51 protein-coding genes and 2 tRNA genes (2 of these 53 only partly in view) are annotated in these 56746 nt (G+C 68.6%); 26 read left to right on the forward strand and 27 right to left on the reverse strand.

Features of this window, described 5'->3' with window-relative positions; translation table 11 throughout:
- The 4 genes from B5X82_RS00540 to B5X82_RS00555 all read right to left on the reverse strand — a co-directional run.
- A protein-coding gene (locus B5X82_RS00540) for an FABP family protein (RefSeq protein WP_079646672.1) crosses the window boundary here: on the reverse strand, positions 1 to 521 show its 5' portion. It extends 133 nt beyond the left edge of the window; only the first 521 of its 654 coding nucleotides appear in the window; it begins with the start codon at positions 519 to 521; its stop codon lies beyond the left edge, outside the window.
- Between the two features lie 23 nt (positions 522 to 544).
- Entirely contained in the window at positions 545 to 2206 is a 1662-nt protein-coding gene (recN, locus tag B5X82_RS00545) for a DNA repair protein RecN (RefSeq protein ID WP_079646673.1), read from the reverse strand.
- 154 nt (positions 2207 to 2360) lie between these two features.
- Positions 2361 to 3227 carry an alpha/beta hydrolase gene (locus B5X82_RS00550; RefSeq protein ID WP_079646674.1) on the reverse strand — a complete coding sequence of 289 codons (867 nt, stop codon included), beginning with the start codon at positions 3225 to 3227 and terminating at the stop codon, positions 2361 to 2363.
- 141 nt (positions 3228 to 3368) lie between these two features.
- Positions 3369 to 3566: a hypothetical protein gene (locus B5X82_RS00555; protein WP_079646102.1), complete on the reverse strand. Its 198-nt coding sequence runs from the start codon at positions 3564 to 3566 to the stop codon at positions 3369 to 3371.
- A 197-nt stretch (positions 3567 to 3763) separates the two neighbouring features.
- Here B5X82_RS00555 and B5X82_RS00560 point away from each other — a divergent pair, with 197 nt between their 5' ends.
- The 5 genes from B5X82_RS00560 to B5X82_RS00580 all read left to right on the forward strand — a co-directional run bounded on the left by B5X82_RS00560 (position 3764) and on the right by B5X82_RS00580 (position 9711).
- Complete coding sequence (locus B5X82_RS00560; protein WP_079646103.1) at positions 3764 to 5056, forward strand: homoserine dehydrogenase; 1293 nt, start codon at positions 3764 to 3766, stop codon at positions 5054 to 5056.
- A gap of 81 nt (positions 5057 to 5137) precedes the next feature.
- Positions 5138 to 6109, forward strand: a complete 972-nt coding sequence (glpX, locus tag B5X82_RS00565; protein WP_079646104.1) for a class II fructose-bisphosphatase — start codon at positions 5138 to 5140, stop codon at positions 6107 to 6109.
- 115 nt (positions 6110 to 6224) lie between these two features.
- Complete coding sequence (recJ, locus tag B5X82_RS00570; RefSeq protein ID WP_079646105.1) at positions 6225 to 7991, forward strand: single-stranded-DNA-specific exonuclease RecJ; 1767 nt, start codon at positions 6225 to 6227, stop codon at positions 7989 to 7991.
- Between the two features lie 82 nt (positions 7992 to 8073).
- Positions 8074 to 8149, forward strand: a tRNA-Glu gene (locus B5X82_RS00575).
- A 104-nt stretch (positions 8150 to 8253) separates the two neighbouring features.
- On the forward strand, positions 8254 to 9711 hold the full coding sequence (locus B5X82_RS00580; protein WP_079646106.1) for a cobyric acid synthase: 1458 nt from the start codon (positions 8254 to 8256) through the stop codon (positions 9709 to 9711).
- Positions 9712 to 9780: 69 nt separating this feature from the next.
- Here B5X82_RS00580 and B5X82_RS00585 read toward each other — a convergent pair whose 3' ends face one another.
- Positions 9781 to 10221 (reverse strand): glycine zipper 2TM domain-containing protein, encoded by a 441-nt coding sequence (locus B5X82_RS00585; RefSeq protein WP_079646107.1) that lies wholly within the window; start codon positions 10219 to 10221, stop codon positions 9781 to 9783.
- A gap of 99 nt (positions 10222 to 10320) precedes the next feature.
- Entirely contained in the window at positions 10321 to 10800 is a 480-nt protein-coding gene (locus tag B5X82_RS00590; RefSeq protein WP_079646675.1) for a pyridoxamine 5'-phosphate oxidase family protein, read from the reverse strand.
- A 143-nt stretch (positions 10801 to 10943) separates the two neighbouring features.
- On the opposite strand from B5X82_RS00590, the gene B5X82_RS00595 reads away from it, so the two are divergent.
- The 4 genes from B5X82_RS00595 to B5X82_RS00610 all read left to right on the forward strand — a co-directional run bounded on the left by B5X82_RS00595 (position 10944) and on the right by B5X82_RS00610 (position 16114).
- The gene (locus B5X82_RS00595; RefSeq protein ID WP_235862562.1) at positions 10944 to 11480 is read left to right on the forward strand and encodes an RNA polymerase sigma factor; all 537 of its coding nucleotides are present in this window, start codon (positions 10944 to 10946) and stop codon (positions 11478 to 11480) included.
- Positions 11481 to 11562: 82 nt separating this feature from the next.
- Positions 11563 to 12543, forward strand: a complete 981-nt coding sequence (locus B5X82_RS00600) for a FecR family protein (RefSeq protein WP_079646108.1) — start codon at positions 11563 to 11565, stop codon at positions 12541 to 12543.
- Entirely contained in the window at positions 12530 to 14800 is a 2271-nt protein-coding gene (locus B5X82_RS00605; protein WP_079646109.1) for a TonB-dependent receptor, read from the forward strand. Before B5X82_RS00600 ends, B5X82_RS00605 begins: the two co-directional genes overlap by 14 nt.
- A 63-nt stretch (positions 14801 to 14863) precedes the next feature.
- Entirely contained in the window at positions 14864 to 16114 is a 1251-nt protein-coding gene (locus B5X82_RS00610) for a hypothetical protein (RefSeq protein ID WP_079646110.1), read from the forward strand.
- Between the two features lie 3 nt (positions 16115 to 16117).
- Here B5X82_RS00610 and B5X82_RS00615 read toward each other — a convergent pair whose 3' ends face one another.
- The 6 genes from B5X82_RS00615 to B5X82_RS00640 all read right to left on the reverse strand — a co-directional run bounded on the left by B5X82_RS00615 (position 16118) and on the right by B5X82_RS00640 (position 26411).
- Complete coding sequence (locus B5X82_RS00615) at positions 16118 to 18382, reverse strand: CHASE2 domain-containing protein (RefSeq protein WP_079646111.1); 2265 nt, start codon at positions 18380 to 18382, stop codon at positions 16118 to 16120.
- Positions 18333 to 19511, reverse strand: coding sequence for a FecR domain-containing protein (locus B5X82_RS00620; RefSeq protein WP_079646112.1), 1179 nt, complete (start codon positions 19509 to 19511; stop codon positions 18333 to 18335). The genes B5X82_RS00615 and B5X82_RS00620 overlap by 50 nt, the downstream gene beginning before the upstream one ends.
- A complete protein-coding gene (locus B5X82_RS00625; protein ID WP_176152424.1) occupies positions 19511 to 20209 on the reverse strand; it encodes a response regulator transcription factor in 699 nt (232 codons plus the stop codon). Before B5X82_RS00625 ends, B5X82_RS00620 begins: the two co-directional genes overlap by 1 nt.
- 467 nt (positions 20210 to 20676) lie before the next feature.
- The gene (locus tag B5X82_RS00630; protein WP_079646114.1) at positions 20677 to 21948 is read right to left on the reverse strand and encodes a DUF445 domain-containing protein; all 1272 of its coding nucleotides are present in this window, start codon (positions 21946 to 21948) and stop codon (positions 20677 to 20679) included.
- A gap of 181 nt (positions 21949 to 22129) precedes the next feature.
- Positions 22130 to 25216: an efflux RND transporter permease subunit gene (locus B5X82_RS00635; RefSeq protein ID WP_079646115.1), complete on the reverse strand. Its 3087-nt coding sequence runs from the start codon at positions 25214 to 25216 to the stop codon at positions 22130 to 22132.
- A 19-nt stretch (positions 25217 to 25235) separates the two neighbouring features.
- Positions 25236 to 26411: an efflux RND transporter periplasmic adaptor subunit gene (locus tag B5X82_RS00640; protein WP_176152425.1), complete on the reverse strand. Its 1176-nt coding sequence runs from the start codon at positions 26409 to 26411 to the stop codon at positions 25236 to 25238.
- A gap of 222 nt (positions 26412 to 26633) precedes the next feature.
- Between B5X82_RS00640 and B5X82_RS00645 the strand changes: the two genes are divergently transcribed.
- Positions 26634 to 27371 carry an SIMPL domain-containing protein gene (locus tag B5X82_RS00645; protein WP_079646117.1) on the forward strand — a complete coding sequence of 246 codons (738 nt, stop codon included), beginning with the start codon at positions 26634 to 26636 and terminating at the stop codon, positions 27369 to 27371.
- Positions 27372 to 27590: 219 nt separating this feature from the next.
- On the opposite strand, the gene B5X82_RS00650 is transcribed toward B5X82_RS00645, so the two are convergent.
- From B5X82_RS00650 to B5X82_RS00670, 5 genes are all read right to left on the reverse strand, one after another.
- Entirely contained in the window at positions 27591 to 27770 is a 180-nt protein-coding gene (locus B5X82_RS00650) for a hypothetical protein (RefSeq protein WP_139385003.1), read from the reverse strand.
- A gap of 120 nt (positions 27771 to 27890) precedes the next feature.
- Positions 27891 to 28652, reverse strand: a complete 762-nt coding sequence (locus tag B5X82_RS00655; protein ID WP_079646119.1) for a DUF6065 family protein — start codon at positions 28650 to 28652, stop codon at positions 27891 to 27893.
- Between the two features lie 183 nt (positions 28653 to 28835).
- Complete coding sequence (locus B5X82_RS00660; RefSeq protein WP_079646120.1) at positions 28836 to 29084, reverse strand: GlsB/YeaQ/YmgE family stress response membrane protein; 249 nt, start codon at positions 29082 to 29084, stop codon at positions 28836 to 28838.
- A gap of 190 nt (positions 29085 to 29274) precedes the next feature.
- Positions 29275 to 29574, reverse strand: coding sequence for a CtrA inhibitor SciP (gene sciP / locus B5X82_RS00665; RefSeq protein ID WP_079646121.1), 300 nt, complete (start codon positions 29572 to 29574; stop codon positions 29275 to 29277).
- Positions 29575 to 29685: 111 nt separating this feature from the next.
- Positions 29686 to 29967, reverse strand: a complete 282-nt coding sequence (locus B5X82_RS00670; RefSeq protein ID WP_079646122.1) for a hypothetical protein — start codon at positions 29965 to 29967, stop codon at positions 29686 to 29688.
- A 113-nt stretch (positions 29968 to 30080) separates the two neighbouring features.
- On the opposite strand from B5X82_RS00670, the gene mnmA reads away from it, so the two are divergent.
- Entirely contained in the window at positions 30081 to 31205 is a 1125-nt protein-coding gene (mnmA, locus tag B5X82_RS00675; protein WP_079646677.1) for a tRNA 2-thiouridine(34) synthase MnmA, read from the forward strand.
- A 7-nt stretch (positions 31206 to 31212) separates the two neighbouring features.
- Here mnmA and B5X82_RS00680 read toward each other — a convergent pair whose 3' ends face one another.
- The 4 genes from B5X82_RS00680 to B5X82_RS00695 are packed head-to-tail and all read right to left on the reverse strand — an operon-like array spanning position 31213 to position 34863.
- Positions 31213 to 32007 carry a PhzF family phenazine biosynthesis protein gene (locus B5X82_RS00680; protein WP_079646123.1) on the reverse strand — a complete coding sequence of 265 codons (795 nt, stop codon included), beginning with the start codon at positions 32005 to 32007 and terminating at the stop codon, positions 31213 to 31215.
- Positions 32004 to 32894, reverse strand: coding sequence for a cation diffusion facilitator family transporter (locus B5X82_RS00685; RefSeq protein ID WP_079646124.1), 891 nt, complete (start codon positions 32892 to 32894; stop codon positions 32004 to 32006). Before B5X82_RS00685 ends, B5X82_RS00680 begins: the two co-directional genes overlap by 4 nt.
- Positions 32891 to 33493, reverse strand: coding sequence for a pyridoxamine 5'-phosphate oxidase (gene pdxH, locus B5X82_RS00690; protein ID WP_079646125.1), 603 nt, complete (start codon positions 33491 to 33493; stop codon positions 32891 to 32893). Before pdxH ends, B5X82_RS00685 begins: the two co-directional genes overlap by 4 nt.
- On the reverse strand, positions 33490 to 34863 hold the full coding sequence (locus B5X82_RS00695; protein WP_079646126.1) for an aminotransferase-like domain-containing protein: 1374 nt from the start codon (positions 34861 to 34863) through the stop codon (positions 33490 to 33492). Before B5X82_RS00695 ends, pdxH begins: the two co-directional genes overlap by 4 nt.
- Before the next feature lie 110 nt (positions 34864 to 34973).
- Here B5X82_RS00695 and B5X82_RS26625 point away from each other — a divergent pair, with 110 nt between their 5' ends.
- The 5 genes from B5X82_RS26625 (at position 34974) to B5X82_RS00715 (ending at position 42659) form a co-directional block, all read left to right on the forward strand.
- Positions 34974 to 35141, forward strand: coding sequence for a hypothetical protein (locus tag B5X82_RS26625; RefSeq protein ID WP_176152426.1), 168 nt, complete (start codon positions 34974 to 34976; stop codon positions 35139 to 35141).
- A gap of 2 nt (positions 35142 to 35143) precedes the next feature.
- Positions 35144 to 35755 carry a LysE family translocator gene (locus tag B5X82_RS00700; protein ID WP_079646127.1) on the forward strand — a complete coding sequence of 204 codons (612 nt, stop codon included), beginning with the start codon at positions 35144 to 35146 and terminating at the stop codon, positions 35753 to 35755.
- Positions 35756 to 35918: 163 nt separating this feature from the next.
- The gene (locus B5X82_RS00705; RefSeq protein ID WP_079646678.1) at positions 35919 to 39227 is read left to right on the forward strand and encodes a transglutaminase family protein; all 3309 of its coding nucleotides are present in this window, start codon (positions 35919 to 35921) and stop codon (positions 39225 to 39227) included.
- A 7-nt stretch (positions 39228 to 39234) separates the two neighbouring features.
- On the forward strand, positions 39235 to 41769 hold the full coding sequence (locus B5X82_RS00710; protein ID WP_079646128.1) for a circularly permuted type 2 ATP-grasp protein: 2535 nt from the start codon (positions 39235 to 39237) through the stop codon (positions 41767 to 41769).
- A gap of 11 nt (positions 41770 to 41780) precedes the next feature.
- Positions 41781 to 42659, forward strand: a complete 879-nt coding sequence (locus B5X82_RS00715; RefSeq protein WP_079646129.1) for a transglutaminase family protein — start codon at positions 41781 to 41783, stop codon at positions 42657 to 42659.
- A 117-nt stretch (positions 42660 to 42776) separates the two neighbouring features.
- Here B5X82_RS00715 and B5X82_RS00720 read toward each other — a convergent pair whose 3' ends face one another.
- Positions 42777 to 42998, reverse strand: coding sequence for a hypothetical protein (locus tag B5X82_RS00720; protein WP_079646130.1), 222 nt, complete (start codon positions 42996 to 42998; stop codon positions 42777 to 42779).
- Positions 42999 to 43060: 62 nt separating this feature from the next.
- Between B5X82_RS00720 and B5X82_RS00725 the strand changes: the two genes are divergently transcribed.
- Together B5X82_RS00725 and B5X82_RS00730 are read left to right on the forward strand one after the other, a co-directional pair.
- Positions 43061 to 44455 carry an alginate export family protein gene (locus tag B5X82_RS00725; RefSeq protein ID WP_079646131.1) on the forward strand — a complete coding sequence of 465 codons (1395 nt, stop codon included), beginning with the start codon at positions 43061 to 43063 and terminating at the stop codon, positions 44453 to 44455.
- Between the two features lie 183 nt (positions 44456 to 44638).
- On the forward strand, positions 44639 to 44809 hold the full coding sequence (locus tag B5X82_RS00730; RefSeq protein ID WP_079646132.1) for a DUF465 domain-containing protein: 171 nt from the start codon (positions 44639 to 44641) through the stop codon (positions 44807 to 44809).
- A 16-nt stretch (positions 44810 to 44825) separates the two neighbouring features.
- On the opposite strand, the gene B5X82_RS00735 is transcribed toward B5X82_RS00730, so the two are convergent.
- Both B5X82_RS00735 and B5X82_RS00740 read right to left on the reverse strand, forming a co-directional pair.
- On the reverse strand, positions 44826 to 46331 hold the full coding sequence (locus B5X82_RS00735) for an ABC1 kinase family protein (protein ID WP_079646133.1): 1506 nt from the start codon (positions 46329 to 46331) through the stop codon (positions 44826 to 44828).
- Complete coding sequence (locus B5X82_RS00740) at positions 46319 to 47437, reverse strand: zinc-binding metallopeptidase family protein (protein ID WP_079646134.1); 1119 nt, start codon at positions 47435 to 47437, stop codon at positions 46319 to 46321. The genes B5X82_RS00735 and B5X82_RS00740 overlap by 13 nt, the downstream gene beginning before the upstream one ends.
- A 167-nt stretch (positions 47438 to 47604) precedes the next feature.
- Here B5X82_RS00740 and B5X82_RS00745 point away from each other — a divergent pair, with 167 nt between their 5' ends.
- The 7 genes from B5X82_RS00745 to pgeF all read left to right on the forward strand — a co-directional run bounded on the left by B5X82_RS00745 (position 47605) and on the right by pgeF (position 52971).
- On the forward strand, positions 47605 to 48576 hold the full coding sequence (locus B5X82_RS00745; protein WP_176152453.1) for a DnaJ C-terminal domain-containing protein: 972 nt from the start codon (positions 47605 to 47607) through the stop codon (positions 48574 to 48576).
- 41 nt (positions 48577 to 48617) lie between these two features.
- Positions 48618 to 49541, forward strand: a complete 924-nt coding sequence (locus B5X82_RS00750) for a YihY/virulence factor BrkB family protein (RefSeq protein WP_079646680.1) — start codon at positions 48618 to 48620, stop codon at positions 49539 to 49541.
- Between the two features lie 10 nt (positions 49542 to 49551).
- On the forward strand, positions 49552 to 50355 hold the full coding sequence (gene fabI / locus B5X82_RS00755; RefSeq protein ID WP_079646135.1) for an enoyl-ACP reductase FabI: 804 nt from the start codon (positions 49552 to 49554) through the stop codon (positions 50353 to 50355).
- A gap of 66 nt (positions 50356 to 50421) precedes the next feature.
- The gene (locus B5X82_RS00760) at positions 50422 to 50838 is read left to right on the forward strand and encodes an endonuclease domain-containing protein (protein WP_328588162.1); all 417 of its coding nucleotides are present in this window, start codon (positions 50422 to 50424) and stop codon (positions 50836 to 50838) included.
- A complete protein-coding gene (gene aroC / locus B5X82_RS00765) occupies positions 50835 to 51905 on the forward strand; it encodes a chorismate synthase (RefSeq protein WP_079646136.1) in 1071 nt (356 codons plus the stop codon). Before B5X82_RS00760 ends, aroC begins: the two co-directional genes overlap by 4 nt.
- On the forward strand, positions 51902 to 52201 hold the full coding sequence (locus B5X82_RS00770) for an acylphosphatase (protein ID WP_079646137.1): 300 nt from the start codon (positions 51902 to 51904) through the stop codon (positions 52199 to 52201). Before aroC ends, B5X82_RS00770 begins: the two co-directional genes overlap by 4 nt.
- Positions 52198 to 52971 carry a peptidoglycan editing factor PgeF gene (gene pgeF / locus B5X82_RS00775; RefSeq protein ID WP_079646138.1) on the forward strand — a complete coding sequence of 258 codons (774 nt, stop codon included), beginning with the start codon at positions 52198 to 52200 and terminating at the stop codon, positions 52969 to 52971. The genes B5X82_RS00770 and pgeF overlap by 4 nt, the downstream gene beginning before the upstream one ends.
- Before the next feature lie 157 nt (positions 52972 to 53128).
- Here the strand turns inward: pgeF and B5X82_RS00780 are convergent, their stop codons facing one another.
- On the reverse strand, positions 53129 to 53902 hold the full coding sequence (locus B5X82_RS00780) for a DUF1134 domain-containing protein (protein ID WP_079646139.1): 774 nt from the start codon (positions 53900 to 53902) through the stop codon (positions 53129 to 53131).
- Between the two features lie 156 nt (positions 53903 to 54058).
- Between B5X82_RS00780 and B5X82_RS00785 the strand changes: the two genes are divergently transcribed.
- Positions 54059 to 54151: transfer RNA gene (locus B5X82_RS00785), tRNA-Ser, on the forward strand.
- A 167-nt stretch (positions 54152 to 54318) separates the two neighbouring features.
- Here the strand turns inward: B5X82_RS00785 and B5X82_RS00790 are convergent.
- Entirely contained in the window at positions 54319 to 55050 is a 732-nt protein-coding gene (locus tag B5X82_RS00790; RefSeq protein WP_079646140.1) for an alpha/beta fold hydrolase, read from the reverse strand.
- 90 nt (positions 55051 to 55140) lie between these two features.
- Positions 55141 to 56746, reverse strand: partial view of a TonB-dependent receptor gene (locus B5X82_RS00795; RefSeq protein WP_079646141.1) — the 3' portion only. Its footprint extends 638 nt past the window's final position; the window shows 1606 of its 2244 coding nt (coding positions 639-2244); its start codon lies beyond the right edge, outside the window; it ends in the stop codon at positions 55141 to 55143.

The raw sequence follows: 56746 nt of genomic DNA on the forward strand, positions 1-56746 counted from the left end.
TCGTAGCTCCACGCATCGTCGCCCTCGAAGGTCAGGTCGATGGTGTAGCTGTCGGTGCGGAAGGCATATTCGAGGAAGGCGGTCGAGCAGATGCCATATTCGGTCTGCCCGCGCGTCGCGGTCAGCGTCAGCCGGTCGTCGCCGGGCTTGGCCTGGCCCGACGCAAGCGCGGTCTGCCCGCGCGGGATCGCCAGCGTCTGCAGGATCAGCCCGGTAGCCGGTTCCCACAGCCAGTAGCCGACCTGGTCATGGAAGGTGATGTCCTCTTCCTCGGTGGTGATGTGGATATGGTAGCGCAGCCCGTAGAAGAGCTGCGGGCCATTGGCCTGCGGGTCGATCGGGTCGAAGCTGATCTGCTCGATGAACTCGCGCCGTTCGGGCGCGTCGGCCTTGGGGTTGATGTCGATGCCCTTATGCCCCTCCCACCGTCCGGCCAGCCGGGTGAGCGGCCCCAGATTGGCGAGCGTATCGGGATCGACGTCGCTCGGTTCGGTGAAGATGTCTTCGGGGAAAGGGTTCATCCGGTCGTTCTCCTTCGATCTCATCAGGCGGCTTCGAGCAGCCGCATCGCCTGGGCGCGGGCCTCGGCGGTGATCTCGGCGCCCGACAGCATCCGGGCGATCTCCTCCTGCCGCTCGTCCGCGCCGAGCGGGCGGACGCCGGTGCGGGTGACGAGGCCGTCATGGCTCTTGGCGATCAGCCAGTGGCTGGCGCCGCGCGCCGCGACCTGCGGGCTGTGGGTGACGACCAGCAGCTGCGCACCGCTCGCCAGCCGCTTCAGCCGCTCGCCGATCGCGCTGGCGACGGCGCCGCCGACACCGCGGTCGATCTCGTCGAAGATCATCGTCGTCGCCGAGCCCTGCTCGGCCAGCGCGACCTTGAGCGCCAGGATGAAGCGCGACAGCTCGCCGCCGCTGGCGATCTTCATCAGCGGTGCGAAGGGTGCGCCCGGATTGGTCGCGATCTCGAACTCCACCCGGTCGCGCCCTGCCGGGGACCAGCCACTCTCGGGCAGCGTCTCGACCACGGTACGGAAGCGCGCGGCGTCGAGCTTGAGTGGCGCCAGCTCGGTCGCGACCGCCGCGTCGAGGCGGACGGCGGCGGCGCGGCGCGCCTCGCTCAGCGCCTCGGCGAGCGTCAGATAGGCGGCGCGCGCGTCGCGGGCGGCGGCTTCCAGCCGAGCGAGGCCGGCATCGCCCGCCTCGATCCGGTCGAGCCGGGCGGCGAGCTCGTCGCGCAGGTCGGCGAGCGCGTCGGGATCGACGCGATGCTTGCGGGCCAGCGCGCGCAGCTCGAACAGCCGGGTCTCGACCGTCTCCAGCCGGGCGGGGTCGAAGCGCATCGCCTCGGCGGCGGCGGCGAGCTTGTCCTCCGCCTCGCTCGCCTCGATCACCGCGCGGTCGAGCGCGGCGAGCGCGTCGGCGAGCAGCGGGTGCTCGGGCGCGATCCGGTCGAGCCGGCGCGCGGCCTGGCGAAGCGCGGCGAGCCCGCCGTCGGACCCGTCGAGATGCGCGCCGACCGCGACCAGGTCATCGGCGAGCTTGGCGCCCTTCTGCATGTCGGCGCGTTCGGCGGCGAGGGTGGCTTCCTCGCCCGGCTCGGGGCCGAAGCGGTTGAGCTCCTCGACCGCATGATCGAGCCATTCGCGGTCGCGTGCGGCATTCTCGATGTCGGTGCGGGCGGCCTCCAGCGCATCCTCGGCGGTGCGCCAGGCGGCATGGGCGGCGGCAACGCCGGCGACGTCGAGCCGCCCGAAGGCGTCGAGCAGCGCGCGATGGCCGCGCGGGTTGATCAGGCCGCGATCATCATGCTGGCCATGAATCTCGACCAGCATCCCGCCCAGTTCGCGCAGCGTGGCGGCGGAGGCGGGCTGGTCGTTGACGAAGGCGCGGCTGCCGCCGTCGGCCTTGACGACGCGGCGGATGACCAGTGCCTCGCCCGGATCGGCGTCGAAGCCGTTCTCGGCCAGCAGGGCGAAGGCGGGGTGATCGGCCGGCAGGTCGAACCCCGCCGAAACCATCGCCTGCGCGGCGCCGGTGCGGACCAGGCCGCTGTCGGCGCGGGTGCCGAGCGCGAGGCCGAGCGAATCGAGCAGGATCGACTTGCCCGCGCCGGTCTCGCCGGTCAGCGTGCCCAGGCCGGGGCCGAATTCGAGATCGAGCGCCTCGATCAGCACGACATCCCGGATCGCCAGCGTAGTGAGCATGGGACATGTGTAGAACAGCGGGACGGGCGCCGCCAAGGGGTTCCGAGGATGCGTCATGCCGTCGGAGGCCGGCGTCTCGGCAGGTGGGAAGATGAAGTCGGGGCAGGAGCCGCCTGAGATGCCGGCCTCCGCCGGCATGACGGGTGTCTTGACCTCAGCTCCCCGTCACGCGCCGCGCGAAGGCGGTGATGTCGGCCAGCACGGGCGCCTCCCCCCGGAACGGCCGGGCGAGGGCGGTGACGATGCCGACATGACCGAGGTCGCGATAGACCTTCAGCTCCGACGGCACCCCCGCCGCGCGCAGCCGGGCGTCGAGGTTGATCGAGTTCTTCGGCCAGACGGTGCCGTCCTCGCCGCCGTGGAGCAGCAGCACCGGTGGGGCGGAAGCGTCGGCATAATGGATCGGCTGGGTCTCTTCGGGCTTCGGCCAGGCGCCGAAGGTGTCGGTCACGACCTTGCCGTTGAACGGCAGGAAGTCATAGGGGCCGGCGAGCCCGGCGAAGCCCCTGATCGCGGCCCGGTCGGCGCCCAGGAATTGCGGGTCGAGCGCCAGCATCGCTGCATTGTAGGCGCCCGCCGAATGGCCGACCAGCACGATGCGGTCCGGATCGCCGCCATAGCGGCCGGCATGCGTGCGCACCCAGCGGACGGCGGCGGCGCAATCCTGCACGAAGCCGGGGAAGCGCACTTCCGGAACCAGCCGATAATCGGGAACGACGGTGACGAAGCCCGCCGCCGACAGCGCCCGCGCGGCGAAATGATAGCCCTCGCGCGTGCCGTTGGCCCAGGAGCCCCCATAGATGAAGACGATGACGGGCAGCGGCCGCTGGCCCGCAGCGACAGGGGTGTAGACGTCGAGCTGGCGGCGCGGCCCTTCGCCATAAGGGACGTCGGCGGCGACCAGCCGGCTCGTCCCGTCCTTGGGCATCACCGTATCGAATGCGCGGAGCGGCGAGCAGGCCGCCGCGACCAGCGCCCCGCACATCAGCAACGCGACCCCCGCGAGGGTAAGCTTCGTCATCATGGCTCCGTCATTATCGGCTGAACGGGATTACGTCAGCCGGTAACGACGGGTTGCGGCCCGCGCTGTGATCGGCGGCATTCACGACAGGGCATCGCCATCCCGGCCCATGTCCGGGATGGCGATGCCCGTGGCGACGGCTCAGCGTTCGATATCGTCCCGATCGGCCTCGTTGCGGCGCTGTTGCTGGTTGCGTCCCTGCTGCTGGCCTTGCTGCTGGTTCTGCTGGCGGTTGACCGAACCCTGGCGCTGCTGGTCCTGCCGCTCCTGCGATTGTCCTTCCCGGTCCATCGAGGACGGATTGTTGCGGTCGTTGCCGCCCTGGCGATTCTCGCCCATGGCATCTTCTCCTGCGAACGTCCCGATATTGGGACGGGCACAGAACGGGCGGGCGACGGCACGCGTTCCTGTCGTTACGGAGCAACCCCTTGAAAACGCGATATTGTGATGGCGAAACGAGGGAGGAGGCGTCAGCGGCGTTGCGGAGCGCGGCGATGCTGCCTAGGACGCGGGCGGTATTTCGGGAAAGGGTGAATATGTCGCAGCCGTTGAGGGTGGCGCTTGCAGGTTTGGGAACGGTCGGCGCCGGTGTGGTCAAGCTCATCGACGAGAACCGTGCGCTGATCGAGCGCCGCGCCGGCCGCCCGATCGAAATCGTCGCCGTCTCGGCGCGCGACCGGTCGCGCGACCGCGGCGTCGATCTGTCGCGCTTCGCCTGGGTCGACGACGCCACCACCCTCGCGGCGTCCGGCGACGTCGACGTGGTGGTCGAGCTGGTCGGTGGGTCGGACGGCCCGGCGCTCACCCTGGCGCGCGACACGCTCGGCGCCGGCAAGCCCTTCGTCACCGCGAACAAGGCGATGATCGCGCATCACGGCCTCGAACTCGCCGAACTGGCCGAGCAGAAGGGCGTGGCGCTCAAATATGAGGCTGCGGTCGCGGGCGGCATCCCGGTGATCAAGGGGTTGCGCGAGGGCGCCGCCGCCAACGTCATCAGCCATGTGTTCGGCATCCTCAACGGCACCTGCAACTATATCCTCACCGAGATGGAGGAGAAGGGCAGCGACTTCGCCGAGGTGCTCGCCGAGGCGCAGCGGCTGGGCTATGCCGAGGCCGACCCCAGCTTCGACATCGACGGCATCGATGCCGCGCACAAGCTGTCGATCCTCTCCAGCCTGGCCTTCGGCACCGCGGTCGATTTCGATTCGATCCAGGTCACCGGCATCCGCCACATCATCGCCGCCGACATCGCCGAGGCGGCCGCGCTTGGCTTCCGCGTCCGGCTGGTCGGTCATGGCGAGGAAAGTTCAAAGGGGTTGTTCCAGCGCGTCCATCCCTGCCTGGTGCCGCTCAGCCATCCGCTCGCCCATGTCTCGGGCTCGCTCAACGCGGTGGTGGCACACGGCAATTTCGTCGGCCGCCTGTTCTTCCAAGGGCGGGGCGCGGGCGAAGGGCCGACCGCATCGGCCGTGGTCGCCGACCTGATCGACATCGCCCGGGGTGAGACCGGCCCGGCCTTCGCCATGCCGGTGGCGGCGCTCGCCAAGCCTGCCGCCGCGTCCGCGGGCGACCGCCGCGGCCGCGCCTATCTGCGCTTCACCGTCGCCGATCGGCCGGGCGTGCTGGCCGAGATCACCGCGGCGATGCGCGATGCGGGCGTCTCGATCGAGAGCCTGATCCAGCGCGGCGTCGCCGACGACGGCAACGTTCTGATCGCGATGGTGACGCATGTCGGCCCCGAACGCGCGGTCGCCGACGCGCTCGACCGGCTCGCCGGATCGCAGAGCCTCGCCGGAACGCCCATGTTGATGCATATCCTCGACGAATAGAGGCCGCGCTTCTCGACATTGTAACGCCGCTGCCCTAATCGCTTCGGCCGATCCCAAAAACAGAAGAAAAGGCAATCCTAGATGGTAAAGCCAAGCAAGGCGCTCGACCGGGTTCTCGTTCTGGAGATGGTACGGGTTACGGAAGCGGCGGCGATCGCGGCCTCCAAGCTCGTCGGCCGTGGCGACGAAAAGGCCGCGGACCATGCCGCGGTCGAAGCGATGCGCGCAGCTTTCAACGGGCTCGACTTCGACGGCACGGTGGTGATCGGCGAGGGCGAGCGCGACGAAGCGCCGATGCTGTACATCGGCGAGAAGGTCGGATCGGGCATCGGCACCGGCCCGAAGATCGATATCGCGCTCGATCCGCTCGAAGGCACGACGATCACCGCCAAGGCCGGCCCCAACGCGCTGGCGGTGCTCGCGATCGCCGAGGAAGGCGGCCTGCTCAACGCGCCCGACGTCTATATGGACAAGCTGGCGATCGGCCCCGGCTATGAGGAGGGCATTGTCGGCCTCGACCGGACCCCGACCGAGAATATCAAGGCGCTGGCCAAGGCCAAGGGCGTCGAGCCGAACGAGATCATCGCCTGCGTGCTCGATCGGCCCCGCCACGAGAAGCTCATCGCCGAGCTGCGCTCGCTCGGCTGCGGAATCATGCTGATCCCCGATGGCGACGTCGCCGGCGTGATCGCGGTGACCAACCCGGAGACGACGATCGACGTCTACATGGGGTCGGGTGGCGCGCCGGAAGGTGTGCTCGCGGCAGCGGCGCTCAAGTGCGTCGGCGGCCAGTTCCAGGGCCGGCTGTTGTTCCGCAACGACGACGAGAAGGCCCGCGCCCGCAAATGGGGCGTCACCGACCTCGACCGCATCTACCATCTCGACGACCTGGTGAAGGGCGACGCGATCTTCGCGGCGACCGGCGTCACCGACGGCTCGCTGCTCGAAGGCGTCAAGCGCCGCGCCAGTGGCTGCATGACGACCGAGAGCGTCGTGATGCGCGCCTCCAGCGGTACCGTCCGCTGGGTCCGCGGCGAACACCGCAAGGGCTGAACGCCCGATCCCTCTCCCTTCGGGGAGAGGGCATGCCTTCCACGCGAGCGGGCGCGTTGCCCGACGGATGCCGAATCAAGTTCAGCATGACGGCGAGAGGCGCTAAGGCACCTCCATGCGCACCCCCGTCCTCAACGTCGCCCGCTCGATCCTTGGCCAACCCTGGCATTGGCGGGGCGGCACGGTCGACGGGATCGACGCGGGGTTCGAACCCGACGACCTGATCACCCAACTCCTGCTCGCGCGCGGCTGCCCGCGCGACGCGGTGGAGCTGCACCGGCTGCCGACGATCCGCGGCTTCATGCCGGACCCGTCGATCTTCCGCGACATGGACGAGGCCGCCGCGCGGCTGGCCGACGCGGTCGAGGGCGGTGAGCCCGTCACGATCTTCGGCGACTATGACGTCGACGGCGCGACCTCGGCGGCGCTGCTGATCCGGCTGCTGCGCGGCCTGGGGCTGGAGGCGGGGGTCTATATCCCCGACCGTCTGATGGAGGGCTATGGCCCCTCGGGCGAGGCGCTGCTGAAGATCGGCGAGAGCGGCACCCGGCTGATCGTCACCGTCGATTGCGGCGCGCAGGCGTTCGAGGCGCTCAAGCTCGCCAGCGATGCCGGCATCGACGTGATCGTCGTCGACCACCACAAATGCGCCGCCGAGCTGCCGCGCGCCTTCGCGCTGGTCAATCCGAACCGGCTCGACGAGGACGAAGGCGCGGCGCACGGCCATCTCGCCGCGGTCGGCGTCGCCTTTCTGCTCGGCGCGGCGCTGCTGCGGGCGCTCAGGGCGCGCAACTTCTTCGCGACGCGTGCCGAGCCCAAGCTGATCGACCTGCTCGATATCGTCGCGCTCGGCACCGTCGCCGACGTCGCCTCGCTCCGCGGCCTCAATCGCGCCTTCGTCGCGCAGGGAATCAAGGTGATGGCCGGCCGCCGCAACATCGGCCTCGCCGCATTGATCGAGGCGTCGCGGCTCGAACGCGCGCCGACCTGTACCGACCTCGGCTTCGCGCTCGGGCCCCGGATCAACGCCGGCGGCCGGGTCGGCAAGTCGGACCTCGGCGTCCGCCTGCTCACCACCGAGGATCGCGACGAGGCGCGGACGATCGCCGCCGAACTCGACCGCCTCAACGAGGAGCGGCGGGCGATCGAGAAGGCGGTGCAGGAGGAGGCCGAGGCACTGTCCGGTTCGCAGGGCAACCGATCGGTTGCGGTGGTCGCGGCGGGGGGCTGGCATCCCGGCGTGATCGGCATCGTCGCCGGGCGCCTGAAGGAGAAGCTCGGCCGCCCCGCGATCGTCATCGCGCTCGACAAGGACGGCGTCGGCAAGGGATCGGGGCGCTCGATCGGCGGGGTCGATCTCGGCGCGGCGATCCTGGCGGCGAAGGACATGGGCCTGCTGGTCGCGGGCGGCGGGCATGCGATGGCGGCGGGCGTTACCGTGGCGCCAGGCGGCGTCGACGCGCTCGCCGACTTTCTGGAGGAGCGGCTGGCGAACGACGTCGCCAGGGCCCGCGACGATCGCGCGCTGCTGCTCGACGCGGTGGTGGCGCCGGGCGGCGTCACGCCCTCGCTGGTCGAGGCGCTGGAGGCGGGTGGCCCCTATGGCGCCGGCTGGCCCGCGCCGCGCATCGCCGCGGGGGCGGTGCGGGTGATCAAGGCCGATGTGGTGGGGCAGGGGCACGTCCGCACCATCGTCTCCGGGCGCGACGGCCGCTCGATCAAGACGATCGCCTTCCGCGCGGCCGACAGCGCGCTCGGCCAGGCGCTGCTCGGCGCCGGTCCCGACCGCACCCTGTGGATCGCCGGCCGCCCGAAGGTCGACGACTGGGGCAGCCGCCCGGCCGCCGAACTCCATGTCGAGGATGCCGCCTGGGCCGATTGAGGACGGGCATGCACGAAATATTCGTACGGGTGCCTTGACCATGTCCGGCGCCTGCCCTAATCGGCCCGCCACGACGCTACGCGGCCCCATCGTCTAGCGGTCTAGGACGTCGCCCTTTCACGGCGAAAACACGGGTTCGAGTCCCGTTGGGGTCACCACTCCTGAAATATCAGGAGGTTAGGCAGCGATTATGTCCGAGGCGGACCATCTGTACCCCTGACTTTAGCAGTTTGTACCCCCGGTCTTTGATGGGAGGGTGCGGATGGGCGCGGTGATGCTGCAGGGCACCGGGTCCGATGTCGGCAAGTCGGTGCTGGTCGCGGGCCTGTGCCGGGCCTTCGTCCGGCGGGGGCTGGCGGTGCGTCCGTTCAAGCCGCAGAACATGTCGAACAACGCCGCGGTCACGGTCGACGGCGGCGAGATCGGTCGGGCGCAGGCGCTGCAGGCTATCGCCTGCCGGGTCGAGCCGCACAGCGACATGAACCCGGTGCTGCTCAAGCCGCAGGCCGACCGCACCTCGCAACTCGTCGTCCATGGCCGGGTGCGCGGCACCCTGGGCAGCGCCGATTTCCGCGAGGGGCGCCGTCCGCTGCTCGACGAGGTGCTGACGAGCTACCGGCGGCTGCGCGAACAGTGCGACATCGTCGTCGTCGAAGGCGCGGGCTCCCCGGCCGAGATCAACCTGCGTGCCGGGGACATCGCCAATATGGGCTTCGCGCGCGCCGCCGGCGTGCCGGTGGTGCTGGTCGGCGACATCGACCGCGGCGGCGTGATCGCGGCGGTCGTCGGCACGCGCGCCGTGCTCGATCCAGCCGACGCGGCGATGATCCGCGGCTTCCTGATCAACAAGTTCCGCGGCGATCCGGCGCTGTTCGAGGACGGCTACCGCCAGATCGAGGCGCTGTCGGGCTGGCGCGGCTACGGCGTCGTCCCTTGGCTGGCCGCCACCGCGCGCCTGCCGAGCGAGGATGCAGTGATCCTCGAACGGCGTCGCGGCCCGGCGGAGGGCAGGGTGCTGGTGGCCTGCCCAATCCTGCCGCGTATCTCGAATTTCGACGATCTCGACCCGCTCAAGCTCGAACCCGGCGTCGAACTGGCGATGATCCCGCCCGGCCTCCCGATCCCTGCCGAGGCGGCGCTGGTCGTGCTGCCCGGCTCGAAGGCGACGATCGCCGATCTCGCCGCGTTGCGCGCGGAGGGGTGGGACATCGATATCCTCGCGCACCATCGGCGCGGGCGGGCGATCCTCGGCCTGTGCGGCGGCTATCAGATGCTCGGGCGCCGCATCGTCGATCCCGACGGGATCGAAGGGGTGCCAGGCGCGGTTGACGGCCTCGGCCTGCTCGACGTCGAGACACGACTGTCCCCGGCCAAGACGCTGCGCCGGGTCGAAGGCCAGGCTCTCGACGCGCGTTTCGACGGCTATGAGATGCATGTCGGCGAAACCGAAGGGGCCGGCCGGGCGCGCCCCTTCGCGCGGTTCGACGATGGACGGACCGACGGTGCGATCGATGCCGGCGGCACGGTGATGGGCAGCTATGTCCACGGCCTGTTGGCGAAGGCGGACCTGCGCCGCGCATTGCTCGCCCGGATCGGCGCCGAGGGGAGCGGGCGCGACCATGGCGCGAGCGTCGATGCGGCGCTCGATGCGATCGCAGCGGAGCTCGAGCGCCATGTCGACGTCGACGCGCTCGTCGCCCTGGCGCAGGCAGCCGGCTGAAAGGAAAAGGGCCCGGCCTGGCGACCGGACCCTTATCTTGAAACTGTTATTTCGATCGGCTCGGCCGCGTCAGCGGCACTTCACGTCGCCGCGGTCGATCTGCCGGCCGAGCAGCGCGCCGCCGCCGGCGCCGAGCAGGGTACCGAGCGTGTTGCCGCCGATGACGTTGCCGAGCACGCCGCCCGCCAGCGCGCCGACGACCAGGCCGGTCGTGCCGTTGTCGCGCTTGCAATAATAGCGGCCGTCGCTGCCGCGATAGATGCGGTCGTTGCGGCTCAGGCGCCGTTCCTTGTAGCGCTTGTTGTCATAATGGCGTGAGGGATCCCATCCGTCGTTGCGATCGCCGCGCCAGCGACGGTCGTTCCGGTCGTAGCGATCGTGCTTATCATGCTTATCATGCCGATCCTGTCGGTCGTAGCGGCCGGAACGCTCTGCCGAGGCGCTCGCGGGAAGTGCCGTCTGGGCGAACAGGGCTGCCGCCATTGCCGCAAAAATGGCCTTGTTTTTCATTGTGATACTCCTTCACGCACGGGAAATGCCCGCGCCGCGACGCTATGGGGAAAGGGTAGCCGGTGCAAGGCCGCTCCACCGGCCGCCGATCGCACCCGGTCAGGCGGCGGTGCTCTGCACCACGGCGTGGCCGCCCTCGTCGCTGGGCCTGATCCTGCCGCCGAACAGCAGCTTGACCTTGCCGACCAGCGACATGTCGGCCTCCCACAATTCCGCCTCGTCGATATCGAAACGCAGCAGGGCGAGGTTGGGATCGTCCTTCCCGCCGGGGAACCAGCTTTCGACCGGTTTCGACCAGAGCTTGTCGATCATCGCCCGGTCGTCGTCGACGGTCGCCTGGCCCGACAGGCAGGCGAAATAATCATGTCCCTTCGAAACGAATTGCGCCATCGCCGGGCCGCCCTTGGCCAGCCGATTGTCGCGGCCGATGAAGAAATAGATGCGGTCGACCTGATCCTTGTCGAGCATCGCCGTCAGTGGCTCCGAATGCTCGTGCGTGGAGGTCAGGCCCATCATGAGATAGGGACTCTCACCGAGTTTTTCCCACAGCTTCCTCTTCAGCTTTGCGATGTCGGTCATCATGCTCTCCTCGGTTCGTCCTGCCGGAGACAACGAAAGGTGGCGCCGGGGGTTGCGTCGTCCGTCGCGGATGCGCGGCGCCATGTCCCTCGATTTCCAGGCGACTTTCCCGGCATCGGGGCGCAGTATGGCGCGATTGGCTCGTGGAGGCGGCGGTCGCGCAGGATATTGGAACGTCGGCGGGATTGGCGGCGATGCTCGCCGAGCATCGCCCGCAGCTGATCCGTTTCTTCACCAGCCGCACCGGCGACGCGGCCGAGGCGGAGGACGTCGTCCAGGAGATCTGGCTGCATGTCGCCCGTGCCGGCGGCGGGCCGATCGCCCATCCGCTCGCCTATCTTCACCGCGTCGGCATGAACATCACGCTCGACCGGCTGCGCGAGCGGCGGCGGCGGGAACGGCGCGAGCAGGGATGGACCGACGCAACGACCGCCACCGCCGGCAACCAAGCCGTCGACGAGGCGCCGTCGCCCCTTGCGGTGGCGGAGGGACGGGAGCGTATCCGCGCGCTCGGAGCCGCGATCGATAAGTTGCCGCCCGGCGCCGCGCGCGTATTCCGCCGCCACAAGCTCGACGGGCTCAGCCATGCCGAAATCGCGGCCGAACTGGGGATCAGCCGCAGTGCCGTCGAAAAGCATATCGCGGTCGCGTTGCGCCATCTGCGGGAGGCGCTCGAATGACCGGAAAGGAAGCGGGCTGGGGTGGGGGCCGTTCGGCGGCGTCTGATGGAAAAGAGGGCGGCGCGATGGTTCGGAGGTCGAGATGACCCAGCCTGGCAGAAGACAGGAAGAAATCCGCGAAAAGGCGGCCGAATGGCACGTGCGGATCGATTCGGATGCGATGGATTGGGACGGCTTCGCGGCCTGGCTCGACGCCGATCCCGCGCACCGTGCCGCCTATGACGCTGTCGCGCTGCTCGATGCCGAGATCGTCGCCGACCGCGAGGCGATCCGCGCGACGCGACCGGCCAACGACGCCACCGATGCGATCGGCCACGGGGCAGCCGCCACGTTCAGGCCCCGCCGGGTGCGCTGGTGGGCCGGAGGCGGGCTGGCGGCTGCGGCGGGCCTGGCGGTGCTGGCGACGCCGCACGTCCGTTTCCCTTCGACGGCCGCGGCGGTCGTCTATCGCACCGGCCCGGTCGAGACCCGCGCGATCGGCCTGCGCGACGGCAGCCGGATCGTCATCGACCGCAACAGCGAGCTCGCGCTGCGCGATGGCGATTCGCCTGAGGTCGAGATGCGCGGTGGCAGCGCCTATTTCGACATCCGCCATGACCCGGCGCGCGCCATGGTGATCCGCGCGGGCGACTATGAGGTGCGCGACATCGGCACCCGTTTCGACGTGATCCGCACCCCCGATCATCTCGCGGTGGCGGTGGCTGAAGGGCGGGTGACGGTCGCCGAGCCAGGGCAGGAGGGCCTGCTGGTCGGGGGCGGGCAGCGGGTAGACATCGCCGGCCCCGGCAAGGAGGCGACGATCCGCCGTCAGGATGCGGACGACGTGGCGAGCTGGCGCGACGGCCGCCTGGTCTATGACAATGCGCCGCTCGCTCTGGTGGCGGTCGACCTGTCGCGCTATGCGGGACGGGCCGTGTCGGTGGATCCCGCGGTCGCCGGCCTGCGCGTGTCGGGTGTGCTCACCATTGGGGACGGTAGCCGGCTTGTCGGACAGATCGAGGCTCTCCTGCCGGTCAAGGCTACGGTCGAGGATCATCGCATCCGCCTGGTTGGCACTCTCTAGCCTGCTCGCGGCGCCGGTAACGGCGCGTCCCGTTCGTATCGACATTCCTGCGGCCGATCTCGGCGACGCGCTGCTCGCGCTGTCGCGGCAGACCGGCCTGTCGGTCGGCATGGCGGGCGCGCTGCCGCGCCACCGCACACGGCCGATCAGCGGCACGATCGAGCCTGCCGCCGCGCTCGAACGGCTGTTGCGGGGCAGCGGCCTGCGCGCGGTCCGCGTCGCGGGGCTGTGGCGGCTCGAAAGGCTCCCGCGCGAGGTGACGCGGTCGGGCTTCGTCGCGCCGACCGAGGCGATCGAGGACATCATCGTCACCGGCACCAAGCGCGACGAGAATCTCGCCAGCGTTCCGATCGCGGTCAGCCTGATGCGGCCCGGCATCGCCGACCGACTGCTTTACGGACGGGGCCTGCACGACCTGATCGAGACGGGGGAGGGCGCCTTCGCCACGAATCTCGGCCCTGGGCGTGACCGCATCTTCCTGCGCGGCGTCGCCGACAGTGCGTTCAATGGGCCGACCCAGTCGACGGTGAGCCTGCTGCTCGACGACGCGCGGGTCAGCTACGCCACCCCCGATCCCGACCTGCGCCTGGTCGACATCGACCATGTCGAGCTGTTGCGCGGGCCGCAGGGGACGCTTTACGGCACCGGCGCGCTCGGCGGCATCATCCGGATCGTGCCGAACAAGCCCGATCTCGCCGACTGGTCGGGCTTCGCCGCGATCGACGGCGCCACGACCCGGCACGGCGCGGCCGGGGGGTCGATCGAGGGCGGCGTCAACGTCCCGCTGGTGCGTGACCGGCTGGCGATCCGCGCGGTCGGCTATGGCGAACGGATCGGCGGCTGGATCGACGATGCTGGCCGGGGCGAACGCAACGTCAACCGCACGGCGCGCTATGGCGGGCGGCTGGCGCTGCGCTGGCAGGCGACGCCCGACTGGACGGTCGACCTCGGCGGCGCGGTCCAGGGGATCAATTCGGACGACAGCCAATATGCCACGCGTGGGCTGAGCCGATCGACCGCGCTCGCCGAACCCCATGACAATGATTTCGTCGCGCTGACCGCGACGGTCCGGGGCGTGGTCGGCGCGCTCGATTTCGTGTCGGCCAGCGCCTTCGTCCACCATGAGGTGGAGAGCGTGTTCGACGCCGGCGCGGTCGCGGCGGCACGCGGCCTGCCGGCCCCGCTCGGCTTCAGCGACATGCGCCGGCTGCGGCTCGGCACGCAGGAATGGCGGTTCAGCGACCCGACGGCGGCGCGGCCCTGGGTGCTCGGCCTCGCGCTGCTCAAGGCCGACAACATCTATCTCGGCCGCTTCTTCACTCCGCATGGCGGATCGTTGCAGGACATCTCGCTCCACGACGACGCGATCGAGGCGGCGCTGTTCGGTGAGGCGAGCCAGCCGCTCGGCGGTGCGCTGACCGCGACGCTCGGCCTGCGCGGCTTCTATTCGAAGGTCGACAACGAGCAGCAGGGACAGACCCGCCGCCGCGCGCGCAAGGCCGGCCTCACCCCCAGCGCGACGCTGTCCTGGGCGCCGCGCGAGGATGCGCTCGCCTGGTTGCGCTATGCCAGTGCGATCCGGCCGGGCGGGCTCAATCCCGACGGCGCGCCCGACCTGGCTGACTTCCGCTCGGACGATCTCAAGAGCCTCGAGCTGGGGTGGCGGCTCAGCCCGTGGCGGTGGCTGCGGCTGAACGGAACCTTGTTCGGATTGCGATGGGAAAACATCCAGAGCGACAGCATCGGCGCCGACGGCCTCGTCCGCACGATCAACGCGGGCAAGGCGCGCAACGTCGGGCTCGAGCTCGGCGGGTCGCTGGACCTTTCGCCATGGTCGGTAGAGGCACATCTCACCCTGCAGCACGCCCGTCTCTATGCCCCGTCGGCGGCGGCCAACGCGGCGGGGGACGACAACCGGCTGCCGGTGCTGCCAGACCGGGCGGGGCGGGTGAAGATCGGTTATGAGCGCGCGATCGCCGGGCTTCCCGTCGGTGGATTCGTCGCCGCTCGCTACATGGGCAAGGCGCGGCTGAGCTTCGATCCGGGGCTGGCCCGCTCGATGGGCGGCTACTGGACCGCCGATGCGGGACTTGTCCTCGCGCCCCAGGACTGGCGGGTAGCGCTCACCGTCTCCAACCTGTTCGACGGCCGGGGCGACAGCTTCGGTTTCGGCAATCCTTTCTCGCTGCGCCAGCTCGACCAGCATACCCCGGTCCGGCCGCGCACCGTCTCGGTCCGCATCGAACGGAAATTCTGATCGGCCGGACTGTGGTGGCGGCTCGCTGGCGGCGTCTCACGCCAAAGCGGGAGCGGAAGGCGCATGGGGACGGGATCGATCGGTCTGGGCAAGGTGGGCGCGGAGGCGTTCGCGCCGCCGGGTGTGGAGGCGCTGCCTGGTCGGGATGGCAGCGCCCGCCCCGCCGATCGATCGCAGACGCCGCGTATCGCCTTCTTCTTCAATGCCCAGCCGCATCAGCTATTGCACGGCATCACCACCGCCGAAGAACTGGCGCTGGGCTGGCGGGCGGAGGTCGACATCCTCTCCTCGACCCAGGTCAACCTCGATCTCGCCCGCGCGACGGTCCTGCCCGACAGCCGGCGGCGGCTGCATTTCGAGCAGGTCGGATCGCCGCTGGTGCGGGCGCTGTCGGCGCGGATGGGACGGATCGTCCCGCCCAAGTTGCTCACGCTGCTGGCGATCCGGCGCCGGATGAACGGCTATGATGCCATCGCCCTGCCCGAACGCACCTCGATCATGCTGCGCTCGCTGGGCGTCACCCGGCCGCGCTTCATCCATATCGATCATGGCGCGGGCGACCGGGCGGCGGGGTTCGATCCGCGCATCGCCCGGTTCGACTACGCGTTGATGGCCGGGGAGAAGCAGCGCCGCCGGATGCTCGTCGAAGGACTGGTCCGGGAGGAAGCGAGCGCGGTGGTCGGCTATCCCAAATTCGACGCCGCCGACCGGCTGCGCGACCGGAGCTGGTCGCCCTTCGCGATCGAGCGGCCGATCATCCTCTACAACCCGCATTTCTCGCCGACGCTCGGCTCGTGGCGCGATCACGGCTTCGAGCTGGTCCGGCGGATCGTCGAGGCGGATCGCTACAATCTGATCATCGCCCCGCATATCCGACTGTGCGACACGCGCGGCGGTCGGGCGGCGGCGGAGGCGGCGTTCGGCCCATTCGCGGCACTGCCCCACGTCCATGTGGACTATGGCAGCGGGCGGTCGATCGACATGACCTATACCAGCATGGCCGACATCTATCTCGGCGACGTCAGCAGCCAGGTCTACGAATTCCTCCGCCGGCCGCGTCCCTGCCTGTTCGTCAACAGCAATGGGCGGACGTGGCAGGGCGATCCCAACCACGACCATTGGCGCTTCGGCCCGGTGATCGACGGCGCCGCGCGGGTGGTGCCGGCGATCGAGCAGGCGATCGCCACCCATCGCGATTTCGCGGCGGCCCAGGCGGCGGCCTTCCGCGACACTTTCGACCTGCACGACGGCGAGCGCCATTCGCGCCGCGCGGCGGCGGCGATCGCCGGCTTCCTGGGCCTGGAAACGAGCTAGGGACTATTCGTCGGCATAGGGATCGACGTCGCTCTTGCGCAGCGTGATCGTGAAGGTCGTGCCCTTGCCGGGCGCGCTGGTGCAGTCGATCGTGCCGCCATGGCGGGCGACCACGGTGCGGACGAAGGTGAGTCCCAGGCCGACGCCCTCACGCGGCCCCTGCCGGAAGCGGGCGAAGAGGTTGGCGAGCTGATCCTCGTCCATGCCGACGCCTTCGTCGGCCACCGCGACGCGGATCAGCCCCTCGGCTTCGCTCACCGAACAGCGGATGCGCATGCCCGGATCGCTATATTTGATCGCGTTGCTGATCAGGTTGAGGATCGCGCGGGTGAGGAGCTGGCGATCCCCGTCGACAAGGTGCGGATCGTCGGTCCCCTCGACCGCCACCCTGATGGAGCGCGCCTTCGCCACCGGCCAGAGCGCGTCGGCGGCGTCGATCGTGAGGTCGTTCATGTCGAGCGGCTCGCGGTCCATAGGCTTGGCCTCGGCGCGGGCGAGCTGGACGAAGTCTTCGGCCAGGTCGAGCGTACGGTTGGCGAGGCCCTCGATCCGCGCGGCCATCGCCTTGGGGACGCCGGTCTCGGGTCCGCGCAGCAGCGCCAGGATCGCTGACTGCGGCGCGCGCATGTCGTGGCTGAGCAGTTGCAGCGCCTCCTCGCGATGGCGCTCCGCCTGCTTGAGCGCGGTGACGTCGACGATCCGGATGATCCAGCCGACCTGCGCATTGGCGGCGTCGCGCTGCGCGACATAGCGGATGTCGAAGCTGCCGCCGTCCTCGGTCGCGGTCTCGGTGCCGCCGCGTACCGGCGCGTCCGCCGCGAAGGGGGAGAAGCCGGTGCCGTCGGACGCACGGAACCGGTCGAGCAGGATGCGCAGGTCGGCGCCGACCTCGCTCGGCGCGCCGAGCCGGCGGGCGAGGCGGCGGCCCTCGGCATTGGTCAGGGCCAGCCGGCCATCGAGCCCGGTAACGAACAGCGCGTCGGGCAGCCGCCCGATCGCGTCCGACAGGAAGCGGCGAAGGTCGCGCAGCCGGTCGATCGCCTGGCCGAGCAGCCCCGCCTGCAGCGTCACCTCGCGGACGCTCAGCACCCGGTGGCGGCGCGGAAAGGCGTCGTTCTCGGCGTCGAGCTGGCGCAGCTCGCCGGTCATGTAGCTGCTGATCGCCTGCAACCGCCGCCAGCCCCAGAGCGGATAGACGAACAGCAACCCGATCAGCGCCGCGGACGGCGGCAGCCAGACATGGCCGAAGCGGAACAGCAGGAAGCTGAACAACGGCAGGGCAACGATCAGGATCAAGGCGAGATTGGCGTTGGCACGCGGCGATAGCCGCAGGAAACCCACCAGCATCGTCCACAACGCGCATAGCGCCAGCCACAATGTCCACGCCCGAGGAGCGGGGGTGATCGCTTCGCCCCGCAGCAGCGCGTCGAGGAGCTGCGCCTGGATCTCCACCCCCGCCATCTGGCCGGTCACTCCCGAGGTCGGCGTGGGATAGCTGTCGCCCATGCCGTCGGCGGTGGCACCGATCAACACATGGCGATCCCTGATGAACTCGGCCGGGACGCGCCCGGCGAGCAGGTCGACGAAGGATATGGAGCTGACATGGCCGGCGGCCCCTCCATAGGGGATCAGCACCGGGCGCGCCTGCCACAGGCCGTGCCGTGCCCGCGCCGCGGAGCCGTCGGGCTTGAGCCCCGCCATCAGCGCCGAAAGCTGGAGCCAGGACCGGCCGCCGCCGCCCTCCTCCAGATAGGCGGTGCGGATCACCCGGTCGTCCTCGAAATGCAGGTTGACCTGGGCGATGCCGGCGGCGGCGTCCTTCAGCGGACCTGCGGGCAGCGCGATGTCGTAGGGCGCGCCATCGGTGCCCGGCACGTCGATCACCATCGGCAGATAGGTCGGCGTGCGGCGCACCGCCGCGGCGAGCAGGTCGTCGTCGGCGCTCGGTTCGACGAACAGCACGTCATAGCCGATCGCACGGGGCCGCGCTTCGGCGAGCCGGTCGAGCGCCTGGGCATGGATCGCGCGGGGCCAGGGCCAGCGCCCGATCGCCTGGAGGCTGCGATTGTCGATCGCGACGATCAATATGTCATCGGGTGGCGGCCGGCCCGAGGCGGTCAGGAGATTGTCGTAGACGATATGGTCGAGCCGCTCGGTCAACCGGCCCGTCACCAGCGCGAAGATCAGCAGCGTCGCGACGATCGCGACCGCGAGCCACTCAGCGTAGAGACGTGCGGGCGGCGATGGCGAGCGGCTGGACAGTGCCATGGCCGGTCAGGCGTATCGGAAGCGGCCGGGGCTCGGCCCACAGGCGGAAGGGCGGGGGCGCCGCCCCGGTCGCGTCGGCGCTCGGTTCGGAAGCGGCCGGGGGTGATGCGCGGCGCACGCCGGGCGCGTAGATTCCCGGCAGCCCTTCGAGCCCCGAAATGGCGACCGCCGTCAGCCGGACGAAGAAGGTCGCATTGGGCGGCAGCGCGAAGCTGATGCTGGACTCCTCGGTCTGCGCTTCCTCGATGATGTGGAGGAAGGCGACGTCGGTCGCCAGCTCGACCCGATAGGCCTTCGCCCCCTCCATGCGCTCGACGACGATGCTCACGCCGGTGGCGGTCTTTTCGAGCTGGATCAGCTTGGGCGGGGGCAGTAGCGCGACCGGCGGCTCGGTGCCGGCGGGGGTGCTGATCGCGCCATAGCCCTTGGGCACGGCGACTTCCGCCGGGGCGGGGCCGGCGGCGACGCCGACCGTGCCGGCGACGACCTCGGTCAGCGCCCGCTCGCCGCTGTCGTCGACAGCGACCCGGAACTCGGTGCCGCGCACGGCGGCGACCGACAGCGGGGTCGTCACGCGGAAATTGCTCGCCGGATCCTTCATCGGGATCACGCTCGACCGCGAGCGGCCGGTTTCGAGCCGGAAATTGCGATCGAGCCCGTCGGTCAGCAGGATGCGGCGGAGCTTGTCGACATGGATGCGGCTCTGCGAAGGCAGCGCGATCGTGCTGCCGTCGGGCATGGCGATGGCGATCGAGGCATTGGCGCCGGTCTCGACCCGCATCCCCTGGCGCACCTCGCTGCCGAGCGCGGCCTGCCGTCCGTCGATCGTCGCGCTGCCCCGGAAGGAGACGACCTTGCCGGTCACCGGCTCGGTGCGCAGCAACCGGTCGGGGATCAGCAGGATCGATCCGATCGGCATGCGATAGGGATCGGCGACCTTGTTGAGCCGCTGGATCTCCCGATAATCGCCGCCGACCAGGAAATCCCTGGCGAGCGCCGACAGCGTGTCGTTCGGCCGCACCGTATAGCGGAGCATAGGCTCCGCCGCTGGTTGCGCGGCCAGCGGCGCCGCGGCCAGCAGGGCCGCGACGGGAAGGAGGAACCAGGATCGCCCCACCTGCGCCGGCATCAACTGTCTTCGGCTTCCAGCGCCTCGAGCCGGTAGCCGTAGCTGTAGACCGGGATCAGGCGGAAGCCGCGCTCGGGCCGCAGCCCCAGCTTGGCGCGGATGCGCGAGATGTGCGCGTCGAGCGTCCGGGTCGGCAGGTCGGGGTTCCGGCCCCAGACGATCTCCAGCAGGTAGGAGCGCGACAGCGGGCGGTGCATGTTGCGGAACAGCGTCGCCGCCAGCTCGAACTCCTTGGCGGTCAGGGTGACGTTCTCGCCGTCTACCGACACCATCTGCCGCGCCGGATGCAGCGTGAAGGGGCCGTAGGATTCGTTCGCCCCGATCGCCTCGCGCGGGCCGGTGCGGCGGTGGATCGCGTTGATCCGGGCGAGCAGCACCGACGGCTGGACCGGCTTGATGACGTAATCGTCGGCGCCGGCATCGAGCCCAGCGACGATGTCCTCGTCGCTGTTGCGGTTGGTCAGCAGCAGCGAGGGGACCGGCTTGTCCATATTTTCCCGCATCCACTGGATGATCTCGACCCCGCTCTTGTCGGGCATGTTCCAGTCGAGAATCACCAGGTCGAACGTGTCCTGCCGCAGCCGGGAGATCAGCGTCCGCGCATTGGGGAAGTCGTAGCAGTAATGGCCGGCTTCGATCAGCGTCTGGGTGACGAAGGCCAGCATGGCCGCCTCGTCGTCGAGGACCGCGATACGCATGCTATCGCCCGATGGTTTCGCGGTCGGATCGGTGGCCATACCCCCGACCATGCCCGTGGCCACGTTCGATGCCAAGTGCGGATAGGGCCGTTGCGCCCATGATTTGCTCCCTCCCTTTGCCCTGTGGATGGCAGACCGTTTAGCCCCAGAGTGCCGGGTGCGAATGTGAGCAACTGCAAAGTTACAATTGTTTACAACAGGATCGGGGCGGTCGGACCCTATTGTCGGAGCCGGTGGTGCCGGGCCTTTCGATGATCGGGGGTGTCGGACGGGAGGGTTGCTCCCCCGCCGTCCGGCCGGTCTGTCTTTGCCCTGTCAGGCCATTAGGATCATGGGTTCCGGCATCACCAACCGTCCCCCGGCGCGAATCGCGATCGAGCCACAGTGTCTGTCCCCGTCGTCATTCCCGTGAAGGCGGGAATGACGGACGGATGGGAGCGGCGCGCTTCGATCACATCCTAAGGATGTCAGATGAACTGGCCGATCGCGTGCAGGCCGATGCCGATCAGGCCGCCGACCAGGGTGCCGTTGACCCGGATATATTGCAGGTCGCGGCCGACCGCATTCTCGAGCTGATGGGTGACGGTGCGGGCGTCCCAGCCGCGGATCGTCTCCGACACCAGCTTGACGATGCCGTCGCCATAGTCTGCCACCAGCCCGACCGTCATCCGCCGCGCGAAGCGGTTGAAGGTCGCACGCAGGCGAGGATCGCTCTGGAGGGTGGCGCCGAGCTGCTTGAGCGCCTCGCCGACCTGCCCGCCGAGCGCGGCGTTGGGATCGCGTGCCGCATCGATAAGCCGCAGGCGTGCGCCTTGCCACAGCGTGTCGAGCCAGGCGGCGACGGCTGGGCTGTCGATCAGGTCACCCTTGATCTGGGCGACCTTCGCCCGCGTCGCGGGATCGTGCTGGAGCTTATGGGCGAGGTCCTCCATCCCCTCCTGCGCCTTGAGCCGCAGCGGGTGGTGCGGATCGGTCGCCATGTCATCGAGCAGCTTGTGGAGCCCCTCGACGATCGCGGTCGACAATTTCTCGTCGAGGCCGGTCCAGCGCATGAACTTGCCGGTCCGCGCCTGGACCATCTCGTGGATCATCCCCTCATTATGGAGGAGGATGCGGCTGGCCCAGCCGATCAATCCGTCGAGCATCTCGGCATGGCGATTCTCGACGATCGCCGCGTCGAGGGTCCGGCCGAGCAGGGGAGCAAGGTCGAACCCGCGCAGCCGGCTGGCGAGCGCGCCCTTCACCATCGCGCCGAAGCGATCGTCGCCGAGCGATTCCAGGATGGTGGCGAGCGCGCGGCCGATGCCGGCGCGGGTGCGGCCGCCCTGCGGCGGATGGGCGAGCAGCCGGCCGAGCGCGCCGGCCGCGTCGACGCGGTACATGCGGCGTGCGACCACCGACGCGGTCAGGAAGTTGACGCGCAGGAAGGCGGCCAAGCTGTCGCCGATCCGATCCTTGTTGCGCGGGATGATCGCGGTGTGCGGGATCGGCAGGCCGAGGGGATGACGGAACAGGGCGGTGACCGCGAACCAATCGGCCAGCCCGCCGACCATCGCCGCCTCGGCGAAGGCGCGCAGATAGCCCCAGCCCACCGCCGCGCCCGGCGCTTCGTGCGAGCGGGCGAGCAGGTAGAGCCCCGCCATGATGACGAGCAGCCCCGAGGCGACGACGCGCATCCCGCGCACTCCGCCCTGGGCGGGATTGAAGCGGTCGAGACCGATGGCCTGGAACAGGTTCATGCCTTCACAATGGACAGCCGGGCGGAATGTTCAACCGAAACGAACGGCGGTGTTGCCCAGCTTCCCTCCGCCATCCCGGCGAAAGCCGGAATCTCGCCGCCTTCGTGCGACGGACGCGGGAGATCCCAGCTGTCGCCGGAAGGACGAGTGGGGTGGACCGACGGTCCGAAGCGGGAGGGAACTACTCCGCCGGCTGCGCCGCCGGTCCCGACTTGTGCTCCTCGTTGTTGACGAGCAGCTTGCCGAGCCGCGGCCCGATCCACTTCTCCATATCGTCGGCCAGGGTGAAGCCCGCCGGCACGATGACGAGGGTGAGCAGGGTCGACATGGCGATGCCGCCGATCACGCAGACCGCCATCGGCGCCCGCCAGCTCGAATCGCCCGACAGGCCGATGGCGATCGGGACCATGCCCGCGATCATCGCGACCGATGTCATCACGATCGGCTGGGCGCGTTTGTGGGCGGCTTCGAGGATCGCATCGAACCGGTTGGCTCCGTGCCGCATCTCCTCGATCGCGAAGTCGACCAGCAGGATCGAGTTCTTGGCGACGATGCCAAACAGCATCAGCAGGCCGATATAGACCGGCATCGAGATCGGCATGCCGACGATGCGAAGCGCCAGCACGCCGCCCAGCGGCGCGAGCAGCAGTGATGCCATGTTCACGAAGGGCGGCAGCACGCGCTTGTAGAGCAGCACCAGCACCGCGAACACCAGCAGGATGCCGGAGACGACGGCGATCGCGAAGCCGGAGATCAGGTCGCCCTGGAACTCCTGCTCGCCGAACTTCACCTCGCGGACGCCGGCCGGCAGGTTCTTCATGATCGGGGTGGCGTAGATATATTTATAGGCGTCGCCGCTCACAGCGCCGGGCACCAGGTCGGCGCCGACGACGAGGCGGCGGACCTGGTTGTAGCGGCGGATCTTCGACGGGCCGGCGCCGAAGTTGATGTCGGCGACGACCTTCAGCGGCACGGTGCCGCCCGAGGTGGTCTGCACCGGCATGTTCTCGATGGAGGAGAGGTCGCGGCGCGACGCCTCGCTCAGCGACACCCGGATCGGGATCTGGCGGTCGCTCAGCGAGAATTTCGCCATGTTCTGCTCGATGTCGCCCAGCGTCGCGATGCGGATCGCGTTGCTCAGCGCGGCCGTGGTGACGCCGAGGTCGGCGGCGAGGTCTAGGCGCGGCTTGATGATCAGCTCGGGCCGCTGGATGTCTCCGTCGATCCGCGGATCGCGGATGATCGAGCTCTTGCGCATCTGCGCGATCAGCGCGTTGGCGCTCTGCTGGAGCTTCACGGGATCGTCGCCGGCCAGCATGATCGTCAGGTCGCGGCCGAAACCGCCCGATTGCGACACGAAGTTCACGCGGGCGTCGGGGATCTTGTTGAGCAGCGGCGCGGTCTCCCGCTCGAATTCGATGCTCGTCCGCGTCCGTTCCTTGGCAGGCTTCAGCGTGATGTAGATCGACGCGAAGCGGGTGTCGCCATTGTCGCCGATGTCGGCGAAGGCGGCGTCGACTTCGGGTTGCTGACGGAGCACGGCGATCGTCTCGTCGGCGACCTTCTGGGTGTCCTGTGCGACGCGGGCTCCGGGGGTGAGCTCGATCTTCACCTGGCTGTAGTCGACGTCGAGCGCCGGCTGGAACTGCTGCGGCGAGGTGGCGAACAGCGCGATCGTCACCAGGAAGGCGACGACGCCTATGCCGATCGTCTTCCAGCGGTTGACGAGCGACCATTTGAGCAGCGCGATATATTTGTCCATGACCGGCCCGCCGCCATGTTCCTTCACGCCCTCGGCCTTCAGGAAATAGGCGGCGATCATCGGGGTGATGAGGCGCGCGACGGCAAGGCTCATCAGCACCGCGACCGCGACGGTCAGGCCGAACTGCTCGAAGAACTGACCCGGGATGCCCGGCATGAACGACACCGGCAGGAACACGGCGACGATCGACATGGTCGTCGCGACCACCGCGAGGCCGATCTCGTCGGCGGCGTCCATCGACGCCTGATAGGCGGTCTTGCCCATCCGCATGTGGCGGACGATGTTCTCGATCTCCACGATCGCGTCGTCGACCAGGATGCCCGCGACGAGGCTGAGCGCGAGCAGGCTGATCGTGTTCAGCGTGAAGCCCATCAGGTCCATGAACCAGAAGGCCGGGATCGCCGACAGGGGGATCGCCAGCGCCGAGATCATCGTCGCGCGCCAGTCGCGCAGGAAGAAGAAGACGACGATGACGGCCAGAACCGACCCCTCGACCATCGCGTGGATCGCCGACTTGTACTGTTCCTTGGTGTAGATGACGCTGGTGTAGAGCTCCTTGAAGGTGATCTTGGGATTCTCCTTGCGGAGCTCGTCGAGCACCTTCTGGGCGGCGTCGTAGACCTTCACGTCGGACGCGCCCTTGGCCTTCTGGATGCCGATCGACAGCACCTGGCGGCCGTTCATCTTCGAGATCTGGCGCTGCTCGCCATAGGCATCGCGCACCGTGGCAATGTCGGCGAGGCGAACGGTGCGACCGTCGCCGACCGATATCTGGGTCTGGCCCAGCTCATAGGCCGAGGCAGCATTGCCGAGCACGCGCACCGACTGCTCGGCACCGGCCAGCTCGGCCCGGCCGCCGGCGGCGTTGAGGTTGACGCTGCGCAGGATGTTGTTGACCTGGCTCGCCGTCACGCCCTGCGCCTGCATGCGCGCAGGATCGAGGATGACGCGGATCTCCCGGCTGACGCCGCCGCCGCGGAACACCCCCGCCATGCCGTCGATCGCCTGGAGCCGCTTGATCACCGTGTTGTCGGTGAACCAGCTCAGCTGTTCCAGCGTCATGTCGACGCCTTCGATCGAATAATAGGCGATCGGCCCGCCCTCGACGTCGAGGCGCTGGACGGTCGGCTCGAGGATGCCCTCGGGCAGCTCGGCGCGGATCTTGGCGACCGCATCGCGCACGTCGTTGACGGCGCGGTCGACCGGGGTGCCGAGATGGAATTCGACATTCGTCCCCGACGTGCCCTCGGTGACGTAGGAGGTGATCGACTTCACATTGCCGATCGACGCTACCGCGGCTTCGACCCGACGGGTGATCTGGGTCTCCATTTCGGTCGGCGCCGCGCCGGGCTGGGTGATCTGGACCTCGGCCGCCGGAAAGCTGATGTCCGGCATCTGGTTGATGTCCATCCGCGCGAAGCTGATCAGCCCGGCGAGGGTGAGGGCGGCGAACAGGACGATCGGCGGGATCGGGTTCCTGATCGCCCAGGCGGAGATGTTACGCATGCCGGAAGGCTCCGATCGGTCAGCGCGCGAGGGCGTCGGGCTTGGCGAGCTGCGGCGTCACCTTGTCGCCGGGGTTCAGGAAGGCGCCGGCCGACAGCACCACCTTCTCGTCGCCGCGCAGGCCCGAGAGGATGACGACGCCCGCGTCGGAGATGTCGCCGACCTTCACGTCGTGGCGGATCACCTTGCCGTCCTTGCCGACGCTGTAGACGAACGAGCCCTTGTCGTCGCTCTGCACTGCGGATTCGGGCAGGCGCGGCGCGGTGACGCGGCCGCTGGTGATCGTCGCCGTGGCGAAGCCGCCCGGGCGCAGCGCCGGATCATAGGCAAGCTGGATGCGGGCGACGCCCTGGCGGGTCTGCGGATCGATCACCGGAGAGAGTTGCCAGATCGTGCCGGTGAAGGTCTTGCGGGTGCCGATCGGCGTCACCTGCGCCGTATCGCCGACCTTGAGGCGGGCGAGGTCGCGCTCGACGAGCTGGGCGCGGATCTCCATCTCGCCGCCCTTGGCCACGCGGAACAGCGCGCCGTTGCTCGAATTGACGACCTGGCCGGGCTCGACCGCGCGGGTCAGCACCAGGCCGGCGGCGGGCGAGCGGATGCTGAGGCGGCCGATCTGGGCGCGCTGCTCGCCAAGCTGGGCCTGCGCGACCGCAACCCGCGCGACGGCGGCGTCGCGCGTCGCGGTGCGGCGGTCGATGTCCGCCTTGGAGATGAAGCCGCGCGCGACCAGCGCCTTGGCACGGTCGAGCTCGGCCTGGGCGAGCTCAGCATCGGCGCGGGCGACGCGGACCGAGGCGGCGAGCGAATTGGCCTGCTGTGCCTGGACCGAACGTTCGATCACCGCCAGCGTCTGGCCGGCCGCGACCCAGGTGCCGGGCTCGACCAGCACGGCCTGCACCATCCCGCCCTCACCGGCGATGCCGACCGGCATCTCGCGCTTGGCGAACAGCGTGCCGGTTGACGTGATCGTCGCGGCGACGTCGGTGCGGCCGGGAATGATCACCGTGACTCCGGGCGCGGGCGGAGCGGGCGGGGCCGCCTTTTTGCCGCCGAAGATCATGACCCCCGCGACGACCGCGACGATCACGGCGACGATCACCCCGCCGACGATGATCCGGCGGCGGCGGCGCGCCTGGCCGTCGTCATAGTCATAGGCCGCATAATCGGTCTGGATGCCGGATTCGACGTTCATCCCCATAGCTTTCCATTGTCGGCCCGGCGCGGGGCCTGCTGTCTGTTGGAGCTGTATTATCTCAATATGTCACCTCGCTCAAGAGGAGCGATGCCGGCACAGGATCCCGATGGCGACCGGGATCATTTCGTGGCCGTAAGGCGTTCATGCCCCGTGCAGCGAGGATCGTTATGTCGCGTCTAGCAGCCGCGATCGTCGCGGCCAAGCAGGAGCGCAACCGAAATGGGACATGAATTGCTGAAGATCGGTCTGGCCATGCCGGCCGCCCTGGCGCTGATCGCGCCGGCCGCGGCACAGGAGGCGGCGGCGACCGTTCCGCAGGCGATCAGCGGCACGCGGCTGGACATCGTCGCGAGCGGGGAGGTCAGCGCGGTACCCGACATCGCGACGGTGGGGGCAGGCGTCGTCACCCAGGCACCGACCGCTGCCGCGGCGATGAGCGAGAATGCCAGCCGGACCGCGGCGACCGTCGCCGCGATCCGCAAGGCCGGCGTCGCCGATCGCGATATCCAGACAACCGCGATCTCGCTGAGCCCGCAATATCGCTATGCCGACAACCAGCCGCCGGTGATCACCGGCTATCAGGCATCGAGCCGGGTAAGCGTACGGTTCCGCGACATCAAGAAGGCTGGGCCGATCCTCGATTCGCTGGTCGCGGCAGGCGCCAACCAGATCGACGGCCCGGCCCTGTCGATCGACAAGCCCGAGCCGCTGCTCGATCAGGCGCGCCAGAAGGCGGTCGCCGAGGCGCGGGCCCGCGCCGATCTCTATGCGCGCGCCGCCGGTCTGTCGGTGAAGCGCATCGTCGCGATCAGCGAAGGCAGCTTCGAACCGCCGATGATGCCGCGCCCCGCGCCGATGATGATGGTAGCCCGCGGCAAGGAAGCCGCCGACACCTCGATCGAGGCGGGCGAGCAGAAGCTGTCGATCAGCCTGTCGGTGACGTTCGAGCTGAACTGACGGCGGGGCTTTAATCTGAGCCGTTCATCCTGAGGAGGGACTGAGCATCGGCGAAGGCCCGTCTCGAAGGACCACTCCTTCGAGGCGCCATTTCGCCTTCGCTCAAGGGCTCCTCAGGATGAGCGGTGGTAGCTGCGTCAAATGAAACGCTCGATATTCTAGACCTTGATTCACGCCATCGGCGGAAGCGCAAAGCGCTTCTCCTCAGATGATCAGGCTCTAGCGCGGGGGGCCTGCCTTCCAGCCGGTCCTGGGCGGCGCCTTGGTCGGCCGGAACCCGCTGTGCCTGGGCATGGCGGGCGGTTTCGGCCGGCGCCGGATCAACTCCTTCACGACGACGGTCAGGAGGAAGGCCACGAAAAGGCCCGCGAGCAGCATCCTGATGTGCGAACTGTCCATGGCGCCCGTCTCCCACAACGGCTTGACCATAGCTGCGCGGACCCAATCGCCGCGCGGCGGTCCCACACGATGATCATAGACCGTTTCGGCTCGCGCGCATAGGCGCCGCCGTTCGGGAGATCAGCCGCCGTTCGCGTCGTCCCGCGCGAAGGGGCGCAGCCGGATGCGGGTGCGGTGGTCGTCGCCGGCGATCCCCGATCCTTCCAGATTATGACCGCGATAATAATGCTTCTGCCATTTCTGGGCGGCGGCCTCGGTCTCGGGCGTGTGCAGCGTCGCCAGAAAATTGGCGCGGCTGGCGGTCCAGGCCTCGAATTCGGCCTGGAGCTCGGGATTGGTCTCGATCGAACGGAATTCGGGCTCGATCCGCTCAAGCTCGCCGCGCTTCGTCGGGAAGACGTGGCAGAAGGGCTCGCCCGCCTCGAAGCGGATCACCGTGTTGGGGCGAGTGAACTGCCAGTTCATCGTGAAGGTGAAGGGGGTCCAGTCGGTCTCGACGACGCCGGTCAGCGGAGCGATCGCGTCCTTGGGCCGGTTGATCGGGCCCTGGATCATCAGGTCGTAGCCCGGATCCGTCCGGAACACAGCCGAAACGTGGAAGGTCATGATGCCATAGCCGAAATGGCTGATCGCGGGTTTCTGGCCCTCCTGATCGGGGGTGATGGTGATCGCGTCGATCGCAAGCTGGCCGTTCCAGTAGGCCGAGAAGCCCGAGGTGCAGAGGATTTCCCAGCCATGCGCATTGGCGATCGTCAGCGGCAGGCAGCGATAGGCGTAGCGCTGGTCGGTGGCATCCATCCAGTCGCGTTCGTGCGGCGCCGGCCTGATATCGAGCGGCTGCCGGGGCAGCCCATAGGCGATCAGCTTGGCACGGTCGGACATGGAATGCTCGGAACCCCCCGGGACGAAGATGTCCGAATGTCTAGAGCCTGATCGTCTGAGGTGGAAGCGTTTCTCTCTCTACCGATGGCATGAATCGAATGGCCAGAGTCCGGAGTATGGCAAGGAAAGAGCCGCCGGACCGTGCCCGGCGGCTCCCGATGGTCTTTTCACGGATCGCTGCGGTCAGCGCACCGTGCCGCGCCGGACGAGGTTGACGATCGCGAGCAGGACCACCGCGCCCAGGAAGGCGCTGATCCAACCGTAGATGCCGCCGCCGCCCAGCGACGGGCCGAACAGCACGCCGCCGATGAACGAGCCGATGATGCCGACGACGATGTTGAGGATGATGCCCTGCTGCGCGTCGGTGCGCATCAGGATGCTCGCCAGCCAGCCGATGATGCCGCCGACGATAAGGAAAATGATCAGGTTCATCGCGTCCTCCTGTCCACTGCCGGTTATGGCCGTAATCTAACCGCTCTGGAGACTACGTTCGAGTCCTGCGCTGGTTCCTTTCCGATCCGTTCCGATGCCTGTCTTCGTCGCATTTCACGCGACGCGAAAAGGCCCGCCCCTGGCAAGGGACGGGCCGGCCGGCCGTGGTAAGGACACGGTCGGTAAACGGTCAGTATTTCTGCTGACGCTCGTAGAGCGACTTGTAGTGCTGGATGCGGGTGACGCGCAGGCCGGGCATGCCCGAACGCTCGACCGCGCGTTGCCAGCTGGCGAATTCCTCGATGCTGAGGTCGTAGCGCTCGCAGACCTCGTCCACGGTCAGCAGGCCGCCATTGACCGCCGCGACCACCTCCGCCTTGCGGCGGACCACCCAGCGGGTCGTGCCCTTGGGCGGAAGGCTGTCGAGGGTCAGCGGCTCGCCGAGGGGGCCGATGACCTGATGCGGGCGGATCTTCTGATTCTCAAGCATGCGATACCTCGAACATGGTCGGACGACCGGACTGCGTTTCGGGGAGGCTGGCTATCCGCCCGGCCTTCAAGGAAGCTTTGCGGTGAAGGGTAAACCGGGAGGTCACCATCTTTACGACCGGGGATTGAACAGCGCGGCGGCGGCGGCGTGGAAGCTGCCATGCGCCTGGCTCCCCGTCGGTACCGGCTGACCCGGCCCTGAGAGCAGGACGGCGACGGCTGGCCGGCTGGCATGATCGGAAGGCTCGCCGGGCCACTCGCCGTCGCGCGCGAGCCGCGCGGTCGGCGTCTCCGCCTGATGGCGGGCGAGCAGGGTGCGGAGCGTGGCGAAATCGAGCGGCGCATCGGCCGGCTCGGCGCCGTCGACCCGGAATTTGTTGATGTCGATTTTCATCGCGTGCCCCGCTGCTGTCCGTGTCAGCACAAGAAACGGCTTCGCGGGACAAATCTTTAGGGAAAAATCGCGTAATTTTGCGGGCGTCGGCGCGACCTGCTATGGGCGCCCCGATGAACCCGGAATTCCAGCTCGAAGGCCGCCAGGCAGGCTCGCTCGCCGGCGCCCGCATCGTCGTCGCGATGTCGGGCGGCGTCGACAGTTCGGTGGTCGCCGCGCTCGCCGCCGCGAGCGGCGCCGAGACCATCGGCGTGACCCTGCAGCTCTACGATCATGGTGCCGCCGTCGGCCGCACCGGAAGCTGCTGTGCAGGGCAGGACATCCGCGATGCGCGCGCTGTCGCCGACAAGCTCGGCATCGCCCATTATGTATTTGATTACGAAAGCCGTTTCCGGGATTCGGTGATCGCCGACTTTGCCGACGAATATGCCGCCGGGCGAACCCCGATCCCTTGCGTCCGCTGCAACCAGGGGGTGAAGTTCACCGACCTGTTCGGCATCGCCCGCGACCTCGGCGCCGACTGCCTGGCGACCGGTCATTATGTCCGCCGCGTGGTGGGGGAGGGCGGCCGCGCCGAGCTGCACCGCGCCGCCGATCCGGCGAGGGACCAGAGCTATTTCCTGTTCGCCACCACGCGCGACCAGCTCGACTATCTGCGCTTCCCGCTGGGCGCGATGCCCAAGCCGCGCGTCCGCGAGATCGCGGCGGAACTCGGGCTGGGGGTCGCGGCCAAGCCCGACAGCCAGGACATCTGTTTCGTTCCCGATGGCGACTATGCGAGCATCGTCAAGCGCTTGCGCCCCGAAGCTGCGGAGGAGGGCGAGATCGTCGGCCTCGACGGCCGGGTGCTCGGCCGGCATCGGGGGCTGATCCATTTCACCGTCGGCCAGCGCCGCGGGATCGAGATCGGCGGAAGCCCCGAGCCGCTCTACGTCGTCCGGCTGGAGCCGGAGACCAAGCGCCTCGTCGTCGGCCCGCGCCGCGCGCTCGCCGTGTCGGCGGCGCTGCTCGACGACGTCAACTGGATCGGCGAAGGATATGAGGGGCCGGTGACCGCCAAGGTCCGCTCGCTCGCCAAGCCGGTTCCGGCCCGGTTCGAGGACGGTGCCGTCCGCTTCGACCAGCCCGAATATGGCGTCGCCCCCGGACAGGCGGCCGTGCTCTACGCGGGCGACCGCGTGCTCGGCGGCGGCTGGATCCGCGCGACCGTCCCGGCCGAGCTTGCCGTAGCGGCCTGAACGCCGCCTAGGACAGCGTGAACACCCCCTCGATCACCGTCACGCACGATCCGCCGAGCAGCACCCGGTCGCCGTCGAGATGGACGTCGATATGGCCGCCCCGCGCCGACGCCTGGAAGGCGGTGAAGCGATCGCGGCCGAGTTGCTTCGCCCAATAGGTGGCGAGCAGGCAATGCGCCGATCCGGTGACGGGGTCCTCGTCGATCGCGGCGCCCGGCGCGAAGACGCGACTGACGATGTCGGTCTCTACGCCCGGCGCGGTGGCGATGAACAAGATGTCGCCCAACGGCCGCATCGCCCGGAAATCGGGCTCCAGCGCGGTCACTTCCTCGGCGCTGCCGTAGCGGAACAGCGCATAGCCGCCGTCGCGCCACCAGGTCTCGACCGGCGCCCCGCCGAGCAGCGCGGCATGATCGGGCAGGGGCTTCGGCGCCATCTCCCAGGCGGGCAGGGCGAGGCGATAGCGGTCGCCGTCGCGCGCCACCTCCAGCGGGCCGGCCCGGCGGGTCATGAAACGGACCCGCTGGCTGGCCGGGTTGCGCGACAGCAGGACGTGGCCGGTCGCCAGCGTCGCATGGCCGCACAGCGCGACCTCGACCGCCGGGGTGAACCAGCGCAGCTCGAAATCGGCCTCGTCGCCCGCCCAGGGGACGATGAAGGCGGTCTCGGCCAGGTTGTTCTCGGCCGCGATCGCCTGGAGGGTCGCGTCGTCGAGCCAGGCTTCGAGCGGCATCACCGCCGCAGGGTTGCCGGTGAAGGGGCGGCCGGCAAAGGCGTCGACCTGTTGGAATGGAATCTTCACGGATGGTTCTCCTCGCCGGGATCCAGATGCCCTTCGGGCTCGGGATGGATGGTGATGTCGACGCCGGGAAAGGCGACGCGCAGCTTCGCCTCGACCTCGTCCATCACGCGGTGCGCCTCGCCCAGCGACATGGCCGGGTCGACCCAGACGTGGAACTGGACGAAGTCGTCGCCGCCGGCGGTGCGCGTCTTCATGTTATGGATGCCGCGCAGCTCGGGATGGCGGCTGGCGACCTCGACGAAGGCGCGGCGCCGCGCCTCGGGCCATTCCCGGTCCATCAGCTGGTCGATCGCGGCGCGCGAAGCGCGATAGGCGCCGTGGAGCAGCCACAGGCCGATGCCGATCCCCGCGACGGCGTCGGCGCCGCGTACCCCGGCCGCGCTTTCCGCCAGCAGCGCGGCGATCACCGCGACGTTGAGCAGCAGGTCGCTCTGGTAATGCACCTTGTCGGTGCCGATCGCGAGCGACCCCGTCTGTCGGATCACGCGGCGCTGATAGGCGACCAGTGCCAGCGTCAGCACCAGCGCGATCAGCGACACGGCGATGCCGGCCTCCGCTTTGGTTGGGACCGCGTCGGCGATCAGCCGTTCGGCCGAATGGACGACGATCCAGAAGGCTGAGATGCTGATCAGCACGACCTGGAAGAAGGCGGCGATCGCCTCCGCCTTGCCATGGCCGAAGCGGTGGTGGCGGTCGGCGGGGGTCGCCGCCAGCCGCACGCCCCACAGCGTGACGAGCGAAGCGATCAGGTCGAGCGTGCTGTCGGTGAGCGAACCGAGCATCGCCGCCGATCCCGTCGTCCAGCTTGCATGGCCCTTCAGCGCGATCAGGCTCAACGCCACCGCGACCGAGGCCAGGCCCGCCCGGACGGTCGGGGCCATCGTCATGGGTAGAGCAGGCCCTCGCTCCAGCCGTCGCCGTTGCGCGTAAACAGCCGGCGTTCGTGCAGGCGATGGGCGCGGTCCTGCCAGAACTCGATCCGCTCCGGCGCGACGCGGAAGCCCGACCAGTGTGGCGGCCGGGGGACGGGGCCACCCTCGAAGCGACGGACCATCTCCGCATAGCGCGCCTCGAATGTCGCGCGGCTGTCGAGCGGGCGCGACTGGTCGGAGGCCCAGGCGCCGATCTGCGAATCGCGGTGGCGGGTCGCGAAATAGGCGTCGCCTTCCTCCGGGCTCACCTTCGACACGGGCCCCTCGATACGGACCTGGCGGCGCAACGACTTCCAATGGAAGAGGAGCGCGGCCCGGCCCGTCTCCAGCAACTGGGTCGCCTTGCGGCTCTCATAATTGGTGTAGAAGACGAAGCCGCGCGCATCATGGCCCTTGAGCAGCACCATCCGCACCGAAGGCTGCCCGTCGGCGCCGACCGTGGCGACCGCCATGGCCTCGGGATCATTGGGTTCGGACGCCTTCGCCTCGGCGAACCAGCTTTGGAACAGGCTGTGGGGATCGGTGGGATCGATGGTCAATGGGGCCTCGCTCATATCACAGCCTCGGCGGCCTCGGTTCGGCCGCTGTCCAGCGCCTTGGCGATCCGGTCGAGCGCGCTGTCCAGCTCGGCCCGGTCCACCGTGGCGCCAAGGCATAGGCGCACGCCCGAGATCAGGGAAGGATCGATCACCGGGGCGGAGGGCGGGGTCAGCTTGACGCCCGCGCGCAGCGCCCGTGCCGCCACCCGCTCGGCCTCGAGCTCGGGCATCGGCAGCCAGAGATGCGGGCAGCGCGGATCGGCCGGCGGGCTGGCGGCGCCGCCGAGCCGCTCGATCGCCAGCCGGCCGCGCGCCAGCATCTCGGCCTGCGTCTCGGCGACGATCTCGTCGGCCGAGCCATCCTCGATCCAGTGGCAGGCGACGGTCGGCCCCATCGTCGCCGGCGCATAGATCCGCGCCCGGATCAACCGCAGGATCTGCTCGAAATGATCGTCGTCGGGCGCGATCAGGAAGCCGGTGCGCAGGCCCGGACCGAACACCTTCGACGTGCCATGGATGTAGAAGCAACGCTCGGGCGCATGCGCGGCAAGCGGGGCGGGGGCGTTGCCGGTCGCGTAGATCGAATAGAGGTCGTCCTCGACGATCCACAGGTCGCGGCGCCGGGCGATGGCGGCGATGTCGCGACGGCGCTGCTCGCTCATGATCCGGCCGGTCGGGTTCTGGAGGGTGGGAAGGGTGTAGAGCACCCGTGCTCCGGCCGCCGCGGCGCGATCGAGCGCGTCGGGCAGCAGGCCGTCCTCGTCCATCGCCAGGCCGATCGTGGTCTGGCCACCGGCCTGGGCGATCGAGCGGACGCCGAAATAGGATGCCGCCTCTGTCATGATCGCGTCGCCGGGCCGGCACAATATGTCGAAGGCGAGGGTCATCGCCTGCTGCGCGCCGGTGGTGACGATCAGGCGGCCGGCCCGCGCGTCGGGAAAGGCGCCGATCCGGCGGAGCCAGCTCGCCGCCGTCCGGCGATGCGCCTCGAGCCCGGCGGGTGGCGCATAGTCGAGCAGCTGGCCGAGGTCGTGACGCCGGGCGAGGCGGGCGAGCGTCGCCGGCAGGCGCCGTTGCGCGGAGCCGAGCGGGGGGACGTTGCGGCTGAGGTCGACGACGCCGTCGCCACGATCCGGCCGGGCGACAGCGTCGGCGACGAAGCTGCCGCGTCCCACCGTCGCGGTAAGCAGCCCCTGCCGCGCCGCTTCGCCATAGACCGAGGTCACCGTTCCGATGCCGATGCCCAGCCGATGCGCCAGGTCGCGGTGCGGGGGCAGGCGTGTGCCGGGCGACAGCCGCCCCTCCTCGATGTCGCGGCGCAGGGCGGACAGCAATCGACCCGAGACCGTGTCGGCATCATCCTGCAGCGTGGGGATCCAGCTCATATGCGCCTTTTAATGTCATAGTGACAATATGCTCTTTGACTCGTGATACAATAGGCGGCAATTGCCCGCTGTCAACATTTCAAACCGATGTGACAATTGGGACGAGTATCATGAGACATCACTGGACGATGGCGTTGGCCACATTCATCCTGCTCGGCCTCGCGGCCGTGGTCTCGGCGTCGGCGATTGCATCATCGGCGGGTCCCGACCTACGGAAGGAAGGGCGCGCGATGATGGTCGACGCGCAATATCGGCTGGCCCTCGCACTCAGGCGGTGACAATGAGCCCGGACATCATCATCGCGCTCGTGACCTTCTGCGTCGTTTCCTCGGTGACGCCGGGGCCGAACAATATGATGCTGCTGGCGTCGGGCGCGACCTTCGGCTTCGGGCGGACCATTCCGCACATGGCCGGGATCAGCCTCGGCTGCGTCGTGATGATGCTGCTGCTCGGAATCGGGTTGGCGGGCGTGATCGCGCGGGCGCCGTGGCTCTACACGGTGCTGCACATCGCCTCGGCCGCCTATCTGCTCTATCTGAGCTGGCGGATCGCCACGTCGGTCGGCGTCGGATCGACCACGGCGCGGACCCGGCCGCTCGGCATCCTGGAGGCGGCGGCGTTCCAGTGGGTGAACCCCAAGGCCTGGGCGATGTGCCTGGGTATCGCCACCAGCTTCACGCGTCCCGACCACATCATCGTCGACGTGCCGATCGCCGCGGCGATCCTGGCGCTCGCGGGCCTGCCGTGCATCATGCTGTGGGCGGGTGGCGGAACCGTCGTCCGCCAGCTTTTGACGCGCCCCGGCGCGCTGCGTGCTTTCAACATCGGCATGGCGCTGCTGCTCGTCGCATCGCTGGTGCCCGGACTGATCGAGCTGGTCGAGCGGACCTGACTTTCCCTCACGCCGGCCCGTCATCCCGGGGGAAGCCGGGATCTCGGGCGGCTCCTGCCGCGACCTTCTCTCCCTGCCTCCTGAGCTTCCGGCCTCCGTCGGATTGACGAAAGTTCCAACTCTTCATTGCACCGCACAACGCGATGTGCTGATCCTTGCGTCCATGATTCAGGCGGCGCTGCATCATCAGACGATCTACCGCTACGACCATCCGGTCCCGCTGGGCCCCCAGCTCATCCGCCTGCGGCCGGCGCCGCACAGCCGGACGGCGGTGAACAACTATTCGCTGCGGATCAGCCCGGAAAACCATTTCATCAACTGGCAGCAGGATCCGCATGGCAACTGGCTGGCGCGGCTGGTGTTTCCCGAGCGGACCGATGAATTCTCGATCACGGTCGACCTGATCGCCGATCTGGTGGTGGTCAATCCGTTCGACTTCTTCGTCGAGGACTATGCCGAGCAGCGGCCTTTCGCCTATGCGCCCGCGATCGCCGCCGACCTTGCCGCCTATTTCGAGGTCGAGCCGCAGGGGCCGCTGTTCGATGCGTTCGTAGCGCCCTTCGCCGACCTTCGCGCCCGCACGATCGACTTCCTCGTCGACCTCAACGTCGCGATCCACCAGCGGGTCAACTATGTCATCCGCATGGAGCCGGGCGTGCAGACGCCCGAGGAGACGCTGGCGGCCGGCACCGGAAGCTGCCGCGATTCGGCCTGGCTGCTGGTGCAGGCCGCCCGGCGCCTGGGCTTCGCCGCGCGCTTCGTATCGGGCTACTCGATCCAGCTCACCCCCGACATCGTGCCGATCGAGGGCCCCAAGGGGGTCGCCGCCGACGTCTGCGACCTTCACGCCTGGGCGGAGGTCTATGTGCCCGGTGCCGGCTGGATCGGGATGGACGCGACCTCGGGCATGTTCGCGGGGGAGGGGCACATCCCGCTCGCCGCGACCCCGCACTACCGGTCGGCGACCCCGATCGAGGGCGCACTGCTCGAACCCGCCCATGTCGACTTCCATTTCGACATGGACGTGCAGCGCATCGCCGAGGCAGTGCGCATCACCAAGCCGTTCACCGATGCCCGCTGGGAGGCGCTCGACGCGCTCGGCGAGGCGGTCGACGCCGATCTGCTCGCGCAGGACGTGCGGCTGACGACAGGCGGGGAACCGACCTTCGTCGCGCTCGACGACCCGGAGGCGCCCGAATGGAACGGCGACGCGGTCGGCCCGACCAAGGCCGGCTATGCCGACCGGCTGATCCGCAAGCTGCGCGCCCGCTTCGCCCCCGGTGGCCTGCTCCACCACGGCCAGGGCAAATGGTATCCCGGGGAGAGCCTGCCGCGCTGGGGCTATTCGGTCTATTGGCGCACCGACGGCGTGCCGGTGTGGAACGACGCCTCGCTGATCGCGGGAGAGGGAGGCGGCGCTGCGGTCGGGCCGGAACAGGCCGAGGCCTTCCTCTCCGCCATGGCCGAGGGGCTGGGCGTCGGCGCGGCGATGGTCGCGCCGGCCTATGAGGACCCGATCGACTGGTCGGTGAAGGAGGCGCAGCTTCCCGCCAATGTCGACCCCACCGACCCCAGGATCGACGATCCCGAGGCGCGTGCCCGCATGGTCAGGGCGTTCGAGCGGGGGCTGGGCAGCCCGGTCGGCTATGTCCTGCCGATCCAGCGCTGGAATGCGCGCCAGGCGGCGACGCCGGGGCGCTGGCGGTCGGAACGCTGGAGCCTCCGGCGCGGCAAGCTGTTCGCGGTGCCCGGCGACAGCGCGCTCGGCTATCGCCTGCCGCTCGGATCGCTGCCGCATGTGCCGGCCGCCGACTATCCCTATCTCCACCCGCGCGACACCACCGAGCCGCGCGAGCCGATGCCCGACTTCTACCGCCAGCGGGTCGAGGCGGTCGCGCCCGCCGCCGGCCCCGCCGCGCAGGAACGGCAGGAACAGGTGCCGATCGAGGGCGCCGTCCGCACCGCGATCACGGCCGAGGCGAAGGACGGTTATCTCGCGATCTTCCTGCCGCCGACCGAGCGGCTCGAAGACTATCTGGAGCTGATCGCCGAGATCGAGGCGACCGCAGCGCGCACCCGCATCCCGGTGCGGGTCGAGGGCTATGCGCCGCCGCCCGATCCGCGCCTCAACCTGCTCAAGGTGACGCCCGACCCCGGCGTCATCGAGGTCAACGTCCAGCCGGCGGCCAGCTGGCGCGAGACGGTCGAGATCACGACCGGCCTCTACGAGCTGGCGCGCGAGACCGGGCTGACCGCCGACAAATTCATGGTCGACGGCCGCGCCATCGGTACCGGCGGCGGCAACCATATCGTGCTCGGCGGCCGGTCGGTGAACGACTCGCCCTTCATCCGCCGGCCCGACCTCCTCAAGAGCTTCCTGCTCTACTGGCAGCGGCATCCGTCGCTCAGCTATCTCTTCTCGGGCCTGTTCATCGGCCCGACCAGCCAGGCGCCGCGTATCGACGAGGCGCGCCACGACGGCCTCTACGAGCTGGAGATCGCGCTGGCGCAGGTGCCGGCGCCGGGCGAAGGCGACGCTCCGCCGCCCTGGGTGGTCGACCGGCTGTTCCGCAACCTGCTGGTCGACGTGACGGGCAACACCCACCGCACCGAGATTTGTATAGACAAGATGTTCTCACCCGACGGACCGACCGGGCGGCTCGGCCTGCTCGAGTTCCGCGGCTTCGAGATGCCGCCCGAGCCGAAGATGAGCCTCGCCCAGCAATTGCTGCTCCGTGCGCTCACCGCCTGGTTCTGGCGTGAGCCGCTGAAGGGCGGACTGGTCCGTTGGGGCACGGCGCTGCACGACCGCTTCCTGCTGCCGCATTTCGTCTGGGCCGATTTCCTGGAGGTGCTCGGCGATCTTCGCCATGCCGGCTACGCCTTCGATCCTGCCTGGTTCGAGGCGCAGCGCCAGTTCCGCTTCCCGGTCCACGGCACCGTCTCCGCCGGCGGCGTGACGCTGGAGGTCGCGCATGCGCTGGAGCCCTGGCATGTGCTGGGAGAGACCGGGGCGATCGGCGGCACCGTCCGCTATGTCGACAGCTCGACCGAGCGGCTCCAGCTCCGCGCGACCGGGCTGGTGCCGGGCCGCCACGTCGTCGCCGTCAACGGCCGCGCGGTGCCGATGACGCCGACCGGGGTGCCGGGCGAGGCGGTCGGCGGGGTGCGCTACAAGGCGTGGAAGCCGGCCAACTGCCTCCACCCGCTGCTCGATGCCGATGCACCGCTCACCATCGACGTGCTCGACAAGTGGAACGAACGTTCGCTAGGCGGGTGCGTCTATCATGTCGCGCATCCGGGAGGCCGCAACTATGACACCGTGCCGGTCAACGATCTGGAGGCCGAGGCGCGGCGGCGGGCGCGGTTCCAGGACCATGGCCACACGCCGGGCCCGATGACGATCCCGATGCCGGAACGGGCGAGCGAGTTTCCGATGACGCTCGACCTGCGCGTCCCGCCGGGCTGGTAGGACGGCCATGCAGGGCGACATGATGGCCGAGCTGCCGGGCCTGCCGAGCCTCGGCGAAGGCTGGCTCCAGAGCTATATCGCCAAGGCGGGGATGGCCGACGCGCTGCGGGGCGACGTCGGCCGCGGCGCCAAATGGTGGCATGCGCTGTTCGAGGGGATCGGGCGGCTGAGCGAAGGCCGGCTCGACCTGCTCCAGCAACGCATGGCGCGGCAGGTGCAGGAACTGGGCACCGCCTTCCGCCTGCCCGGCGAAGACGGCGAGCGGCCCTGGCCGGTCTCGGCGGTGCCGCTGCTGATCGGCGAGGACGACTGGGCGATCATCGCCGCGGGGATCGCGCAGCGCGCCGAGCTGCTCGAACGGCTGCTGGACGACATCTTCGGCGAGCAGACGGTCGTCGCCAGCGGCGCGGTGCCCGCCGCGCTCGTTACCGGCAGCCGCGCCTTCTGGCGGTCGCAGGTCGGGGTGAAGCCGCCGGGCGGCCATCATCTCCACATCTACGCCGCCGACATCGGCCGCGATCCGAGCGGCGAATGGCGCGTGCTCGACGATCATGTCCGCGCCCCGGTCGGCGCTGGCTATGCGCTGGAGAACCGGCTGGCGTCGACGCGATTGATGGGCGCGCTCCAGACCCGGCTCCATGTCGAGCGGCTCGCGCCCTTTTTTTCGGCTTTCCGAGAGGGGCTGTCGGCGGTCTGCCGCCGGTCCGATCCGCGCATCGGCCTGCTGACGCCGGGCCGCTACAACCAGAGCTATGCCGAGCAGGCGCATCTCGCCCGCTATCTCGGCCTGCTGCTGGTCGAGGGCAGCGATCTTTCAGTGACCGAGGACGGGCTGTTCGTCCGCACGATCGAAGGATTGAAGCGGGTCGACGCGCTGTGGCGCCGGATCGATTCGCGCTATCTGGACCCGCTTGCCTTCGACGCCGGTTCGGCGATCGGCGTTCCGGGCCTGATGGATGCGATGGCGGCGGGGCAGGCGGTGATCGCCAATGCGCCGGGCGCGGGCGCGGTCGAATCGACCGCGATGGGTGCCTTCCTGCCGATGCTGGCGCAGCGGCTGCTGGGCGAGCATCTGATCCTTCCCAACATCGCGACCTGGTGGTGCGGGCAGGACGGCCCGCGCGCTCAGGTCGAGGCGCGGCTCGACGAGCTGCTGATCGCGCCGGCGTTCAGCGAGGCGCCGCTCGGCCTGCCGCGCGGTCGCCCGGTGCTCGCCGGGATACTGAGCCGCGCCCAGCGCGAGGTGCTGCTCGCCGACATGCGCAACCGGCCGACCGACTATGCCGCGCTGGAGGATGTCCATCTGTCGACCACGCCGGCCGTGCTCGACGGGCAGCTCGTGCCGCGCCCCTTCACGGTGCGCGTGTTCGCGGCGCGCGACGGCGAGGGCAAGTGGACGGTGATGCCGGGCGGCTTCGCCCGTATCGGCGACGATTCCGACGCGCGCGCCACGGTGATGGGCGAGGGCGCCTTCTCCGCCGACGTCTGCGTGGTCGGCAAGAAGACGGTCGATCCGGTCTCGCTGCTGCCGCAGAAGGTGCCGATCCGCCGCAATCCGGGCACGCTGCCCAGCCGCGCGGCGGACAATCTCTACTGGCTCGGCCGCTATCTGGAACGGGGCGAGGCGACCCTGCGGCTGGTCCGCGCAACGCTGGGCGGCTCGATCGTCGCCGACGGCGGCGCGGCGCTGTTCCCGCTGACGCTCGACCGGCTCGGTACGATGCTGATCGCTTCAGGCGCCGCGATCGCCGAACGGCCGGCGGCCGAGGAAGGCGAGGAACCGGAGGAGGATGGCGCCGGCGAGACCCACGACCTGCGCGAGCTGGCGCTGCTCGCGCTTGACGGTGACGGGCCGGCGAGCATCGCGACGTTGATGCGCCATGCCCGCGCCATTGCCAGCGGAACGCGCGACCGCCTGTCGGGCGACGTCTGGCGCCTCGTCGACGCGCCGTTGCCGACGGCAGCGTCAGACGATGCGGAGGCGACGCTGGCCCGCGCGGTCGACCTGCAGGAGCGCTTCTCAGCGCTCGCCGGGCTGTCGGCGGAGAATATGGGGCGCACCGCCGGCTGGCGCTTCCACGACATGGGGCGGCGGATCGAACGGGCGTTGTGGGGGTGCCGCCAGGTCCGCATCTTCGGCGGCGCCGACGCATCGGCCGACGACCTCACCACCCTGCTCGACCTGTTCGACAGCCAGATCAGCTATCGCGCGCGCTATCTCGCCGGGCTGGCACTCGAACCGGTTCGCGACCTCGTCGCGCTCGACCCCTATAACCCGCGCTCGATCGCCTTCCAGGTCGAGCGGATCGCCCGCCACCTCGCCGAGCTGCCGGCCCTGCACGACGACGGCATGGCCGAAGCCCATGAGATGATCTTCTACCGGATCGAGGCGACGCTCCGCACCGCGACCGCCGAGACACTCGACGCCGCGACGATGCTGGGGCTGGAGAATATGGTCTCCGAACTGTCCAACGCGATCAGCACGCGCTTCTTCCTGCAGGGCAGCGAGGGATTGCGCATGTCCGGCATGACGCTGGCCTGAGCGGACGCGCGATGCTCTACCAGGTCCGCCACCGAACCCTGTTCCGCTACGCCTATCCGGTCGCCTTCGCGCGCTGCAACCTGCGCCTCCGGCCGGTCGACTGGGCGGGGCAGCGGCTGGAGAAGTTCCGGCTCCATCTGTCGCCGGGCGCGCGTGTCACCGGTACGGGGCCGACCGGCTATCTCGGCCACGTCACCCGCATGGTGGTGGAGAAGCCGGCGCGCGAGCTGGAGATCGAGAGCCGTTTCCGCATCCGGGTGGATCGGCCGGTACCAATGCCGCTGCCCGGCGACCCGACCGTGGCCGAGGTCGCCGCCGCGGCGCGTGCGACGCTCGACATCGGCGCGGAGAGCCCGGCCAACTTCATCTATCCCTCGCCGACGATCCCGCTGAGCGCGGCGATCACCGCCTGGTCGTCCGAGCTGCTCGACCCCGATCGCGGCATCGTAGAGGCGGGGCTGGCGCTCGCCACCCGCATCCATGACCGCTTCATCTATGACGGCAGCGCCACGACGGTCGACACCAGCCCGGCCGAGGCGTTCGAGAAGCGGCACGGGGTCTGCCAGGACTTCGCGCAGATCATGATCGCGGGCCTGCGCGGCGTGGGCGTGCCGGCGGCCTATGTCTCGGGCTATCTGCGCACCATCCCGCCACCCGGCCAGCCGCGCCTGGTCGGCGCCGACGCGACCCATGCCTGGGTGGTGATCTGGTGCGGGGCGGAACGCGGCTGGCTGGGCTTCGACCCGACCAACGCCTGCCTGGTGGGCAGCGACCATATCGTCACCGCCATGGGCCGCGATTATGCCGACGTCGCGCCGATCGACGGGGTGTTCACCGGCCAGGAAGGGCAGAAGATCGACGTCGCGGTCGACGTGGAGCCGGTGGGGTAAATCTTCCGTTCGTCCCGAGCGAAGTCGAGGGACGTTCGCACTCGGCCACGATCCTGCTTCGCACGATCGTCTCGACTTCGCTCGACACGAACGGGATGGAGGAACCTGGCAGACCGTTCAGCGCCAGCCGCGCTGGGAACCGGATGGAGCCTGCCGCCAGTCGGGTCGCCGCGCGCGCTCGCGCTGCTTCTGGGCCATGGATTTCATGTTGCGGAAGCCGCGCGCGCGGCGGCGGCGCTGTCGCTGGTGCCAGCGCAGGCCGAGGTTGAGCAGCAGCGAGCCGAGCACGATCGCGCCGAAAACGGCGATCGCGCCCCATTGTATCGCCTGTTCCTCCACGGCCCGATCCTTCCTGTCCGTCGCTTCTTCTACCAGCGTCCGGGTTGAACCGATGTTAACAAGTGCAACGCTGCCACTGGCGCCGGGCGCGACTTTTCTCTAGCGCCGCGATTATGATGACACCGCCCCGGATCGCCCTGTTCCTCTCCGTCCCCGCATTGGCCGCGGCCGCGCCTGCGCTGGCGGCCGATGGGCTGGCGATCGGCGGCGAGGTGCGCGCGCGCTACGAGGCGATCGACGGGCAGGCGCGGGCGGGATTCGACAGCCGGGACACGCTGTTCACCCTGCGCACCCGCATCCACGCCGAATATCGTACCGGCGCGGTGCGCTTCGGCGCGGAGCTGTTCGACAGCCGTGCCTATGGCGCCGATCGGGGGACGCCGCTGTCGACCGGTGAGGTCAACACGCTGGAGCCGGTCCAGGCCTATGTCGCGGGGGACATCGACGGAGCGCTGGGGGCGGGAAGCCGGCTGTCGCTGACGGCGGGACGCATGACGCTGAACCTCGGGTCGCGCCGGATCGTCGCCGCCGACGATTATCGCAACACCACCAACAGCTATACGGGGCTGCGCGCCGACCTGACCGCGCGCGGCGGCGTCAACGCGACATTCATCTATACATTACCGCAGATGCGGCGGCCCGACGATGCGGAGGCCCTGCGCGACAACCGGCCGAAGCTCGATCGCGAGAGCTTCGACGCGGTACTGTGGGGCGGCCTGGTCAGCCGCGACGACATGATCGGCCGCGCGATGCTCGAGCTCAGCTTCTTCCATTTCGGTGAACGGGACTCCCCGCGCCTCGCGACGCGGGACCGGTCGCTCGATACCTTCGGCGGGCGGATCATCGCCGAGCCGGCGGCGGGACGCCTCGACTATGAAGTCGAGGTCCTCGCGCAGCGCGGCTCGATCAGCCGTTCGCTCGCCGCCGGCGCCGGCCGGCAGTCGGTGCGCGCCAGCTTCGTCCATGCCGACATCGGCTACAGCTTCCGCACCGCCTGGAAGCCGCGGCTGTCGATCGAGTTCGATCGGGCGAGCGGGGATCGGGCGGGCGGCCGCTATGGCCGCTTCGATACGCTGTTCGGCATGCGGCGCGCCGACCTGGCGCCTTCGGGGATCTACGGTGCCGTCGCGCGTGCCAACATCGTGACGCCGGGCATCCGTATCGAAGCCACGCCAAGCGGCCGGCTCGACGGTTTCATCGCCTATCGGCCGATGTGGCTCGCGGCCGACGAGGATGCTTTCTCCACCAGCGGCGTGCGCGATGCGACGGGCCGGTCGGGCGACTTCGCCGGCCATCAGATCGAAGGGCGACTGCGCTACTGGCTGGTGCCGAAAAGGCTGCGCTTCGAATTCGACGGGGTGCTGCTCGCCAAGGGGCGCTTCCTGCGGGATGCCCCCAATGCGACGCGCAAGCGCTGGACTCGCTATGGATCGTTCAACCTGACCGCCAGCTTCTGATTTCTTTTTGTTTCCCGCCTTGTTCCGGCGGCGGAGCATCCTATCTCGATGGTGCGGGCCGGGCCCCTCTGGCGCTTCTTCGGAAGCGTGATGTCGGACCGCATCGGGTAAGCCGGTGCAGGTTCGATCATCCTACCTCACCGGCATATCCGATCGATGCAACCATCGAAGGGAATGCCTGACATGACTGCCATGATGTACCGCCTGTCCGTGATCCACCACAAGCTGGACACCGAGATACGCCGCGAGCTGAAGCGCCGCTTTCCGGACAGCATCCGCCTGCTGAGGCTCAAGAAGCTTCGGCTGATGGTCAAGGACCGGCTGGCGGGCAATATGCGCGGGGCGTTCGCCTGATCGATCGGCCGGCGCGTCAGCCGAACAGGATCGCGCCGGCGATCAGGGCGAGGCCCAAGAACAACGCGATCGCGATCCGGCCGCCCGCCGCCGCGAGCGCCGCTGACGGATCGGCCGGCCGCGCCGGTTCGGGCTCGTTGCCCAGCCGGCGCATCGCTCCGCGCAGCAGCCGCGGCGCGTCTTCCCCGGCGCGGCCGAACTCCCACAGCAATTCGCGCAAGGTCCGGGTCCAGCGATCGGGATCGAGCCGGGCGAGCGCGATCCGGCTGCCGGCGCGCGCGATCGCAGCCGATAGGTCATAATCGGGTGCGATCGCCGACAGGACGCCGTCGATCGTCACCAGCGCCTTGAAGATCAGCACCAGGTCGGGGGGCAGCACCAGCCGCTCCTCCCGCATCAGTGCGAAGAAATCGGCGATCATCGTCTTCAGCACGATGCGCGTGCCGCCATGGCGTTCGACCAGCCGATCGGCGGCGCGGCGGAAGGCGGCAGCCGGAATGTCGTCCACGACCGACCAACGCCGCAGGATAGCAGCGAGGCTCGCGGCGTCCGCGCCGGCGATCGCGCGGACGAAGTCGATGAATTCCTCCCGTCGGAGAGGGGAAACATGACCGATCATCCCCAGGTCGAGCAGGGCAATGCGGTTGCCGGGCAGGCAGAGGAGGTTGCCGGGATGCGGATCGGCGTGGAAGCGCCCGTTCACCAGGATCATGTCGAGGACCATGTCCGCGCCGAGATCGGCGATCGCGGCGGGATCGATCCCCTGCGCGATCAGGCTCGCCGCGTCGCGGGGCGGTACGCCGGCGACGAAATCCATCACCAGCAGGGTTTCCGATGTGAGCTCCCAATGGATATCGGGGATCACCACGTCGGGATGGCTGGCAAAATCCTCGCGCAGGCGATCGGCGTTCCGGCCTTCATGGGTGAAGTCCAGTTCCTCGAGCACCGCTTCGGCAAGGCGGCGGACCAGTGCGGCCGGAGCCCAGCGTCGCGCCTCCGGACTCGCACCCTCGATCATCCCGGCGAAATGGGTGAGCAGGCGCAAGTCGGCCTCCATCCGCGCGCGGATGTCGGGCCGGCGGATCTTGACCGCCACCGCCCGGCCGTCGCGCAAGGTGGCGCGATGGACCTGCGCGATCGAGGCGGCGGCGAGCGGTGCGGTGTCGAAGCTGGCAAAGGCCGTCTCGGGCGGCTCGCCAAGCGCCGTTTCGACGGCGGGGCGGAGCCGGTCGAAGGGAAGGGTCGGCGCCCGGCTGTGAAGCTGCTCGAACTCGGCGATCCAGGCCGGCGGCAACAGGTCGCCGCGCGTCGCGAGGATCTGGCCGAGCTTGACGAACGTCGGCCCCAGTTCCTCCATCGCGCGGCGGGCACGGCGGGGAAGATCATCGCCATCGGTTCCGCCGTCGCCCAGCGACAGGCCCATCCGTCTCAGCAGCAGCTGCAGCCCAAAGCGCGAAACGACCCCCACGATCTCGGCAAGCCGCCCCCGGTCGCGGGCGGCGACCCTTATCATGCCGAGCATGCATGCTCCGGCACGGCGCCCGCTTCCGCCCGTCCCGCTGCCTTGGCGACGAGGCGGTTCACATAGTCGATCTTGGCGGTGATCGCAGGCGACAGACGAAAGGGATAGAGATCCGGCTGCCCCATGCTGCGGTTGACCGTGTTCAGCGCGAAACTCCACGGCACCATCTGCGCGGCGAGCCGTTCGGTCGGCGCCGTGTAGGGGTCGAAGCCGACCGCCGCGCCGGGGTGGCCTTCGGGGCCCGGGAAAGGCGCCATCCGCATGTCGAAGCCGCCGATCGTCGCCAGCGTGTCGACCATGTGGAGATAATGGGCGAAGGTCTCTGCGAAATCCTCCCATGGGTGGGCGGTCGCGTAGAAGCTGACATAGTCGTCGGTCCAGACCTTGTCGCCTCCAGCGCCGTAATGCGCCTGCAGTGCCTGGGCATAGTCCACCGTCTCGTCGCCGAAGAGATCGCGGAACGCTGCCAGTTCGGCCGGATCGGTCGCGACGAGCCGCGCCCAGTAATGATGGCCGACCTCATGCCGGAAATGGCCCAGCAGGGTGCGGTAGGGCTCCCCCATCGCGCGGCGCATCCGCTCGCGCTCGGCATCGTCGGCTTCGATCAGGTTGAGCGTCACCACGCCGCCGTCATGGCCGGTGGTGACCTGGGCGTTGCCTTGTTCCTCGGCTGAGGGATCATATAAGAAATCAAAGGCAAGCCCTTGGATCTTATCGCGTTCCTCTGCCTTGGTTTCCAGCGGCAGGCCTAGCCTGATCAGCGTATGGAACATCCGCCGCTTGGCCGCCTCGATCTTCGCCCAGCGTGGCGGCACCGATGGCACCGACAAGTCGGGGATCGTCCGGTTATGGCGACAGGCGCGGCAATAGGGCGTGTTCTCGCCCGTGCCCACGAGCCAGTTGCACACGCCGTGCGCGTCGTTGTTCGCGCAGACCACGACATCGTGCGGCTGCCCGTCGATGTCGCGCCAGGTGGTGGCGCCGTCGCCGAGGAAGAGAAACCCGTCCGACGCCGGATCATAGCCCAGGGTGAAGGCGCAGGCGGGGCAGATGCGCGCCTCGAAATGCAACAGGCGCTTGCAGTTGGGGCAGGGATAGGGCGCCATGGCGGCAACTCGCTTGTAGTTCGTCGATTTAGGTCCCAGAACGCGGGTCGGCTCCGGCGGGTTGCCGCTGAAGCCGCCAAATTTTCACTTGCGGAACGGCAAGCCGATACACATCTCCCATGTTGCATTTTTGCAACAGGTGCGACGGCAGGATGACGACGACGACGATGGCGGATCTCTATTCGAAGCTGGGTGTGAAGCGTGGGGCGGACGAGGCCGAGATCAAGAAGGCCTATCGCAAGCTCGCCAAGGAGCTGCACCCCGACCGCAACCAGGACAATCCGAAGGCCGCCGAGCGCTTCGCCGAGGTGACGGCCGCCTATGACCTGCTATCCGATCGAGACAAGCGCGCTCAATATGATCGCGGGGAGATCGACGAGCAGGGCAATCCGCGCGGACCCTTCGGTTTCGGCGGACGCGGCGGCGGCGGCGGGGGCGGGGGCGGCTTCCATCCCGGCGCGGGCCCCGGCGGCGCAAGCTTCGAGTTCGGCGACGCTTCCGACTTCGGCGACATCTTCGAGGGTATTTTCGGTCGCTCGCGAGGCGGCGGCGGTCCCGGCGCGGGCCGGCGCGGCTTCGGCGGTTTCGGGACCCAGGGCGGCAGCCGCCCCATGAAGGGCGCGGACGTCTCCTATCGACTGGCCGTGCCGTTCGAGGAGGCCGCGGCGCTGAAACCGCAGCGTATCACCCTGGCGAACGGCAAGACGATCGACGTCAAGCTGCCCAACGGGGTCGAATCGGGGACGCAGATGCGGCTGGCCGGGCAGGGCGAGGAAGGCCCCGGCGGCAAGGGTGACGCGATCATCACCGTAGATGTCCGTCCGCACCGCTTCTTCCGCCGCGACGAGGACGACGTCCGGCTCGACCTTCCGGTCGCGATCGACGAGGCTGTGATGGGCGCCAAGGTGAAGGTGCCGACCGTCGACGGCGCGGTGATGCTGGCGATCCCCAAGGGCACCAGCTCGGGCAAGACGCTACGGCTCAAGGGCAAGGGTTTCCATCGCAAGGACGGGTCGCGCGGCGACCAGCTCGTCACCGTGATGATCGACATCCCGGCCGGCGATGCCGATCTCGAGGCGTTCATCGAGACATGGCCGGGCAAGGGGCAGCGCAACCCGCGCGCCAATCTGGGCGTTTGATCGGACGGGCATTGGCGAGGCGATAGGAGCGGCGCGCTTTGGTGAAGGACGAATCCCCCGAAGCCCGCCGTCGCCGGCCGTTCGAGAAGCACCTGAACGAGATGCGCCCCGGCGGGCGCATCTACACCATCCTCCGCCGCGCGGCGCTCGGCGTCTATGCCGACGGCTTCATCCATGCCGGCAACATCGCCTATCTGGCGCTGCTGACGATGTTTCCTTTCTTCATCGTCATGGCGGCGCTGGCGCAGCTGTTCGGCCGGACGCCTGATGTCCAGCACGCGGTCTACGGCTTCCTCGCGACGGTGCCGCCCTCGGTGCGCCAGCTCGTCGCCCAGCCGATCAGCGACGTGCTGGCGGCGAACAACAAGGGCGCGCTGCTGTGGCTTGGCGCGCTGGTCGGGCTGTGGACGGTCGGCAGCTTCATCGAGACGATCCGCGACATCCTCTACCGCGCCTATGGCACGCGGCCGAGCAAGGGCTTCTGGCATTATCGCGTCGGCTCGATCCTGATCATCGTCGTGTCGGTCATCCTCGTCATGGCGGCGTTCAGCGCCCAGGTCGTGCTGACCGGCGTCGAGCAGATCATCTGGCGGCTGCTACCCTTCGCGGACAACGTCCAACCGCTGATCAACCTCTCGCGCATCGGCCCGCTGCTGATGCTGGCCGGCGCGCTCTATGCGCTGTTCGTGGCGCTGACCCCGCTCAAATATCGGATATCCGACTGCCCGAAATGGCCCGGCGCACTTTTCACCGCGGGCTGGTGGATGGCGGTGACCATGCTGCTGCCGATCGTGGTCGGCGCGTTCGGCGGCTATGGCCGCACCTATGGCAGCCTGGCGGGCGTGATCGTGACACTGCTGTTCTTCTGGCTGGTGGGGCTGGGGTTGGTTTTCGGGGCGCACCTCAACGCGGCTCTAGCGGAAGGACCGGAAACTTCTGTAAAGGAGGCCGCGCCGAACGAATAAGGGAGATGTCGTGGCGGGTTTGATGCAGGGGAAGCGCGGGCTGATCATGGGGCTCGCCAATGATCGCTCGCTGGCGTGGGGAATCGCCAAGGCGCTTCACGAGCAGGGCGCGGAAATGGCGTTCAGCTACCAGGGTGAGGCGCTGGAGCGGCGCGTCCGTCCACTGGCCGAGCAGGTCGGTTCCGATTTCCTGATCGAGTGCGACGTGTCGACCGATGCGGGCGTGGACGCGGCCTTCGCGACGCTTGCCGCGCGCTGGCCGACGATCGACTTCCTCGTCCACGCGATCGGCTTTTCGGACAAGAACGAGCTGCGCGGCAAATATGTCGACACCAGCCTCGACAATTTCCTGTTGACCATGAACATCTCGGCCTACAGCCTGGTCGCGGTCACCAAGCGCGCGCGGCCGATGATGGCGGCGGGCGGATCGATCCTGACGCTCAGCTATTACGGCGCCGAGAAGGTGGTGCCACATTATAACGTGATGGGCGTCGCCAAGGCCGCGCTGGAGACCAGCGTCAAATATCTGGCGATGGACCTGGGGCCGGAGAATATCCGCGTCAACGCGATCTCGGCCGGGCCGATCAAGACGCTGGCGGCCAGCGGGATCGGCGATTTCCGCTACATCCTCAAGTGGAACGAGCTCAACTCGCCGCTCCGCCGCAACGTGACGATCGAGGATGTCGGCGGCGCCGGCCTCTACATGCTGTCCGACCTCGCCTCGGGCGTGACCGGCGAGATCCACCATGTCGATGCCGGCTACAACGTCATCGGCATGAAGGCCGAGGACGCCCCGGACATCGCGCTGGCGTAGATTTCCCTCTCCCGGAAGGGAGAGGGAAGGGGCCCGCGCCGTAGGCGTGGGAAGGGTGAGGGCACGGTGAAGGCGATCGACGGCACCGAGGCCCTCGCGCGATCCCGCGCCCTTCGCCGGTCGGCGACGGACGCCGAAAGGATCCTCTGGCGTGAGTTGCGAAACCGGCGGCTGGACGGCTTCAAATTCCGCCGCCAGGTCTGGATCGGTCCGTTCATTGCCGATTTCGCCTGTGTCGAGGCGAAGCTGGTTGTCGAGGCCGATGGATCGCAGCATGGCGAAAATCGGGAATATGACGTAGGGCGCGACGCCTATCTGAGGAGCGAGGGATATCGGGTGATCCGGGTCTGGAACAATGAAGTGACGGGAAACCTGCCCGGCGTGCTGGAAGCGATCCGTTGCGCGCTCGTTGAGCGCGTGCCCTCACCCTCCCAAGCCTGCGGCTTGGGCCCCTCCCTCTCCCTTGGGGAGAGGGAAGCATGAGCTTCAACAGCTTCGGCCGCGTCTTTCGCTTCTCGACCTGGGGGGAGAGCCACGGGCCGGCGATCGGCGCGGTGGTCGACGGCTGCCCGCCGGGGCTGGCGCTGAGCGAGGCCGATATCCAGCCCTGGCTCGACAAGCGCCGGCCGGGCACCTCGCGCTTCACCACCCAGCGGCAGGAGCCCGACCAGGTCCGCATCCTGTCAGGCGTGTTCGAGGGTCGGACGACCGGAACGCCGATCAGCCTGATGATCGAGAATGTAGACCAGCGCTCGAAGGATTATTCCGAGGTCGCGCTCGCCTATCGGCCCGGCCATGCCGACTATGCCTATGACGCCAAATATGGCTTCCGCGACTATCGCGGCGGCGGGCGTTCCTCGGCGCGCGAAACGGCGTCGCGGGTGGCGGCGGGCGCGGTCGCGCGGCTGGTGATCCCGAATGTCAGGATCCGGGCTTATCTCATTGAACTCGGCGGAGATCGGATCGATCCCGCCGCGTTCGATGATGCCGCGATCGACGAGAATCCTTTCTTCTGCCCCGACCGCGCGGCGGCAGCGCGCTGGGAGGCGATCGTCGACGATGCGCGCAAGGCCGGCTCCTCGGTCGGCGCCGTCGTCGAATGCGTCGCGGAGGGCGTTCCGGCCGGCTGGGGCGCGCCGCTCTACGCTAAGCTCGACAGCGAGCTGGCGGCGGCATGCATGTCGATCAACGCCGTCAAGGGCGTCGAGATCGGCGACGGCTTCGCCGCGGCGCGGCTGACCGGCGAGAGCAATGCCGATCCGATGCGGCCCGGCAATGACGGCAAGCCGGTATTCCTGGCCAACCATGCCGGCGGGATCGCGGGCGGCATCGCCACCGGGCAGCCGGTGGTGGTGCGGATCGCGCTCAAGCCGACATCGTCGATCCTGACCCCGGTCGAGACGATCGGCCGCGACGGCCAAGCCGCCGACATCCGCACCAAGGGCCGCCACGACCCCTGCGTCGGGATCCGCGCAGCGCCGGTGCTGGAGGCGATGGTCGCGTTGGTGCTCGCCGACCAGAAGCTGTTGCACCGGGCGCAGGTCGGATGAGCGGGGCCGACCGCCCTGATCGCATCGCCCGCCGCATCCATGTGAAGGGCAAGGTGCAGGGCGTCTGGTTCCGCGCCTGGACGATCGAGCAGGCGGCCGAGCTCGGCCTCGACGGTTGGGTGCGCAACCGCATGGACGGTTCTGTCGAGGCGGTCGCGGCGGGGCCCGCCGACCAGGTCGAGGAACTGATCGCCCGCTGCCGGCGCGGATCACCCGCGTCGCGGGTCGCTTCGGTCGATGTCGAGGATACGCCCGGCGTGGTCGCGCAGGGCTTCACCCAGAAGCCAACGGTATGAGCATGAGCGTCCGCCCGATCCGGATCGATGCGCTGGGCGCGCTGCCGCACGGCTTCCTCGGCCGCGAAGGCGGGGTGTCGCAGGGCATCCATGCCGGGCTCAACGTCGGGCTGGGATCGGACGACGATCGCGACGCGATCCGCGAGAATCGCCGCCGCGCGGTCGAGGCGGTGGCGCCCGGCCATGATCTCGTCACGCTCCACCAGGTTCATTCGGCCGATGCGGTGGCGGTCACTGCTCCCTTCGCCGACGATGCGCGGCCGCATGCCGATGCGCTGGTCACCGACCGGCCGGGCCTGCTGCTCGGCATCCTCACCGCCGATTGCGTGCCGGTGCTGTTCGCCGATGCGGCGGCCGGTGTGGTCGGCGCAGCGCATGCCGGCTGGAAGGGCGCGCTGTCGGGAGTGACCGACGCCACCCTGGCCGAGATGGAGGCGTTGGGCGCCGACCGCTCGCGGATCGTCGCGGCGATCGGGCCGTGCATCGCGCGGGCGAGCTATGAGGTCGACGAGGGCTTCGTCCGCCGCTTCGAAGCCGACGACCCCGCCAATGAGCGCTTCTTCGCCGACGGGCGCCGCGCCGGCCACGCCCAGTTCGACATCGAGGCCTATGTCGCGCACCGGCTGGCGGCGACGGGGGTGGGACGGGTGATCGCGATCGGCGAGGACACCTATGCCCAGCCCGATCGCTTCTTCAGCTTCCGCCGGGCCACCCACAAGGGCGAGCCCGGCTATGGTCGGCAGATATCGCTGATCGGACTGCCCGGCTGAGTCGGTTGGAAAATGCGGTTTCACCGCATTTTGCGGCACCGGCCCGCTCCCCCACCCGACCTCCCACTCAGTGTATCCTTGATGGGAGGTCGGGTGGGGGAGCGGGCCGGCGCCACTTCGAAATGCGCCCTTCCGCGCATTTCCAAACAGACCCTCCTTAGAAGGGGATGACCTTCGATTTGTGGGTGAAGTTCATATAGCCGACATTGACACCGAGCCGCCAGCCGACGCCGAGCCGGATCGGGATCATCACAACGTCGCCGCGGCGCAGATAGGTCGCGGTGAAGCCGCCGACGACATAGGCAGTGCCTTCCACCGCCGGGAAGCGATGATAGGCGTCGGCGGTGTCAAACAGGTTGTAGACCAGCACGAAGCTCTTTGCTCCATTGGCGCCGAGGTCGAAGCCCAGGGATGGACCGGTCCAGTAGATCGGCTGCTGCCCCTCCACCTTGTGGAACAGCGTACCCGAGCCGTAACGCACGCCGACGATGATCGCGCCGCCGGCTTCGCGGCCCGCGATATAGGCGTTGGGTCGGCCCTGCTCGGCGAAGATCTTTTCGACCAGCTTGGCAAGGCCCTCGGCGCCCTTGCCGAACACGCCCTCGGCGGCGGCGAGCACGTCGTCCTGCGCATAGGTCGAATTGGCGGCGGCATCGGCAGCCTGCGCGCGGGCTGGCATCGGCGCTCCCTCGACGGTGACCGAATCACCGGTGGCGGCGTCATTGCCGACGGCGGCGGCGTCGGTGGTCCCGGCCGGTTCGGGCGCCGGGGCGGGGGCCGAGACCTGGGTGCCGTAATTGGCCTCGCTCGCCGGGACGGGGGCAAGATCGCTCGCGGCGTTGGGGTCGACCGTCCTGATCTGCGCCTGCACCGCGCCCGAAAACGCGAGCGCCATCGCCCCCGCCATGCCGAGCACCATCCCCTTGACCATGCCTGTTCTCCGCAAACCGCTTCGCCTGTCCCGTGGTAAAGCCTCTTTTGAGGGATGCTGCAATGAATCGAACCTGAATATTGATGGCGGAAAATGCATCGAGAGGCGGTTGATCAGGTCGCACCTGCCCGCTATAGCGCGGCCTCTGCCTCCGCCGGAGACGTGGGTGAGTGGCTGAAACCAGCGGTTTGCTAAACCGCCGTACGGGGATTACTCGTACCGAGGGTTCGAATCCCTCCGTCTCCGCCACGATCGTTCCGCAGGGCCCCGACTGGAATCCTTCCAGCGCGGCTGCAACCTCTCGCAATGATCCGCTTTGGCGTAGGCCACCGAGACCTCATGCCTTTCTATTCTTTCCCCCCAACAGGCTCTCTTTGGAATTGGGGCAGTTTTCCGAGGCAGATTGCGGTTTCTGCTTAGTTGCTGGCGATTATTTGCAACAATGCGGTCAATTCATCCGGAGCCGAGTAGAATGGCGAATGATCGGTTTTCAATGAATATGTATCGCAGGGCTGCCTCGCTACCATGAGCCGCTGTAGGTCAGGCGTAACAGCCCGGTCTTCCTCACAGTGGATATAGCTGCGCGGCACCGCGCCATATCGGGCGCTTGAAAGAAGGACTGCCGTGGTCCGCATATTTGCGGGTTCAGCCGTCAGGCGCGCGAACGCGGCGTCCGCTCGTTCGGATGGCGTAGTGCCATAAAAGGTGCTGATCGCCGCCTTGCGCGAGTGCCAGATCATGGTCCTGCCGTCGTCCGACATGCCGATGGCATCGGCGACTTGCGGCGACCGGTCCTGCCCCCCAACCTGGAACAGGTCGGCCATCGTCTCGCCGGGCGAGGGCATCACGGCAGCGAGGTAGACGAGCCGCCGCACCGCCTGAGGCGCAAGTTCCGCCGCGCGGCTGATGACGATGCCGCCTCGACTGTGGCCGACGAGGATGGACGGCTCATCCTGCGCGCTCGCCATCCCAGCAATGAACATCGCCCACTCGTCAAGCGTCGCGACATGGCCCGACGCGGCATCGGCGCCCATGCCCGGCAGATCGGGTGCGCGAACCTGATGCCCAAGCGCGTTCAGCCGGGGGCTGACCTCATCCCAGCACCAACCACCATGCCAGGCGCCGTGAACAAGAATGAAGCGTGCCATGCGCTTGCTCTTTCAACGATAAGCTTGTGCTCTGACAGCTGTCGTCGGTGGAGGCCGGCATCAGCTCGAGCCTCCACCGACGATCGGGCGTCAGAATTCGAACCGGGCAGACAGCCCATACATGCGCGGATCGCCGCGAAGGCCGGTTGCATAGCCGCTGGACGCGGTCAGGTTGGTCGCATAGGCAAAATAGGCTTTATTGAACAGATTGGTGACATAGGCGGACAAGCCGATGCCGCTGCCGCCGATATTGTTGTAGTCGAGGCGCAGATTGACCAGATCCCAGCCGTCGATATAGCCTCCTACAGGCACCACCACATCTGCTGAATAATAGCGGCTCTGGTATCTGTATCCAGCAGTGCCGACAATTTCGCCGCCCTTGTCATCGGCCGGAAAGGCATAGCTGATCTGCGCATTCGCCGTGTATTTGGGAATGTAGCCAAAGGGCGTGATTGCTGCGACATCGACACCGTTGTTGATGAAGCTCCTATATTTGGGGTCGGTATAGCTGAAGCTGCCCGAGATGCTGAGACCCGCCAGCGGCTGCAGCATCGCCTCGGCCTCCACGCCGCGGATGCGGGACCGGGCCGCATTGAAGATAGAGGATACCAATGTGCCGCTGGTCGGCGAAATGAAGCTCACCTGCCGCTGGATATCCTTGTACCAGGCCTGATAGGCGGCCAGGTTGAGCCGGAGCTTCGTCCCGCCGCCCAGGTCCGTGTCGAGCTTGAGGCCAAGCTCGACATCGTCGACCTTCTCCGGGTCATAGGGGATCGCCGAAGCCTCCGTGGTTGCGCGTGATTGCAATCCGCCCGCTCGATAGCCGTGGCGGTGCGACGCATAGATCATCAGTTCGTCGTTGAGCTTGTAGTTCAAACTGGCGAGCCAGCTCGGTTCGTTGAACGAAACCTCCTGATGAAACAGGCAGGGCGGTGCGATGACCGTTCCGTCGAGCAGCCTGAACGTACAGCTGCTGCCGGTCATCTGCAGGCCGTTGCTGACCTTCTTGTCATGGGTGTAGCGAAGGCCGAGGTTGAGCGACAGGCCCGTTTCGCCAAAGCGGTATGTGCCCGATGCAAAGGCCGAGTAGCTGATATTCTTCGCATAGACGCCGGACGGCCGATCCACGGCCGGAGCAGATGGAAGATTGCTGGTGGCGATATCGCTCCCTTTCTCGTTGAAGTAGAACAGGCCGAAAATCCAGTCAAAGGCGCGGCTGTTGCCTTGCAACTGCAATTCCTCGCTAAACTGCCGAATGTGCGATTCTCCCTTGAACCGCAGCAGAAACAGGGATGAACCGTCGATATCCCATTTCGAGAAGCTATTGATCTTCCGATAACCCGCGACATTCTTGAGAGTGAGGGAATCGGAAAGATCGATGGTCGAGGTGTTGGAGAAGTCATAGGTTCTGGCGGTTTCCAGCGGGGCGTCATTATTGCTGAAACTCCACGGGTCCGCCCTGTTCGCCGCCACCTCCGCGCTCAGCGTCGGGAGAACCGGACCCAGCGACGCAATGGCGGGATTGACGGCATAGATGACGTTGGCCGTGCCATGGTCCTCGGACTGGAAATAATTGGCGTAGAAGGTGCTGGTGACGTCCATGGTCGGTTCCAGCTTCAGCGTGGCTCGCACAGCCTTGTAGTTCTGGCTATTGGCATCAAACTTGGTCTGTCGGTCGCGCATGAACCCGTCACGT

It is taken from the genome of Rhizorhabdus histidinilytica, assembly GCF_900167915.1.
Taxonomy (GTDB): Bacteria; Pseudomonadota; Alphaproteobacteria; order Sphingomonadales; family Sphingomonadaceae; genus Rhizorhabdus; species Rhizorhabdus histidinilytica.

Excerpts from the sequence above, each read along its gene's own strand:
- B5X82_RS00780 (WP_079646139.1), bottom strand. The coding sequence starts at position 53,902 with ATGGTCAAGGGGATGGTGCTCGGCATGGCGGGGGCGATGGCGCTCGCG.
- B5X82_RS00770 (WP_079646137.1), top strand. The coding sequence starts at position 51,902 with ATGAGCGGGGCCGACCGCCCTGATCGCATCGCCCGCCGCATCCATGTG.
- B5X82_RS00700 (WP_079646127.1), top strand. The coding sequence starts at position 35,144 with ATGAGCCCGGACATCATCATCGCGCTCGTGACCTTCTGCGTCGTTTCC.
- B5X82_RS00555 (WP_079646102.1), bottom strand. The coding sequence starts at position 3,566 with ATGGGCGAGAATCGCCAGGGCGGCAACGACCGCAACAATCCGTCCTCG.
- B5X82_RS00695 (WP_079646126.1), bottom strand. The coding sequence starts at position 34,863 with ATGAGCTGGATCCCCACGCTGCAGGATGATGCCGACACGGTCTCGGGT.
- B5X82_RS00705 (WP_079646678.1), top strand. The coding sequence starts at position 35,919 with ATGATTCAGGCGGCGCTGCATCATCAGACGATCTACCGCTACGACCAT.
- B5X82_RS00715 (WP_079646129.1), top strand. The coding sequence starts at position 41,781 with ATGCTCTACCAGGTCCGCCACCGAACCCTGTTCCGCTACGCCTATCCG.
- B5X82_RS00655 (WP_079646119.1), bottom strand. The coding sequence starts at position 28,652 with ATGTCCGACCGTGCCAAGCTGATCGCCTATGGGCTGCCCCGGCAGCCG.
- B5X82_RS00580 (WP_079646106.1), top strand. The coding sequence starts at position 8,254 with ATGGGCGCGGTGATGCTGCAGGGCACCGGGTCCGATGTCGGCAAGTCG.
- B5X82_RS00590 (WP_079646675.1), bottom strand. The coding sequence starts at position 10,800 with ATGACCGACATCGCAAAGCTGAAGAGGAAGCTGTGGGAAAAACTCGGT.
- B5X82_RS00740 (WP_079646134.1), bottom strand. The coding sequence starts at position 47,437 with ATGGCGCCCTATCCCTGCCCCAACTGCAAGCGCCTGTTGCATTTCGAG.
- B5X82_RS00600 (WP_079646108.1), top strand. The coding sequence starts at position 11,563 with ATGACCCAGCCTGGCAGAAGACAGGAAGAAATCCGCGAAAAGGCGGCC.
- recJ (WP_079646105.1), top strand. The coding sequence starts at position 6,225 with ATGCGCACCCCCGTCCTCAACGTCGCCCGCTCGATCCTTGGCCAACCC.
- B5X82_RS00650 (WP_139385003.1), bottom strand. The coding sequence starts at position 27,770 with ATGGACAGTTCGCACATCAGGATGCTGCTCGCGGGCCTTTTCGTGGCC.
- B5X82_RS00710 (WP_079646128.1), top strand. The coding sequence starts at position 39,235 with ATGCAGGGCGACATGATGGCCGAGCTGCCGGGCCTGCCGAGCCTCGGC.
- glpX (WP_079646104.1), top strand. The coding sequence starts at position 5,138 with ATGGTAAAGCCAAGCAAGGCGCTCGACCGGGTTCTCGTTCTGGAGATG.
- aroC (WP_079646136.1), top strand. The coding sequence starts at position 50,835 with ATGAGCTTCAACAGCTTCGGCCGCGTCTTTCGCTTCTCGACCTGGGGG.
- B5X82_RS00685 (WP_079646124.1), bottom strand. The coding sequence starts at position 32,894 with ATGACGATGGCCCCGACCGTCCGGGCGGGCCTGGCCTCGGTCGCGGTG.
- recN (WP_079646673.1), bottom strand. The coding sequence starts at position 2,206 with ATGCTCACTACGCTGGCGATCCGGGATGTCGTGCTGATCGAGGCGCTC.
- B5X82_RS00625 (WP_176152424.1), bottom strand. The coding sequence starts at position 20,209 with ATGCGTATCGCGGTCCTCGACGACGAGGCGGCCATGCTGGCCTTCGTC.
- B5X82_RS00620 (WP_079646112.1), bottom strand. The coding sequence starts at position 19,511 with ATGCCGGCGCAGGTGGGGCGATCCTGGTTCCTCCTTCCCGTCGCGGCC.
- mnmA (WP_079646677.1), top strand. The coding sequence starts at position 30,081 with ATGAACCCGGAATTCCAGCTCGAAGGCCGCCAGGCAGGCTCGCTCGCC.
- B5X82_RS00790 (WP_079646140.1), bottom strand. The coding sequence starts at position 55,050 with ATGGCACGCTTCATTCTTGTTCACGGCGCCTGGCATGGTGGTTGGTGC.
- B5X82_RS00735 (WP_079646133.1), bottom strand. The coding sequence starts at position 46,331 with ATGCTCGGCATGATAAGGGTCGCCGCCCGCGACCGGGGGCGGCTTGCC.
- B5X82_RS00660 (WP_079646120.1), bottom strand. The coding sequence starts at position 29,084 with ATGAACCTGATCATTTTCCTTATCGTCGGCGGCATCATCGGCTGGCTG.
- B5X82_RS00560 (WP_079646103.1), top strand. The coding sequence starts at position 3,764 with ATGTCGCAGCCGTTGAGGGTGGCGCTTGCAGGTTTGGGAACGGTCGGC.
- pgeF (WP_079646138.1), top strand. The coding sequence starts at position 52,198 with ATGAGCATGAGCGTCCGCCCGATCCGGATCGATGCGCTGGGCGCGCTG.
- B5X82_RS00630 (WP_079646114.1), bottom strand. The coding sequence starts at position 21,948 with ATGAACCTGTTCCAGGCCATCGGTCTCGACCGCTTCAATCCCGCCCAG.
- B5X82_RS00730 (WP_079646132.1), top strand. The coding sequence starts at position 44,639 with ATGACTGCCATGATGTACCGCCTGTCCGTGATCCACCACAAGCTGGAC.
- B5X82_RS00615 (WP_079646111.1), bottom strand. The coding sequence starts at position 18,382 with ATGGCACTGTCCAGCCGCTCGCCATCGCCGCCCGCACGTCTCTACGCT.
- B5X82_RS00610 (WP_079646110.1), top strand. The coding sequence starts at position 14,864 with ATGGGGACGGGATCGATCGGTCTGGGCAAGGTGGGCGCGGAGGCGTTC.
- sciP (WP_079646121.1), bottom strand. The coding sequence starts at position 29,574 with ATGCTTGAGAATCAGAAGATCCGCCCGCATCAGGTCATCGGCCCCCTC.
- B5X82_RS00550 (WP_079646674.1), bottom strand. The coding sequence starts at position 3,227 with ATGACGAAGCTTACCCTCGCGGGGGTCGCGTTGCTGATGTGCGGGGCG.
- B5X82_RS00645 (WP_079646117.1), top strand. The coding sequence starts at position 26,634 with ATGGGACATGAATTGCTGAAGATCGGTCTGGCCATGCCGGCCGCCCTG.
- B5X82_RS00585 (WP_079646107.1), bottom strand. The coding sequence starts at position 10,221 with ATGAAAAACAAGGCCATTTTTGCGGCAATGGCGGCAGCCCTGTTCGCC.
- B5X82_RS00745 (WP_176152453.1), top strand. The coding sequence starts at position 47,605 with ATGGCGGATCTCTATTCGAAGCTGGGTGTGAAGCGTGGGGCGGACGAG.
- B5X82_RS00640 (WP_176152425.1), bottom strand. The coding sequence starts at position 26,411 with ATGAACGTCGAATCCGGCATCCAGACCGATTATGCGGCCTATGACTAT.
- pdxH (WP_079646125.1), bottom strand. The coding sequence starts at position 33,493 with ATGAGCGAGGCCCCATTGACCATCGATCCCACCGATCCCCACAGCCTG.
- B5X82_RS00670 (WP_079646122.1), bottom strand. The coding sequence starts at position 29,967 with ATGAAAATCGACATCAACAAATTCCGGGTCGACGGCGCCGAGCCGGCC.
- B5X82_RS26625 (WP_176152426.1), top strand. The coding sequence starts at position 34,974 with ATGAGACATCACTGGACGATGGCGTTGGCCACATTCATCCTGCTCGGC.
- B5X82_RS00635 (WP_079646115.1), bottom strand. The coding sequence starts at position 25,216 with ATGCGTAACATCTCCGCCTGGGCGATCAGGAACCCGATCCCGCCGATC.